Raw genomic sequence first — 52,523 nt, forward strand, 5'->3', positions numbered from 1 at the left:
AGGACGCACCTAAAGAGAGAAACTCCCCCCGAGATCCACGAAAACGGCCTCGTAAAATCGCCGAGGTTCAACGAAACGGGCTTGCTCTGAAGGTGGTCCCGTCCCAGGCAGAAAAACCTTCTTGAAGAGGACCGCAAGCAACGCAGCTGGCGCCCAAAGGTGGGTCCTGGGGTGGTCCTTGGAGTGTGAAAAAGGGGTAAGGTCTTGGATTGACACATGGTTGTGAGGCACGCATCCCCCGCCTGCTTTTCCGGCGGGGCTTTTGCTTCTTGAACCCGCCACCTTCGGTGTCCTGCCGCACAGCCTGGAGGCGAGGCGGCGGAGTCCTCCAATGGCAAGCCCTCCAACTCGTGCAGCGCGTGCGTTGGGCCAGCATCTTGCCCCGTTGAGGGTGGCCTGGGCCGCGGCGGTGAAGGATTTCACGATGGAGTCTGGGCCGCCCCGGACCGGACCCTGGACCGCACTCGGCTGGGGCAAGAAAAGGAATCCGGTCTCGCATGGCCGCATGGATGAGGCCGCCTGGGCGTAGGGCGCGGAAGAAGGCCTGATCGGGATCATCGGATCCGGGGAATTTTGGACTCCCGCGTGGCTGGTCCCGCGGCCCAGCCCTTCGTTGACGCGAAGGCCGCGTCGCACCTATAATGAAAGCGGCCACCGTTTCGCGGAGAGGTGCTGGAGTGGCCGAACAGGACTGCCTGCTAAGCAGTTGTCCGGGCTCAAACCTGGACCGGGGGTTCGAATCCCCCCCTCTCCGCCAACGGGCTGCTTCGAAGGAATCCCACAAAGGACGTACTTGGGGGGATGAGAAGGGTAGGGACACCCGTGGTTTTCAAGGCGAGGCGTGAACGGCTTCACGCCGAGCCGTAGAAAACGAGGGAGGGACCTTACCCCGGGAACCCTTAGGCGGCCTTGAAACGCAGGGGCCTCTGGCCCCGAGGCTTCTAGGCCGCGTGGGTTCGAATCCCCCCCTCTCCGCCAAGAGACACCCAAGGGGGGCTCTGCCCCCCTTAGGCGCTCGCATCGCTCGCTGAACCCCCCTCGGGTGGTTGGCGCTGCAGCCGAAGTGAATTCGGCTTCGCGCCGTTTCGAGAAGAAGATTCCGCAAAGGACGTCGTTGGCCAGGAGGAAGAGCGAGGGGCCCCACCCCGGGAACCCTCAGGCGGCCTTGAAACGCAGGGGGTTCTTGGCATTCGGCCTTTAGACGGGCCAGGAGAGTGGCGTGCCTCTCGTGAGGCCATCCACTTGGGGCGGAACAGGTCTGCCTCACCCCGCTCCAGCAGGATCTCCTTCGGAACTCGCCTTGTCCCCCTTCGGAAGAGGAGGGGGCGTCCGTTTTGCTTGGGTGGACAAGAGGACGTCCATCCAGCGAACCGTCTTGGACACGGAGTAGGTTGCCCCCCCCTTGAAGCCCTTCGGTGCCCTGGGACCACCGGGTGCTCCTGCCGCGTCCATGCCGCCGCCGGGCATACCTCCCCCCATGCCGCCGCCGGGCATACCTCCCCCCATGCCGCCGCCGGGCATACCTCCCCCCATGCCGCCGCCGGGCATGCCTCCCCCCATGCCGCCGCCGGGCATGCCTCCCCCCGCACTTCCTTGGGCGGGGGTCATGGTCACCACCTCTTCGCGGTCCTGTCGGAGCTCGGGGACCTCAAGGCCGATACTCACTCTTCTGACTTCCCTCTGTTCTCGGTCCGGCCATTCCAAGCACAGTCCAGCCAAGGGAAGGCGGAATTCAAAGCAGAAGTTCGGAGGATCGTACCGGGACGCGGCGCAGAGGTCTTCAGAACCGCATTCCAGTTGCAACGCGGTCCGGCCCTCCTGCGTAACGAGAAGGATTCCCGGGTCCATGACCCTCTTACATATCTCCTGCGGATCGTTCCGACTAACCGTTGCCTGGGTCTCGAAACCTACCGAAGCATGGGGGTCCCCGAGACCTGGCGGCAAAGAGGGAAGCGGGCCCGCACCAAGGCCAGGGCCTGGAGGACGCTTATTGGAAAGCTCGCCTTTGTTGATTGACGCATCCTGGAAGGGATTGTGGTTCAACTCGATTTCGGCCAACAACTCTCTCGAGCCGGAGTACCGGACCTTGAGGTGAGGATCTCGCTGTCCCTTCGAATCGATCCACAGGCTCATCCCCTTGCGTGAGATCAAGTAGGCCGTTTCAACGCTGGAGATGCGAAGGAGAATGTAAAGAGAGGACTGGTCATGGGCGAAACGGATGGTGGCCCAATCACCCGGGAGGTGGTGGTCTTCCACCGTAGTCCAATCCGCCGAGTATCCATCCACGGTGAGGGGGGATGTGACTCGATACCCGACAAGGTCGCTTGCCCGCATGCCGACGGGAGCCAGTGACACCAGGACGAGCGAAAAAAAACTTCTTGGATCGGCAAGACGGTAGATGTTCGGCTTCTTTCTTCCCATTCTCGTCATTCCTCCGGAAGGGCCTTTCCTGACTGGGTGCGGCGCTTCTGGCCCGGGTCGCCGCAGGTTGATGGAGATGGCAGGATTGGGCCAGGCCGCAAGCGCGTGCGCCCTGGTCAGAATGGCGCTCCCATGTGGCAGACCACCGCACAAGTTGCTTGAGAAGACGAGGGCCGATTTCCTGCAGCAACGCATGCCCAGCCTGGAATTGGCATCCATGAGCTGTGGATGTCCCTCATTTCATCTCTCACCGCTTGCATTCACTCCCCTTGCGGACGCTGGGGATCGAGCATTCTAGGTGCCAAGTCGGACGAGATTCGCATCATCCGATGCGAGTCTCCACGAAGGGTTGCAAATGCCGGGCCCTCGTACCGGTTGAGAGTCTGTCCAAGATGGCATTGAGGCATCCGCAGTGACCATCATTTCAGATCGTCGTGCGGGGGGCAGCACGTTTCCTTGTACTTTGACGCCCCCAGGCGCACTCGATGGCCCCGGGAGTTCCTCTCGGAGGCAGTACCTCCCCGCTCACACCTCGGTGCGAAGGCCAGCCTTGAGTGCTCGGTGATTCTCCTCGCAAGGACTGTCTTGTGCCCTGAAGAGGCTGTCAGTCGTGCAAAGCCATCGGAGAAGGAGAGTGGATCCCCCTGAGAAGCGATTGTGTTTCAGCCGCCCGGCCCTTTAATGACCCAAAGGGCGAGCTGGTCGCGGTTCGCCCTGCGCCTGCGACCTACGGATGGCCGCCCTTATGGGTCCGGCCCCAGATCTCGTCCATCTTCCTTGCGACGGAGCCCGTGACATCGAGGTCCTTCTTGGACCAGACAACGCCGTCTTGCTTCCGGAGGGCAAGGTCCCACCCGTTTTCGGAGGCGAGTTCCTCCACGGCACGGCGCAGGACGTCCTCCACCTCCTCAGCGGCCGCCTCGCGGCGGGCTCCCACCTGGGATTCAGCCTCCTGCCTCAGGGCGATCCACTGCCTCTTCATGGCTTCGAGGTCCCCGGGCCGAATGCGCCCGGCTTCTTCCGCCGCCTGGATCTCCCGGGCCATCCCGGACAACTGGTCCTGGACCTTCTCCGACAGCTTCTGAACCTCGGCGAAGGCGGCCTTCGCCGCGGCGGATTCGGAGGCGATGCGCTCCATGTCGAGGACCACCATGCGGGTCGGGCCCGCCTGGCAGGCGAAGAGAGGAACGAGAAGGATCAGGACAAAGGGAAGGAGCCGGACAGGAAGCGTTCTCATGGTGCTCTCCTTTCTGAGTGCGCCGGCGAGTGGGACGCGGCGGGGACGAAACGGGACCGAAGGAAGGCGGGCGCCGTTGGAGGCCGTGAGGGTCCCCCGACGGAGTCAGCCGGCCGCATGGAGGGCCACGGCCGGCTCCAGCCGCGCGGCCTTCAGGGCGGGATAGAGGCCGAAGGCGACTCCCATGGCCACCGACAGCCCGAAGGCGTAGGCGGTGGCGCTCCAGGGCCACAGGAGGGGCCATCGCATGAGGTACACGGTGAGCCAGGTTCCGCCCAGGCCCACAAGGACCCCCGAGAGGCCCCCCATGGCGGCCAGGCTGCCCGCCTCCAGAAGGAACTGCCCCAGGATGTCTCTCCTCCGGCCTCCCAGTGCCCTCCGAAGGCCGATCTCGCGGGTCCTCTCCCGGATGGAAATCAGCATGACGGCGAGAATGCCCACGCCTCCCGTAAAGAGGGAAACGCCGGCCACGCTCCCCACGAGGACCGTGAAGGCCTGGCTGGTGTCCTGCTCGGACCGCATGAGCTGGGCCTGGTCCTGGATCGTGAAGTCGTTCTCCTTGCCCGGCTTGAGGCGGTGGGTCTTCCGGAGCACGGGGACGATCCGGTCCGGGAGGGAGGCCATGGCCTCGGCGCTTTCGGCCTGGATGAGGATGCTCTGGAGGTACGTGACGTGGAAGACGCGAACCATGGCGGTGGAGAGCGGCACGTACACCACGTCGTCCTGGTCGTCCCCGTTGAGGTCCTGGCCCCGCGGGGAGGTGACGCCCACGACCTTGAAGAGGATCTTGTTGATCTCCAGGGACTTGCCCACCGGATCGGCGCCCTCGAAGACGTTGGTGACGACGGTGGGGCCGACCACCGCCACCCGGGCCAGGGACCGCTGTTCCAGGTCGGTGAAGAGGCGACCCCTCGCGGCGGAGACGCCCCGGATCCGGAAGAGGGCCGGCTCGGCCCCCGCCACGTCGGTGCGGGTGCGGATCCCCTTGTACCGGACCACGGCGCTCCTCTGGTACGCCCCCGCGATGCATTCGATACCCGTGAGCCGGCGCGAGAGGGCCTGGACGTCTCTTGGCGTGAGGGTCGTGAACGTGGAGACCTGGCGGGTCCGGCCTCCCACGTTCTGGAAGCGGCCGGCCTGGACCACGAGGAGGTTCGTCCCCATGTTGCGGACTTTCCCGACGACCTCCTCCTCCGCCGCCTTTCCAGCCCCCACCATGATGACGACGGCGGCCACGCCGATGGCGATGCCCGCGCTCGAGAGCACCGTCCGGAGCTTGTGTCCCATCAAGACGTCCCAGGAGATCACGAGCGTGCGGGCCAGATTCATCCAGGGAGCCCTCCGGAGACATTTGGGATTGGGGATGGGGGATTTGGGATGGAGGCAACCCGTCCCGCTTCCCGCCTCGAATCCGAAATCCCAAATCGAAAATCCGAAATCATCTCAGCGCCTCCACGGGGTCGAGCCTCGCGGCCCGTCGAGCCGGCTGGACGCCGAAGACGAGCCCCACGAGGGAGGAGAAGAGAGCCGCGTAGGCGAAGGTCTTCCAGCTCACGGCCATGGGCATCATGGGGAAGAGCTTGGGGATGGCCAGCACGGGAACCAGCCCGAGGAGCACCCCCAGGGCCATTCCGAACAGGCTCACGATCACGGATTCCACCAGGAACTCGGAAAAGACGTCCCGCCTCGACGCGCCCAGGGCCCGCTTGAGGCCGATCTCCGGCACGCGCTCGCTGACGGACAGGAGGAGGATGTTCATGAGGACCACCCCTCCGACGAGGAGGGCCACGAGGGTCAAGGCTCCGCCCACGAGCTGGGTGGTCCGGGCCATGCTGCGGACGCGCTGGGCGATGAAGTCCGGGGTGCGGACCCGGAAATCGTCCTCCTCCTCCTCCCGCACGTGATGGCGCTGTCGAAGGAGCGCCGTCACGCCCTGCACGACGGACGGGACCTCGTACCCCTCGCGGACCTTGAGCCGGATGAACCGGATGGTGTCCACGCGGAATACCCGCCGCATCCCCGTCGAAAGGGGGACCCAGATCCGGTCGTCCATGTCGAAACCCATGGAGTTCGTCCCCCGCGACTGGAGAACGCCCTTCACCGTGAACTGGACCCGGTTCACCAGGATCCGCTGGCCCACCGGGTCCTCGTCCCCGAAAAGGTTCCGGGCCACGGTGGTCCCCAGCACGCAGCGTCTCGCCAGGGTCCTTTCGTCGTCCTCGTCAAGGGGCTCTCCGGCGGAGACGTACCAATCGAAGGTCTGACAGTAGGCCGGGTCGGCGGCGGTGACGTCGGTCTGCGCCTCCGCCTCTCCGGCCTTGATGGGGACATCCCGCTGGAAGAGCCCCGCGCAGATCACGGCCTCCTCGGAGAACCGGTCACGGACCGCGGCGGCGTCCTCGAGGCGGAGGGTGGAGGAGGAGGCGGACCTCCCCGGAGGGCCCATCATCCTCCCGCCGCCGGCGAAGACCATGATGGAGCGCGGACCAAAGGTGGACATGATCTCCGAGATCCTCCGCTCGACCCCGGCGCTCAGGCCCACGACGGCCGTGAGGAGCATGATGCCGACGGCGGTGCCCAGGAGCATGAGGAAGGCCTTGCCCTTCTGCGCCCAGAGGGCGCCCGCGGCGTGGCGGGCCAGCCGGAAAAGGCGGAAGGAGGAGCGGGCCGGGCGGACGCGGGCCGGTGTCAGCGAAAGGCCCCGGGCGGTCTCGGTGTGATTCATGGGGCGGTCTCCTCAGGCCGGCCTGACGTCGCTGGCCACGCGTCCGTCCTTGAGGGTGATCACCCGCGAAGCGTGGGCGGCCACTTCGGGCTCGTGCGTCACCATCACGATGGTCCGCCCCTCCTTGTGGATCCGGTCGAAGATGGCGAGGATCTCCTGGGTCGCCACCGAGTCCAGGTTCCCCGTGGGTTCGTCCGCCAGGATGAGGGCGGGCTCATTGATGAGGGCCCGGGCGATGGCCACGCGCTGCTGCTGGCCGCCGGACAGGGCGTTGGGTTTGAACCCCACCCGGTCTTCCAGGCCCACGCGCTTGAGGAGTCCCAGGGCGCGTTCGCGGGCGTCCGGAGGGTAGGGCTCGGTGTACAGAAGGGGAAGGAGCACGTTCTGGAGGACGCTGACCCTCGGCAGGAGATGGAACAGCTGGAAAACGAAGCCGATCCGGCGGTTTCGGATGGCGGACAGGGCGTCGTCGTCGAGGGTGGTCAGGTCCTGCCCCGCGAAGCGGTAGGTGCCCGCCGAGGGGCGGTCCAGGAGGCCGAGGATGTTCATGAGCGTGCTCTTGCCGGTCCCCGAGGGTCCCATGAGGGCCACGAACTCCCCCTCCTCGATGGTCAGGTCGATGCCATGGAGCACGGGAGTCTCGAGGCCGCCCGTGAGGTAGGTCTTAGCGACTCCGCCCAGTTCGATCATGGCCACCGCCTCACAGGCCGCCGGTGTCGTTGGCTCGGGCGGCTCCCGGCACGAAGACCTTGTCCCCCTCGGAGAGCCCGGCCTTGATCTGGACGAACTCGCCCGACTCCCGACCGAGGGTCACGGGGCGGGCCGAGAGGCCCTTCCCTTCCGGGACCTGGACATAGGCCTTTCCGCCCTCGTGCTTGACCGCTCGAACGGGGACCACCAAGGCCCCTTTGGTGGTGTCCAGCGTGATCGAGACGGAGGCGGTCATCTGGGGCCTCAGGAGACCCTCGAAGGCGTCCTGAATACCGAGGATGACGGCGTAGTTGACGACGTTGTCCTGGATGACGGCCTGGGGGTAGATGGCTTCCACCACCGCCTGGAAGGTCTTGTCCGGAAACGCGTCCACGGTGAAGGTGGCGGCCTGTCCGACCTTGACCCGGCCGATGTCCACCTCGTCCACGTAGGCGTCCACCTCCAGACGGCTCAGGTCGATGACCGTGACGAAGGTCGGCGCGCTCAGGCTCGCGGCCACCGTCTCGCCCTCCTGGGTGGACACGGATCCGACGATGCCGTCGATGGGCGACGTGACGGTGGCGTAGGAGAGCTGGACCTCGGCATAGGCGAGTTGGGCCTTCGCGTTGTCCGCCTCGGCGCGGGCCTGCTCGTAGGCCCGCCGCGCCGCGTCCACGCTGTCCTGGGAGACGTAGCCCTTGGGGAGGAGTTCCTTCGTCCGGTCGTAATTGGACTTGGCGTAATCCGCCGTGGCCAGCGCCGAGGCCAGCGCGGCCTTCGCCTTGTCCACGTTGGCCTGAAGATCGCGCTGCTCCAGGATCGCGAGGGTCTGCCCCCGGGTGACGCGGTCTCCCACCTGCACGTAGAGGCGTTCGAGCCGCCCCGAAACGCGGGGTCCCACCTTGACCTGGGCCCCCACCCTGGGGGTGACGGTCCCCGTGGCGATGACCTGTGCGGGCAGGTCCATGATTTTGACGGGGACCAGGTTTCCGGCGGGGGGCTTTCCGCCTCCGGCTTTCTTGCAGGCGCCCTGAAGGACACCGGCGAGGACTAGGGCGAGGACGAGCGAGTTCCGAAGGGTCTTGGGGCTCATGGCGTGGGGTCCCCCTTGGCTGGGTCGGCCTGGTCGGATGAACGTGACAGCGAAAGCGCGGTGGAAGGCACGGTGATTCCCTCCAGTAGATCGATCCCCGTGGCGCGGCTCCATTGCAGATCGGAGAGGAGCGCCTGGAGGCGCGCCCTCACCAGGCGCAGCTTGGCGCTCTGCAGGGAGGTCGTGGCGTCCACCAGGTCGAGCATGGACCCGAGTCCTTCCCGGTACCGTCCCTCGGCCACCCGCGCGCTCTCCTCCGCGCTCAAGAGGTAGGCCTCGGCGGCCGCCACCGCCTGAAGGGATTCATCGAGGCCTATGCGCGCCGTGTACGCGGCCTTTTCCGCGGCGAGGAGGGCGCTCCGGGTTTCCTCCCGGGCGCCTTCGTACCCGGCCCGTGCTCCCGCCACGCTCCAGGACTTGGAGAAGCCCGTGAAGAGAGGAATCCGGATCGAGAGGCCCACGCTCCAGGTGTCCCGGTCGGGCCAGCGGCCCGCGTCCAGGCGGCCCACCGACCCGTCGGCCGTGACCGTGGGCCGGGTGGAGAACTTCGCGGCCTTCCAGGTGAGCCAGGAGGCCTCCTCCTCCGCCCTGGCGGCCTTTACCTCGGGGATGGCCGAGAGGGCCCGCTCCCGCCCCTCGATCCAGTCCGGAAGGGAGGGCAAGGTCCCTTCCCGGGGGACGCCCGCGATCTCGACGGGCGCATCCGCCGGAAATCCCATCAGGATGGCCAGGGCGGACCGTCCTCGGGATACGTCGCCGGCGGCCTGGACCACGCCCAGTCGGGCGTCCGCTTCGGCGGTGGCGGCCCGGAGCACGTCGGCCCGCGGCGCGAGGCCCACGGATTCTCTGGCCCGGGCCATTTCCAGGTGGACCGTGCTCTGGGACAGGATCTCCCGGGCCACTTCGAGGTCCCACAGGTAGCCCTGGAGAGTGTAGTAGGCCGTGGCCACCTCCATCGCCAGGTCCTGGACGGTGGCCTTGAACCTCCAGTCGGCGGCCTGGTACGCGGCGGCGGCTCCCTGGACCTCCGTCTTTCGCTGGCCGCCGTCCAGGAGCGTGACCTGGGTGGAAAGCGCGCCGCTGGAACTGGTGGCGGCGGACGAACGGCCCGAGGCGCCGGCCTCGGCTTCGGCGTAGGATCGGGACAACCCGCCGGAGGCCGTGAGGGTGGGCCAGTAGGAGGCCCGGCTCTGTCCGATGCGGGCCATGGAGGCTCGCCCGGCGTGAAGCATGGCCCCGACGTCCGGGTTGTGGCCGACCGCGATCTGGATGCACTCGCGCAGAGTGAGCGGAGGGCCGGAGGGACCCGCCGAGGGCTCCTCTCCTTCCGCTCCGATGCGAAGCGCCGTGGTCAGGAGAAGGCAGGTCAAGAGAAGGTGGCGGTGCCTCACGGTCGTTTCTCCTTCGGGGGATGGGGGAACATGCCCACCGAGTCGGGCATGTGGTCGCGCAGGGCCGCGAAGAACCGCTTGCGCTGCTCCGGATTGAGAAGCTTCTTCTGCTCGAGGAGGTGTTCCGTGACGGTCTGGAACAGGCGATCCGTCAGGTCTTGCAGTCGGGCCCGATGGAGGGAGAGGGCCTCCGGCGTGCAGTCGTCGGAGGCCAGCAGGACGAGCATCTTCTCGCGCTCCGCCCGCAACTCCGCCCTCAGGGCGTCCATTCGGGAGCGGAAGCCCTCGAAGTTTTCGTCCCATCGGGCCTGGACGGCCGGGGAGAGGCCCAGGTCGGGCGGGGACATGTGGCGATGATGCCGCGCACCCCTCTGCATCAAAGCGACGAGCAGCCCCGCGTTGAGGGCGAGAGAGGCCAGAAGCCCGAGCGTGAGCCACCGGTGTCTCATGGTCCGCTCCTTCCGTCGGAAACGGTCTCCACCCCTGGACGCAGGCCCGAATAGGCCCTCTCCAGGGACCCGAAAGGCTCGTCGGCGAGGGCTTGCCCGTAGGCGGTCATCATGGCCCCCGAGGGCGCGGAGGAGGATTCGGCGGCGGCCCACGCCCTCCCGAGGACATATCCCAGGCCGAGGGCCGCCAGAGCCAGGGCCGCCGCGGCGACCCACCGCAGGCTTTCCCGGTAGGTCCGGCGCGGAGGGAGGCGCCGGAGGACGGCGGGAGCCAGGTCCGGGATCTCTCCGGGCGGATCGCCACGGCCGAGAAGATCCATCAGGGCCGCCTGCCGCCGGAACTCGCGGGCACAGTCGGGACAGGAAGTCAGGTGCTCCGCCAGGGCCGGCCCTGGATCGCGGGTTTCACGGAGGTCCATCCGGTCGATCGCTTTCAAGGCTTTAGCACACCGCACGGGGCCTCCTCCAACAGGCATAACGGTCGAGGGCCACAAATCCTTCGGTCGGGAAGCGCGTCAGTCCAGGATGTCCGCCAGGCTCTCTCGGAGTGAACGCCGGGCCCGGGAGAGGAGAGATTCGGCGGCCTTGACTCCGACATCGAGAAGGCGGGCCGTCTCCGCAACGGGGAGCCCCTCCAGGTGGAAGAGGACGACGGCCATCCTCTGGGCGGGCGGGAGGCCGGCCAAGGCCTTCTGCAGGGCCACCTGGCGCTCGGCGGCCAGCAAGCCCGCCTCCGAATCCGAGGTCCCCTGGATGGCCCCGGGATCGACGATGGGGACCAGGGCGGGTCGGCGACGCCGGTCCAGGCAGAGGTTCACGGTGATGGTCCGCAAGTACGCGGGCAAGGGCTTCTCGGGACGGTAGCGCGCCGCCGCTTGCCATAGCCGCAGAAAGACGTCCTGGGCCACGTCTTCGGCTTCGCTCCCGTCGCCGAGGTACCTCCGCGCGATGGAGTAGACGCCCGACTGATGCCGCCGGACAAGGATCCCGAGGGCGTCGCGGTCCCCCACGGCCGCGCGGGCCATGAGTTCCTCGTCGGTGAACGTGTCGTGAAGGTCCAGGGCTCCTCCTGCCGGATTCATGCTCCCGCCCGGGGCGCCCGCCCAGGATACGACGCCACCGTCCCGGCCGCGCAAGGGGGCGTCGGGCGAGGGAGGGCCGGCCGAAGAGACGAAACCCGGCGAGCCCTCTTGGAGACCGCCGGGGAGGCCGAGGGGTTTAGACCGCTCCTCCGGTCCCGGTGGAGCGGGCCGAGGTGCGCGTGGGCCGCCGCGGATCGTCGCGGTACGGAGGGGCGCGGCTAGGGCGACTGGAGGCGGGCCAGGCGCTCCCGGGCGATGGCGGCCTCATCCGAATCCGGGGCGGACTGGATGAGAAGTCGGAGAGCGGTCATCCCCTGGGCCGTCTCCTCGAGCGCGAGGTGGGAGAATCCGAGCTTGAGCCGGGCCGCGAGGGCCTTCGGGCTCTTCGGGTAGCGGTCGAGCACCGTTCGGAAGGCCTCCTTGGCTTCGACGAAGGATTTCTTGCTGTAGAGGCACTCCCCGATCCAGTACTGCGCGTTACCCGCGCGGCCCTCCTCCGGGAAGGCCTGGAGGAAACGGCGGAACTCGTCCAGCGCGAGGTCGTATTTCCCCTGGAGGTAGTCCGCGTAGGCCTGGGCGTACAGGTCGGGGGAGACCGGCTCCGCCGGAGAGGGCGCGGGTGGGGAGGCGGCCCCCGACGGGGCCTCGCCTTGGGGATTGTCCAAGATCGTCGGCGGGGCCGAGGCCGGCGGAGCGGCCGCGAGTTCCTGGCGGCTCTGAAGGGCGGATACCTGCTCCTGGATCTGCTCCAGGCGCCGCTTCATCTCCTCCAGATCGGAGCGGATGTCGGCCGTTTGGGACGCGCGCCCCAGGGCCTCCACACGGGTGGCAAGGTCCTGGAGGGCTTTCTGAAGGAGCGGCAGTTGGGACTCCACCTGCTGGAGGCGGGCGCCCAGGGCGGCCACCTGCTGGTCCAGCCTTTGAATGTCCTCGCGGGTCCCGCCGGAGGCGGAAACCGCCGCGAAGACCGCCGCGGCGGCCAGGGTTTGCCGGAGGATGCCCATGGACGCCTACTTCACGTCGATGAGTAGGAACTCATCCCGGCGGTTCTGCTGCCAGCAGGCCTCGTCGTGGCTCTGGCAGGCGGGACGGGACTTGCCGTAGGAAACGGTCTGGATCCGGTCCGCCGGGACGCCGAGGCCCACGAGGTACTCCTTGGCGGAATTCGCTCTCCGCTCGCCCAGGGCGAGGTTGTACGCCTCCGTGTTCCGCTCGTCGCAGTGCCCCTCGACCGATACGCGGAACTGTGGATGGGCCAGGAGCCAGGCGGCGTTCTCCTTCAGAATGGGTCTCGCGTCGGCGCGGATCTCCCACTTGTCGGTGTCGAAGTGGATGCGGCCCAGAACACCCTGGCGGTTGAAGGCCTCGGCGCTGCTCTCCACGTCGAGGGAGGGTGTGGCGGGCGCCTCCGGTGTCCAGGTGCTGGGAGGGGGGGCCGGCGGGACGGTCGTTCCCGGGCCGGGGCCCGCGGAGGCGGCCTCCTTCGTGGCGCAGCCCGTCAGAAAAGCGACCAGCAGCAGAAGCAGCGCCAGGAGTGCGGTCCGTCGGAAGGCCTTTTGCGCGCTCATATCAACCTCCATTCAGTTGAAGGCATTCTACCGGCCTCCAGGGGTCCCGGGCAAGGGGGAGGCGTCGGTGTCACCGGGCCCGGCAAGGTGCCGCACGAAAACGACCTTGTCGTCCCCGGGCGCGTAGAACTCCCTCAGCCGGGCCTCCTCCCGGTAGCCCATCCGGAGGTAGAAGTCCCGGGCGGGTGCGTACCGGGGAAGGGACGAGGTCTCGATCACGCACAACCGGGCGCCCCTCGCGGCCATGTCCGCCTCGGCGTGGGAGAGGAGGAGGCGGCCGACGCCCCGCCGCTGATGGGCGGGGGAGGCGGCGATCCAGTACAGGTCGAAGGTCCCCAGTGTGCAGGGGGTGGGGCCCCAGCAGGCGTACCCCGCCACCTCGTCGCCGGCGGCGGCGACGGCGAATCGGTAATCGGGATGGTCGGGCCGTTCCAGAGCGGCGTCCACGAGCTCCAAGGCCACGGCCACCTCGTCCTCCCGAAACACCCCCGCGGAGCGGAGCAGGGTGGCGATCGGGGAACGGTCCCCGGGCTGGAGGGCCCTCAGCTTCAGGTCCACGGCTCGTTCACCTCGGCGGCTCCGAGCACCCGATGAGTCAGTTCGGAGTAGTCCCACCCGTGCGCCTTGGCCTGCTTGGCCAGCCCGGCGGAAGGGGAGAAGTCGGGGTTCGGGTTCACCTCGAGGATCTGGAGGTTTCCCTCCCGGTCTTCCCGGAAATCCACCCGAGCGTAGCTCCGGCACCCAAGGGCCAAGTAGGCCTCGCGGGCGAGCGCCCGGACGCGCTGGATCAGCTCCGGCTCCACCGGGGCCGGGCAGACCGTCGGCGTGGCGCGATAGGCCTCGCTCCCCTCCGCCCACTTGGCGTCGAAGGTCAGGACCTTCGGGTGGGAGGCGGGCATCTCCTCGTAATTCACGAGCGATGGGGGGAGGGCCACGATGCCGTCGGGCGTCTCCACCACGGAGCAGTTCAGTTCCCGCCCCGGCAGGAAGGGCTCCGCCAGGACGCCCGCCGGGAAACGCTCCAGGAGGACGCGCACCCTCTTCTGGAGGTCCTCCGGGTTCTGCACGAGGTTCTCGGCCTGGATGCCGTGGCTCGCGTCCTCGGCGGCGGGTTTGAGGAAGGCGGGGAAGCCGAAAGGGGGAGTCTCCGCGGCTTCGCTGGAGCGTTCGTACACGCGGAAGGGCGCGGTGGGAAGACCGGCCGCCTGGAGAAAGCGCTTGGCGATGGCCTTGTACAGGCCGAGGTGAAGGGAGAGGGGCGGGCACCCCGTGGAGCGGAGCCTCAAGGTCCTCAGGTGGATGGCGAGGGCCACCTCGCTGGGGGGGTCGTCGGCGAACCCTTCGAAGAGGTTGAAGACGGTGGAGCCCTTGGGGAGGGATTCCAAAGCGCGGGCCGCCCCGGAGAGGGGCGGTACGAGGGGAATCCTCTCCGCGGGCCGGCCCCCCTCCTCCAGGGCTCGGCAGACACCCTCGACGGTTTCGAGGACGGCCCGTTCGGCGATCCCTCCGTCCAGATCGCTGTCGAAATCGTTGTACAGCACGAAGACGGGCTTCCTCCGGAGGGTGAAGATCCGGAGTTGCTCCCCCTCCCACTCGGCGGCCGAGGGTTTCGGGGCCGTTTGGGGCCCCGGGGGCGAGAGGGACCGATCCTGGGGAGACTGGGTCATGACGGCGCTCCCACGTGAAGGAGGGGTCAGGCCAGGCCGCAGCGCTGGAGCGCCGCGCTCAGAATGGCCTCCATCAGTTGCGGGTAAGGCATGCCCATCCCCCGCGCGAGGATGGGGAGGTCCCCGTAGGTCGGGGAAAGCCCGGGGAGGGGGTTGATCTCCAAGAAAACGGGGCGCCCGTCCCGCATCCGGAAATCCACGCGGGCCGCGTCCCGGCACTCCAGGGCCTGGAAGGCGAGAACCGCATCGCCGTACAGTCGGTCAAGGGCCGGCCCATCCAGGGGAGGCGGAACGTCGTACGCCACCCGGTTCCTCCAGTCCCGCTTCACCTCGACGGAATACACGAAGTCCGGATGAGGGCCCGCCTTGGGCCGGATGCGCATGGCCCCGATGGCGCGGGGCGGATCGTTGCCCACGACCCCCACGGTGTATTCGTCCCCCGAGACGAACTCCTCGAGTAGGACGGGCTGCCCGTAGGCGCGGAGGGTGGCCTCCACGTGGCGGCGGGCCTCCTGAGGGCTCCGAACCACCGAGGCGTCGCGGATTCCCTTGGAGGATCCCTCGTAGGCCGGCTTGGCGATGCAAGGGAAGCGGAGCCCGTCCACCCGGTCCAGGTCCGCCGCCCGGCGCACCACGAGGTCCGCCGGGACGGCCACCCCCGAGAAGGCCACCAGCCGTTTGGTGAGGGCCTTGTCGAGGCTGAGGGCCAGCGTGAGGGGGTCGGACAGGGCATAGGGGATGCCCAGCATCTCGAGAACGGAGGGGACCTGGGCTTCGCGGCTGCGAAGGGTCCCTTGACCTTCGGCGATGTTGAAGACGAAATCCAGGCGCTCGGTGAGGGCCTTTTCGAGGAAGGACCGGCCCCCCCCGAGGGGCACGACCTCGTGGCCGAGGGATTCGATGGCCGCGCCGATGGCGCCCACGGTTTCGGGCGGGTCGAACTCCTCGTAGAGGTCGTCGGGCTGCCCTTCCGCCGGTTCGCAGGCCGGCGGCTTCAGATCAAACGTCAGCCCGATTCGCATGGACGGCCGTCCGGTCCCGCTTCACCAGGCGCGGCTTGCGGGGCTTGTCGGTTTCCTCGAAGGGGAGGGCGGGCGCCCGGCGCGGCCTGCGGGGGGGCGGAGGCGCTGGGTTTCGGTAATGGAAGATCCGCCCCTCGTAATTGCGCAGGACCAGGGTGTCCTCCGTGGAATAGAGGTGGTAGGTGGGGCCGAGGGGAATCTTCCCGCCGCCCTCCGTATCCACCACGAAGGTGGGCACCGCGAAGCCCGAGGTGTGGCCCCGCATCTTTTCCAGGATCTCGACGCCCGTCCAGACGGAGGTGCGCAGGTGCTCGGCCCCCCGCACCGGGTCGCACTGGAACAGATAGTAGGGCCGCACACCGATGCGCAGAAGCCCATGGCACAGCCGGAGCATCGTGTCGGCGCTGTCGTTGACGCCTCGGAGCAGGACGCTCTGGTTGTTCATGGGGACACCCGCTCGCTGAATGCGCCGGCAGGCTTCGGCGGACTCGGGCGTGATCTCGTTGGGATGGTTGAAGTGGGTGTGGACCCAGAGAGGGAGGTGGCGGGAGAGGAGGTCCGTCAGCTCCTCCGTGATCCGCTGGGGCAGAACCACGGGATACCGCGTCCCGATCCGGATGATCTCCACGTGCGGGATCTTGCGGAGCTCGGAGAGGCAGTAATCGAGCACCGAAAGGGGAAGGGAGAGCGGGTCCCCGCCGGAAAAGATCACGTCCCGGATCTGGGGCGTTTCCCGGATGTACCCGATCATGCGGTCGAGCTGGCTGCGGTTCTTGGGCTTCTCGCCGTCGTCCCATTCGCGCCTGCGCGTGCAGTGGCGGCAGTACATGGGGCACATGTTGGTGGCGATGAAGAGGGCGCGGTCCGGATACTTGTGGACGAGACCGTCCACGGTCATGTGGTTGTCCTCGGCCAGGGGATCCACGAGTCCCGGGTGCTGGGGCAGAAACTCGGAGGGCGAGGGCACGGCCTGCCGCCGGATGGGATCGTCCGGATCCTGCGGGTCGATGAGGCTGAGGTAGTAGGGAGGAATCCCAAGGTGCAGGCGAGGCCCCAGGAGCTTGAGCTGCTTGTACTCGGCGGCGGTCAGGGGCAGGAGCCGGGATAGGACGTCCAGGTCGCGGACGCGGTTCCTGTACTGCCACCGCCAATCGTTCCATTCGGCGTCGGTCGCCTCGGGAAAGAACTGGGCCCGGCCGCCCGCTCCTCGCGCGGGCGCCTCATTCGCGAGCATGGTCTCCTCCCCGCGGGAATGCGTTCCCGCGAAAGAGCGCCGCGCAGAGCCCAGGAATCCGGCCAAGCAAAGAAAAAGCCTCGCCTGGAATAGGCGAGGACGGCACCGCCGGCGAGGGGCCGAAAGCCCCTCGGTGCCTGTGCGCACGCAGGCTCCTGACTTGTCCCTCTTCCATTCTCAGACGGAAGACTTTCGTCTCCCGACCTCCTCCTCTGGACCAGCCGCCGTTCACGACACCGCGCCGCGCACGTTACGACTTACGGGAAATATAGACCCTTACGGTTCGATGTCAAGAGGTTGCGGTGAGAAGGAGAACCCCCGCGATGGAGGCCGCCGTTCCGAGAACGGCGCGGAGCGAAATCCGCTCGTGGAACACGACGCGGACGATGGGGAGGATGAGAATGGGAACCAGGGCCATCAGGGCCGAGGCCACCCCGACCTTCGCGTGGGCCACGGCCACGAGGGAGAGCCACACGCCGAGGAAGGGTCCGGTGACGGCCCCCGCCGCCGTGAGCGCCATGGCCCGGCCGTCCCGGAAGATGTCGGACACGGAGCCGCGGGACTTGAGGAGAGGAGTGACCGTCCAGAGGCCGGCCGCGGCCACCACCATGCGGATCAGGGTCCCCGAGAGGGCGGGCATGCCGGAGCGCAAGCCCTCCTTCGCGAGGACCACGCCGAGGGCCTGGCACAGCGCGCCGCCGAGGGCGAAGGCCACGCCCACTCCGAGCCGTGACCCGTCCGGCCCGTCCTCCGGGCGTTTCCCCTCGAGGATGACCCACGCGATTCCCGCCACCGTGAGGAGGATGCCCGCGGCCTCCCGGAGCAAGAGCCGCTCTCCGAGGAGTAGGAGGGCGAGGAGGGAAGAGAAGATGGGCCAGGCGGCCATCACGAGCATGGCCCGCCGGGGGCCCAGGTCGAGCAGCGCCCGGAAGAGGAAGCTGTCCCCGAGGCTCAGGCCGACGAGACCGGAAAGGCCCAGCCAGACCCAGGCCGCCACCGGCGCGTCGAACGGAAGGAGGGCTCCGGTCTGGAGGACGTGCGTCGCGCCCAGGAGGACGACCGCCATGAGGAGGCGCGTGCGGTTCACGGCCATGGCGCCGGCCCGCTGGCCGGCCAGGGTGAAGAAGACCGCCGTGAAGGCCCACAGGAGGGCCGTGGCCAGGGCCGCGGCCTCGCCGATTCCTGGAACGTGGAGAATGAGAGAGCCTCCTTCCGGGCTGAACCGCGCACGATCCAAGGCCAGCATACGCTTCACGGCTCCGCCCGTGAAGCCGGGTCTTCCATGATCCGCCTGGGTTGCCGCGTCGCCTTCGCGGTAGGATGGTGCGGGAGGATGAAGCCATGCCGCTCCGTCGCGCGCTTACGGTGGCCGGTTCCGACTGCTCCGGTGGGGCCGGGATTCAGGCGGACCTGAAGACGTTTCACACCTTCGGGGTGTACGGGATGAGCGCCGTGACCGCCGTGGTGGCCGAGAATACGTTGGGGGTCCAGGGATGGCGGGCCCTCGACCCGGACTTCGTGGTCCAGCAGATCGCCTCGTGTCTGGACGACGTCGGCGTCGACGCGGTCAAGACGGGAATGCTGGTGGATGCCCCGACGATTCGCGCCGTGGCCGCCCTTCTCAGAGACCGCCGCATTGGGAACCTCGTGGTGGACCCCGTGATGAGGGCCAAGAGCGGCGATCCGCTCATCGACCCCGAGGCGGTGAGCACTCTCGTGGAGGAGATCTTCCCCCTGGCCCGCGTCGTCACGCCCAACGTTCCGGAGGCGGAGGTCCTCGCCGGATTTCCCCTCCGGGGGCTCGACGACTTCCGAAGGGCGGCGGAGGTGATCCGGGCGGCCGGACCCGAGGTCGTCGTCCTCAAGGGGGGCCACAGCCCCGTGAACCCCGGCGGGATTGCGCGCGATTTCGTGTGGGACGGCCGGGTGTGGGAGACCCTCGAGGGCGGCCGGAGCGGGGACCGAAACACCCACGGCACCGGATGCACCTTCTCCGCGGCCGCCGCCGCCGGACTGGCCCTGGGGCTCGACGTCCTTCCCGCCCTTCGCCGGGCCAAGGCCTTCATCACCGAGGCGATACGCACGGCGCCCGGGTTGGGCGGGGGCCACGGACCCGTGAACCACTGGGCCTCCTTCTCGGAGTGACCCGGGGGCCCGCGCCGGGAAACATCCTTACGAGAGCTCCCGCGGCGAAGACGACGCGCACCGCGGCCCTTCGCGGCGGGGCGGGATTGGGTCCGCCCCAGGGGCGGAGAAGGAGGTCTTCCCATGGCACGCAGAGGCTGGGTCTTGCTGGTCGCGGCCCTTCTCGGCACGGCCGCGTCCGCCCAGAACACGGGGCGCCGGATCACGTACGCGGTGGATCCCGCCACGACCGCGCCGGCGGCCACGGTCATCCACAACGGGGAAGGGATCACCGTGGTCATCTTTCGGGCGGCGGAGCTGGACGAGGGCGGCACCTTCGTCTTCCGCGCCGACATGACGGCCCGCGGGAGGAACGTGTCCTTCCCCTTCGACGCCGAAATGGACGATCGCTCCAGGGGCAACGCCCTGGTGGAGAGTTTCGACCCCGAGGTGGTGACCTTCGTGGACGGGGCCACCCCCGCCTCGACCCTGGTGACCGTCACCCTCCCGCCCGGCTCCTACGGGCCCAAAAAGAAGTTCGTCACGAAGGTCAAGGCGGAGCCCCTGCGCGGAAGCCGGGTGGGTGAGGGAACGGGGATCAAGGTCGTGATCCGGGAAGGGACCGCCTCGTCGGCCGACGCCGAGGGGGCGCTCCTGGAGGAGATCCTGGAGGCTCTCTCTCCCGAGCCCTGACCGGAGGGCGAAAGGCCCGACCCGTCAGCGGGGAGGAACGGGGGCCAGGGCCTCCTCGAAGAACGCCAGCATGCGCTCGAAAAGATCGCGGCGGTGCGTCCTCTCCCGGATTCCGTGGTTCTGACCCGGGTAGTACGCCGTCTCGAAGGGCCGTCCTTCCTTCAGGAGGGCCTCGGCCATCCGGACACTGTTCTGGAAATGGACGTTGTCGTCGGAAAGGCCGTGCATCATGAGAAGGCGGCCCGAGAGGGCGGCCGCGGCGTAGACGGGTGAGCTCTCCCGGTATCCCTCGGGGTTCTCCGCCGGAAGCCCCAAATAGCGTTCCGTATAGCACGAGTCGTAGGCCGCCCAGTCGGAGACCGGGGCCACGGCGACTCCCGCGCGGAAGGTGCCGGAGGGTGCGTGGGTCAGGGCGTAGAGGGTCATGAAGCCGCCGTAGCTCCACCCCCAGATCCCGATGCGCTCCGGGTCGACGAAGGGCAAGGACCGCAAGTAGGCGACGCCCGCGAGCTGGTCCTCGAGTTCAATCCGCCCCAGGCTCCCCGCGACGGCGGCTTCGAAGGCCGCGCCCCGCCGCCAGGAACCCCGGTTGTCCAGGGAGAAGACCACGAAACCGCGCTGGGCGAAAAGATGGCCGATGGCTTCCCAGCGCGCGACCCATCGATCTTGAACCATCTGGGCGTGCGGTCCCCCGTACACGTCCACGATGGCGGGATACCGTTTCGCGGGGTCGAAGTCCCGGGGCCGGGACAGCCGGCCGTGGAGCGTGGTCCCGTCGAGGGCCTTGAGGAGGATCGGTTCGGGCGTGACGAACCCGAATTCCGCCAGCGCGGGCTCTGCGTTTTCGTACAGCACCGTCGCGCTCCCTCCGCGCGTCGGCACCAAGTCGGCCCTCGGGGGGACCCCCCGGCGGGAGTGGAGGTCGAGGAACCAGGCGCCGTCGGGGGAAACCTCGGCCTCGTGCCAACCCTTACCGTCCGTGAGGAGGAGGGGAGGGGAGCCGGAGAGGTCCGTCCGGTAGACCTGGCGGCCCGTGGGATCTTCCCGGTTTCCGGAGAAGTACAGGTGCCCCCGCGCCTCGTCCACGGCCAGGAGGTCGTCCACCACCCAATTTCCCCGTGTGATTTGCACGAGGTCCCCTCCGTCCAGCCGCCCGAGGTACAGATGGGCGAAGCCGTCGCGCTCGCTCATCCAGAGGAAGCGCTTTCCGTCGGAGAGAAAGCGCGGGGGGCCGATGAAGTTGATCCACGAGGCGGAGGTCTCCTCCAGCACGGTGCGGGGAGAAGCGCCCGACAGGTCCGAAAGGAGGAGGCGGAGACGCTTCTGCCTCCGGTCCAGAAGGACGAAGGTCAGGGCGGAGCCGTCCGGGCTCCACGCCGCGCGGGGAAGGTACCCGTCGCCCGAATCGGCGCCGGCCACCTCCGTGGAGACGCCCGAGGCAACCTCCGCCACCCGCAGGCGGACCCGGGGGTTGGCATCGCCGGGGCGGGGATAGAACTGGGGCTCCACCTGGGGATGGATGGACCGGGCGTCCACCATGGGGAACGTGGGGACCTCCGCCTCGTCGAAGACCCAGTAAGCAATCCGGCGTCCGTCGGGAGACCAGAGGATGCCGCTCTCGAAGTCCAGTTCCTCCCCGTACAGCCAGTCCCCCCGTCCCACGAGGACCTTCTCGGAGGGAGACGGGGCCAGGTTTCGCGGAGGGCCTCCGGCGAGGTCCACCACCCAGAGGCCGCGGCGGTTGGCATAGGCCACGAGGGAGCCGTCGGGGGACCACTCCGGATTCTCCGCCTCCTCGGCTTCGGGCAGGAGCCGGCGCAGGGTCCCCGTGGCCAGGTTCAGGACCCACCACCCCTTCGCCTCCACCAATGCGTGAGCGCCCGAAGGAGAAAGGTCAAATGACATGAGTTTCTTGTCGGAGCCCGTGGCGGCCAGGAAGGCCTCTTGCGACAAGACCTTTCTGCGCGAGAGGGTGGTCGGATCGAGGCCCACGAGGTCCCCTTCCGCTCCCGATGGATCGGGCTCGAGAAAGTAGAGCCGGTCCCCCTTTGGGCTCCATGCGGCCTCTCTCGGGACCTGGGCGGCGAAACGGTCGGGCGTCACCGCCTCCTCCACGGAAAGGTCCCTGAAGTCGGCGAGGGGACCCCGGGCCCACAGAACCAGCGTGAGGACGGCCAGCGCGGCTCTTCTCGACGTGCTCGTCACGCATCACCTCCCAAGGGGAGCATTGTAGCCCGGCTCGTCCCCGCCTGGCGTGGTATCCTCGGAGCGTCGCGAAGGGAGGCCAGCATGGGCAAAGCCATCCTGGTGGGGGCCAGTTCCGGAATCGGCAGGGAGCTGGCGAAGGTCATGGCGAAGGACGGTTGGGTTCTCGGGCTCGCCTCGCGGAACACCCATGCCCTGGAGGCGCTCCGCGCCGAATTGGGGGGGGAGCATCGGGTCCAGGCTCTGGACGTGACGCGTCCCGAGGAGGCGGCCGAGAAGCTCGATGCGCTGGCTCGCGACCTGGGCGACGTGGACTGCGTGATCCTGTCTTCCGGGATCGGAATCGAGAACCGGAAGCTCCTGTGGGAACCCGAGGCCAAAACGATCGCCGCGAACGTCCTGGGCTTCGCCTCGTGCGCCGCCTGGGCCGGCCGCTACTTTCTCCAGCGCAAGCGCGGCCACATCGTGGGCATTTCCTCCGTGGCGGGCTTGAGGGGGAGCCCCTTCAACCCGGCCTACAACGCGTCCAAGGCATTCGTTTCCAATTACCTGGAAGGGCTCCGCTTGAATCTGGGCCGCTTCGAGGTTGCGGTGACGGACGTGCGGCCGGGGTACGTGGCCACGCCCATGACCGAGGGCCAGAAAGGGATGTTCTGGGTCGCCGACGCGCGGACCGCCGCCCGGCAGATCTACGACGCCATCCGAAAGCGCCGCTCGGTGGCCTACATCACCCGGAGATGGCGCTGGGTGGCGATGCTCTCGCGCAATGCGCCCGCCTTCCTCTATAAGAAGTTCTCCAACTAGATCCGCGGGCCGGGTCCGGGCTCCACCGGGTGCTATACTTCCCCCTTTCCACGCGGGGTGTGCGCGGTGGAAACCGGGGAGGAGCGCATGGCATCCGACTTCGAGCGGTTCGTCGAAAAGAGCCTCGTCGTCCATGATCTGATGGAGATCCAGCAACTTCTGGAATGGGACCAGCAGGTGATGATGCCGCGCAAGGGCGCCGAACAGCGCGGCGCCCACCAGGCGGCGCTGGCGGCGGTGGTCCACGAGCGCCTCTCGGATCCGGCGTTCGGCGAACTCCTCGACCGGCTGGAAGGGCAGTCCCTCGGAGAGGACCCGGCGGCGGACCTGAGGGAGGCGCGGCGCGCCTGGGAGCGGGCCGTGAAGGTCCCCTCGCGCCTCGTCTCCGAGCGGGCCAGGGCCGTGGCGCTCTCGCAGGAGGCCTGGGTCGAGGCCAAGAAGCACGACGATTTTCCAGCCTTCCTCCCCCACCTGGAACGCGTTCTCAGGCTGACCCGGGAGACGGCCTCCCTTCTCAATCCCGACCACCCCTACGACGCCCTGCTCGAGGAGTACGAACCCGGGATGACCGAGGCCGAACTGGCCGCCGTCTTCGCCGATCTCAAGGGCCGCCTCCTGCCCCTGCTCGACCGCATCCTCGGCGCCCCTTCGCCGCCCGACGCCTCGATCCTGGCGCGGCGGTATCCGGTGGCGGCCCAGGAGGCCTTCTGCCGCGACCTCGCGGCGGACCTCGGATACGATTACGAGGCGGGCCGGCTGGACCGGTCGGCCCATCCCTTCACCAACGGGACCTTCCGGGACGTCCGGATCACCACGCGGTACAGCGAGACGTTTCTGAACACGGCCGTCTTCGGGACCATCCACGAGACGGGCCACGCTCTGTACGAGCAGGGCCTCGACCCCGACCGCTTCCGAATGCCCGCCGGCCAGGCCTGCTCCCTGGGCATCCACGAGTCCCAATCCCGTTTCTGGGAGAACGTGGTGGGAAGGTCGCTCCCCTTCTGGTCCCATTACTTTCCCAAGCTGCGAACGGTCTTCCCCGCCGCCCTGGAGGGAGTGGAGGAAAGGGATTTCTACCGGGCCGTGAACGCCGTGAAACCCTCCCTCATCCGCGTGGAAGCCGACGAGGTCACCTACAACCTCCACATCATTCTCAGGTTCGAGCTGGAGAGCGCGCTCCTGAAAGGTTCCCTGGAACCCAAGGACCTTCCCGAGGCCTGGCGCGAGGGGATGCGCGGGCTCCTGGGGATCGAGCCGGCCACGGACCGCGAGGGCGTCTTGCAGGACATCCACTGGTCGGCCGGCCTCGTGGGGTACTTCCCGACCTACGCCCTCGGCAACCTCTACGGGGGGCAGTTCCTCCAGGCGCTTCGGGCGGACCTTCCCGACCTGGATGCCCGGATCGCCGCCGGAGAATTCGCCTCCCTCCGGGAGTGGCTGAGGGTCAAGATCCACCGGCAGGGCCGGCGCCACCTGGCGCCCGAACTCTGCCTCCAGGTGACGGGGAAGCCTCTCTCGGCGGCCCCATTGATGGCCTATCTGGAGGCCAAGTTCGCGGACGTGTACGGACTTTGACGGAGAGAGCACCATGCGATTTCGAGATGCGGGCGTGGACGGCGCGGACTGCCGGATCGAGCGGGACTCCCTGGGGGAAGCGCGGGTTCCCCGGTCGGCCTACTACGGGAGCCAGACTCAGAGGGCCATCGAGAACTTCCAGCTCACCGGCGTGAGCCTGGAGTCCTTTCCCACCTTCATCCGAGCCCTGGCCATGGTGAAGAAGGCGGCGGCCCTGGCCAACCGCCAGCTGGGCCACCTCCCGGCGCCGACTGCCGACGCCATCGCCGCGGCCTGCGACGACATCGCCGCGGACCGCCTCCACGAGCATTTCGTGGTGGACATGCTCCAGGGGGGGGCGGGCACCTCCACCAACATGAACGCCAACGAGGTCATCGCCAACCGGGCCCTGGAGATCCTTGGAAGGCCCCGGGGCGACTATGCTCACTGCCACCCCAACGACCATGTGAACATGTCCCAGTCGACCAACGACGTCATCCCCACCGCCATCAAGGTGGCCGCCCTCTACGGAGTGAGGGACCTGCGAGAGGCCCTGGGCAGGCTCTGCGAGGCCTTCGCGGCCAAGGGGAGGGAGTTCTCCGACGTCCTGAAGATCGGGCGCACGGAAATGCAGGACGCCGTGCCCATGACCCTGGGACAGGAGTTCGAGGCGTACGCGGTGATGATCCGCGAAAGCCGCGATGCCCTGCAGCGGGCCGAATTCCTCCTCCAGGAGATCTCCATGGGCGCCACGGCCGTCGGCACGGGGCTCAACACGGACCCGCGGTACGCCGGCCTCGTCTGCAAGCACCTCTCGAGCCTGACGGGTTTCCCCCTCGTGACGGCCGTCAACCTCGTGGAGGCGACGCAGGACAGCGGAGATTTCGCCGAAGTGTCGGGCATCCTCAAGCGGATCGCCATCCAGCTTTCCAAGATCGCCCACGACCTGAGGCTCCTCTCCTCGGGTCCCCGCGCGGGGTTCGCGGAAATCGCGCTTCCGGCCCTTCAGCCGGGCTCCTCCATCATGCCCGGCAAGGTGAACCCGGTGATCCCCGAGGCCATCAGCCAGGTGGCCTACCAGGTGATCGGCAACGACGTGGCCGTCTCCATGGCCGCCGAGGCGAGCCAGCTCGAGCTCAACCCCTTCGAACCCCTCATCGCGTACAACCTATTCATGTCCATCGGAATGCTCAAGGCGGCTGCCGAGACCTTCCGCACGCGGTGCATCGAGGGCATCACGGCGAACCGCGACCGCTGTCAGGTGCTCGTCGAACGGAGCGTGACGCTGGTGACCGCCCTCGTTCCCTACATCGGGTACGAGGCCGCCGGAGACGTGGCCAAGGAAGCCCTGGCCACCGGAAAACACGTGCGCCAGATCGTGCTCGATCGGGGGCTGCTATCGGAGGAGAGGCTGGGGGAGATTCTCGATCCCGCCAAGATGACCCACCCCCGGGCCATCCTTCCCTGACGGCTCAGTCGCACTTTCTCTGTTTGCCCTCGGGCCAGAGGACGAATCCCCCGTTCACCCAGACGATGTCGTTCTCGAGGCAGAGGGTGGCCGAGGGCGCCGCGTTGACGGAGGAGGCGAAGGTCTCCCCGTCGTCCTGCCCCCCCTTGCCCATGGACCGCAGAGCGAAATCCGAGCCCGTGTCGGTGGTGGAGTACTGGTACTTGATGTCCCACGGGTCGGGATTGGGCACTTCCTTGATGTAGTAAGGGGCGAGTTCGCCCACGGGGATGACGACGTCCGTGTCCTGCCAGGAGGTGTTGGCCAGAGGGTAGATGTTCGTGTCCGTGCTGTAGGAGTTGCAGGCCGTGGCGAGGCCCCGGATTTCCGACATGGCGCGCTTCTGCTTGGCCCGGTGGATGGCCGAGAAGAGGCTGGGGATCATGATGGCCGCAAGGATGGCGATGATCGCCACGACGATGAGGACTTCAATGAGCGTGAACCCCTTCTCTCCCCTCATGGAAGCCTCCCAAGCTCACGGGAAAGAATAGCAAGAGTTGTTCCACATGCAAACTCCTTGTCAATCAACGAATAAGGCAGGTGACTGCCAATAGGTGTTACCCCGAGGGGTCACGGATTGCCACCGGTCGGGACCAGGGTGAGGAGGGCTACCTCGCCCCGCCGGAAGAGGCGCATGGGCGGTCCCCACGTTCCCGTTCCCCGGCTGACCAGAAGGGTCATGCCCCCCACCCTGTACGTGCCTTCGAGGCGCGGGTAGGCCAGTCGGACGAGCAGGCCGAAGGGCCAAATCTGACCGCCGTGGGTGTGGCCGGAGAGCATGAGGCCGGCTCCTCGGGTGGCGGCCTCCTCGGCCCGGAGGGGGCTGTGGCTGAGAAGTATCAAGGCGCCGGCCCCGCCGGGGCCCAGGGCCTCCGCCACAGGGTCCCCCGCCAAACCGAACTGGCCGCGGGCGGTGAGGTCGTCCACGCCGGCGATCCGGAGTCCCGGGGCCGCCTCCGCCGCCTCTTGCCGAAGGACCACCCATCCCGCCGAGGCCAGGAAGCCTGCGGAGCGGTCGGCGCCGGCATAGAACTCATGGTTGCCCAGGACCGCCCATTTTCCCAAGGGGGGGCGCCACTCGGACATCAGAGGCAGCAAGGGCTCCACATCGGGGAGATGACCGTCCACGAGGTCGCCGGTGACCACGATGAGGTGGGGATCCAGCCCCTGAACCTGGTCCACCAGGCGCCTCAGCCAACGGCGGCCCAGCAAGGTGCCCAGGTGCAGGTCGGATACCTGGACTATCCGGGTGCCCCGGAGGCCCTCTGGAAGCCCGGGAAGGACAACCGTCCGTCGGACAACCTCGGGTGCCCTCAACCCCTGCACGAGGGCCACGGCGGACAAGGCGCCCGCGGCGGCCAGGGCTCCGAGCCGAAGGTGAGTCGTCCAGGGGCGGAGCCAGACGCCGAACCCCGAGAGGAGATCGGTGGCGAGCAGGCAGACCATGGAGAGAAACAGGGCCCCCATCCACACGGCGCCGGCGAACTCCATCGCGTAGGCGGAGCGTCCGGGGAGGAGTCGGGCGAGGACGCGGCCCGCGGGATAGAGGGCCCACAGAACCGCCAAAAGGAGGATGGCCCACCGCCTCGCCGGTCCCGCGGCCAGGGGGGGCAGGCGCCACACTCGGTGGAGCAGGTAAAGGTGCATGGCCGTCCAGGTCCCCAGGACGACGGAAAGAAAGAGGGCGAAGCGCAGGACTCCGTTCATGGAAAGGGAGCCTAGCACGATTCCGTGACTCCGCCCAGGCGGCGAGGGCACGTACACCGGGCGAGGAGCCGGCGGAATCGGAGTGAACGCTGGATGCACTGGACGGTGGTACACTCGGCGAGAAAGGACGGCGCCATGGCTCCTTCCCTCCCATCCGCCCCGGGTTCCCCCATGGGCGTGGAGCGCCTGACGGCCTCGGCCGGGTCCGGCAAGACCCACCGGCTGGCTCTCCGGTTCCTCGGCCTGCTCCTTGCGCCGAACGTCCCCGACACAGACCTTTCCCGCATCCTGGCCGTCACCTTCACCAACAAGGCCGCCGGGGAGATGCGGGAGCGCGTGTTGTCCTGGCTGGAAGCCCTCGCCCTCCAGCGCGCGCCTCAGGACGTGGAAATCGTCCAGAACTTGTCCTCTTGGTTGGGACAGTCCCCCGAGGCGCTCCGCGCGGCCGCGCGGGAGGTCCTGGACCGGATCTACCGGAGGTGGCCCGAGCTCTCCCTCAAGACCATCGACTCGTATCTGATGACGCTGGCCCGGGCCTCCGCCTTCGAACTCGGTCTCGCTCCCGGCGCGCGCGTTCTCCTCGACCCCCGTCCCCTCCTGCGCAGGGCCGTGGGCCGCTTGCTGGAGGAAGCGGAGGATGATCCCCCGTCGGCCGAGGTCCTGCGGACCGTCCTGGAGGACCTTCTCCTGGGCGACGAATCCCTGGGTTGGGACCTGGCGGAGGTCCTCGTGGAGATCGATGCGCGACTGCGGACGCTCTGGGTCTCCAAACTGAAGAAACTCCAGGTGGACCCTGCCGGCTTCCGGGCCTACCATCACGAGCTGGAAGGGTCCCTGGCCGCGGGAAGGGACCTCCTCGACGCCGTGGGGAAGGCGGGGCTCGAGTTTCGTGGAGGTACCTTCCAGCGGGACCTTTGCCGGTTTCTGGACACGCGTCAGCCCGAGGTCCTGAAATCGGCGGCCTTCTTCAAGCCCTCCCTGAAGGAGGCCGTCCTCAAGTCCCGGGCAGGCGCCGTGACTCCGACCCTCGAGGGCCTCTTCAACGCATTTCGGGAGGCCTTGGCTCGTGCCGCGGAGGCCTGGGCCCTTGGCAGGACCGCGCCGCAAGTCCAGCTCCACGCCCGGTTGATCCCCGCCCTGGAGCGAGAGGCCGCGAGGGAGGGCGCTCTGTTGCTCGACGAGGTTCCCTCGCGGATCGCCGCGCGATTGTCCGAGGGCGGGGTGCCCTCGATCTACCTGGCCCTGGGAGACCACCTCCGGCATTTCCTTCTGGACGAGTTCCAGGACACGGGCGCCGCCCAGTGGGCCGCGCTTCTCCCCCTGGTGGAGGAGGGGCTGGCCTCCGGCGGCTCCCTCTTCTACGTGGGGGACCAGAAGCAGTCGCTGTACCGTTTTCGCGGCGGGGACCCGGACCTCTTCGATCGGGCCTTGGAGGACCTCTCCGCCTTCGAGACCCGCCGGGAGGTCTTGAGACGTAACTTTCGAAGCCGCGCCGTGCTGGTGGACTTCTTCAACCGGACTTTCTCGCGGGAAGCCCTGGAGCGCTGGTTCTTCTCCCTGGGGGATTCGCCGGAAGAGGAGGAGGACCTTCGGCGGGAGGATTTCGAGCGGCGGATCTGGCCCTTCTTTAAAGAGGCCCGGCAGGAGCCGTCCCCGAAAAGGGAAGGGGGCCGCGTGGGCGTGATCCCCATTGCCCTTGACCCGGGCCTGTCCCGGGAGGAGGCCGTGGCCGCCGCCGCTGAAGAGGCCGCCGGACGGATCCTTCCGGACCTTCTCGGCCGGGGATACTCGCCCTCCGACGTGGCGTTCTTGCTCCGGACCAACCGGGAAGCCGTCGCCGTGGGAGAGGCCCTCCAGCGGCGGGGGTACCGGGTGGCCTCCGAGTCCACCGCCCGGATGACGTCCCACCCGCTCGTCCGGGAGGTCCTCGACCTCCTCCGCTTCGTCACCTCCCCGGCCGACGATCTCGCCTTCGCCTCCTTCGCCGGCGGCCGGATCATGGAATCCGTCTCGGGGGTTTCCAGGGACGACTTTCTGGCCCTCCTTCATACGAGGCCTCCCGGCTCCCGGGGGAACTTGTACGCGTGGTACCGGGAAGCCTTCCCGGAGCCGTGGCTACGGCTCGTGAATCCGGCCTTCCAGTCGGCGGGCTACCTTCCGCCCTACGACCTCGTCCGGGATTTCTTCGAGCGGGCGGGGGTTCTGGAGGCCTTTCCGGAGGACCGGGCCTTTCTCCTGCACCTCCTGGAACGGCTCGCCGAGAGGGAGGGGGAGGGCGAGGCGACGGCGGCGGATTTTCTCGCGTACCTACAGGAGAGCGAGGAGGACCCGGCCCTCCAGGTGCCCCTCCCCGAATCGGGAGACGCGGTGCGGGTCCTCACGGTCCACAAGTCCAAGGGGCTGGGCTTTCCTGTCGTGGTCCTCCTCCTCCCCAACCTCTCCCCGCCCGCCATCCGGGAGGCCGTCTTGGAGGAGGGGCCGACCCTGCGCCTCCTGCGGCTCTCGGCCTGGGGTTGCCGATTCTCTCCGGTCCTGCGGAGGGCCAGGGACCAGGAGAAGGTCCTGGCCTTGAGGGATGAACTGAACGCCTACTACGTGGCGGTGACCCGGGCGAAGGACGAACTGTACGTGATCCTGGAGTCGAATCGGAGTCGGCAGAAACCCGTTCCCCTGCCGGCCGAGGTGGGCGGGGAGGGATACGCCGCCGGCGAGGCCGTCCCCTTCGAGGGGGATCGCCCGGGGGGCGCCCTTCCGTGTCCGGGCCCCTCCCGCCGCGTCCCGTGGAGGCCCCGGATGGGGCCCGCCGGGGACCCCGCGTACCGGCCCCCCACGACGGAGTCGGTGGCGGCGGCCAGGAGGGGAAAGATCCTCCACGCGGGGCTGGAGGCCGGTCTTCGAGGGAGACCTGGCGACGAAGCCGCCTTCGAGGGCCTGGGCGCCTCGGCCGAGGAGGCCCGGGAAATGGCCGGACTGCTCCGGCGTTTGGCGGGCCACCCGCACATCGGACCGCTGATCGCGCCCGAAGACGCGGAGGTCCTCGACGAAGTGGAGTTTCTCGACCCGGAGGGACGGTTTCTCCGGGTGGACCGCCTGATCCGGGACCGGGACGGCTTCACGGTGGTCGACTGGAAGTCGGGGGAGGAGGAAAGACCCGGCCAGCATGAACAGGTGGCCCGCTACTGCCGGCTCCTGGCCCGCCTGCACCCCGGGGAGCGGGTCCGGGGGGTTCTCGTCTATCTGGCGGGCGGACGCGCGGAGGACGTGGCATGGTGACCCTCGTGGATGTTCCCGTCGGCGAGGACCTCCTGGAGAGGGCCCTGGCCGAGTGCGAGGGTGTCCCGCCCGATGGGCTGGCCGTGGTCTTTCCGGGAAGCCGCGCCGTCCATCATTTCGCGACGCGATACGCCCGATCCGCGGGCGGGCCGTGCCGTCCCCCGAGACTCTGCACGCTGGAATCCCTGGCCGCCCGGTTGGCGGGAACCTCCGGTGAGGCCCTCGAGGAGTTCCAGGCCGTCGCACTCCTCTCGGAGGCCGTGGCTTCGGCCGGAGGTCCGGTTCTGAGAAGGCTGGCGGGCGACTTGGTGGCCTTCTACGGTTGGGGGGTCTCGTTCCTGAAGGCGTTGGCGACGCTGGGGGAGGAGATGGTCGCCGATGCGGACCTCCTTCGGCTTCGCGGGCTCGATTCCTTCGACGTTCTTGCGCCGCCGGTGCGCGAATTCTACGAGCGGTACCCGGAGATCCGCGAGGCCTTCGAATCGCGCGTTTCGGCGGCGAATTCGTTCACGCGGGGACAGGTTTACGCCCGTTCTCTGTCTCGGCTTGCCTCCGGGGCGGCCCAGGTTCCCGACCGCATCCTCCTGGTGGGGTTCTTCTCCTTTTCGCGCGGGCAGGCGCGCCTGGTGGAGGCGGCCGGGCGGGTCGCCGAGGTGACGGTCCTCCGGCACCAGGACGGGCGGGACTGGAAGGCCTTCGAAGCCATGGAGAGGCTCCTGCCCGTCGGGAGACCCGTCCGCCACGCGCCGTGCTCCCCCCCGCCGTTGGAGGTGTGCTCCGCTCCCAGCGTCCACGCCGAGGTTCTCTACGCGGGCGCCTACCTCGAAAGGGAAGGGGTGGAACCGGAGTCCACGGTGGTGGTGCTTCCGGACACCGGAAGCCTCCAGCCGCTCCTCTGGGACGGCATGGCCTACTTTCCCGGGCAATTCAACGTCACGCTGGGCTACCCCCTGGCCCGAACCCCCCTCTTCGCGCTCTTTCAGCGCGTTCTGGATCTGGCCGAAGGGGTCGGGGAGGACCGCGTGGCCTCCCGAGCGTACCTGAACCTCCTCCTGCACCCGTACGTGAAGAATCTCTCCATCGAGGGCCATGGCCCCGGGGCCATGCGTCCCCTGGCTCACGCCATCGAGGAGAGCGTTCTCAGAAAGGGGAACCCCCGCCTCTTTCTCGCCGCCCTCGAGGATTCCCCGGAGCTGCCGCGCCGGGCCCGGGCGATGCAGCCGGAGGGGCCCGATGAAGAGGCCCTGGCCTTGGCCCTTCGGCGCTTCCACGATCTGTTCATCCGAAGGGTGCGGAGGGCGTCCACTCTGCGGGCGCTCTCCCAGGCCCTTCGGGCCGTTCTCGAGGAGGTGGCCCACCGGTCTCCGGCCCCCTTCCATCCCTTCTATCGGGATTGCTTCGCGCGGGCCTTGACCCTGCTCGACGGATTGGCCGATTGGCCCGGGTCCGGTCGGGAGGGTCCGAGCCCAGGGGACCTTCACGACTTCCTGAGGGCGCGGCTGAGGGAGGCGCGGGTGCCCTTCACGGGCCTTCCCGTCCGCGGGCTCCAGGTGATGGGCCTCCTCGAGAGCCAGGCCCTCCGATTCGACACGGTGTTGGTCCTGGACGCTTCGGAGGACGTGCTCCCCACATCCTCCGCCCCCGACCCCGTCCTGCCGCCCTCGTTCCGGAAAGCGCTGGGCCTCCCGGGAGCCATCGAACGAGAGGAGGTCTACCGGTACCACCTGTTCCGGCTCCTCGAGGCGTCCAAGCGATGCTCCATCCTGTATGTCGACCGCCCCGACGCGGGGCGCTCCCATTTTGTCGATCAACTCCTGTACGAGGCCCGCCGGGATGGAGGAACCCCGACCGTCCGATCCGTCTGCCTCCCCGCCTCGAGCGCGGCGGGCTCGGTGCGGCGCGCCGCGGCGAAGTCCTCCCAGATGCTGGAACGGCTGTCCACGATGGCCTACTCGCCGACGTCCCTGGACGCCTATCTCCGTTGTCCCATGGGCTTCTACTACGGCCACGCGGCGGGGCTTCGCGAGAGGGAGGTCCTCGAGGAGGGCGATTCGAAGGGGACGGGGAAAAGGCTCCACGACACCCTGGCGGAGCTGTACGAGCCCTACGTGGGGCAGGTCATGACGCACGAAGTCTACGACCAGATGCTCGTCCGGCTTCCGGGCGTGGTGGCGGCCCACTTCGGAGGTTCGGGCGAGGCCGCCCTGGTGGGACGGTTGGCCGAAAGGCGGATCGGCGACCGACTTCGCAGGGAGCGCACGGAGGAGGCGGGGAAAACCGTTCTTCAAGGAGTGAACGTGCGCCTCGAGGCGTCCTTCGACGCGCCCGGGGCCACGGTACGCCTACGCGGAGAGCTGGACCGCCTCGACGGGCGGGCGGGAGGTCTGCGGATCGTGGACTACAAGAGCGGAAAGTCCCTCCGGGACCGGTACATTCCCCGTCCGGACCGGGTGAGGGTCGATTCCCCCCGGGGGGACCTGGCCCGCTCCGTCAAGTCCATCCAGTTGCCGGCGTATGTGGAATTGCTCCACCGGGCGCGCGGAGCGCCCTACGGGAGCCTTTCCGCCGTGCTCCTCTCCCTGCGCGATCCGAGGGAGCCTCCCGGACCGCTCTTCGTCGAACCGTCCCGGGCCGAGGCGCAGATGGAGGGCGTGTACCTGCCGGTGATCCGAAGGATCCTGGGGGAAATCCTGGACCCCTCGGTTCCCTTCGAGCCGGACCCTTCGGAGCCTCGGGCTTGCGCCGCGTGTCCCTTCGGCACCCTGTGCGGGCGTTGAGGGGGACGGCCGATTTGAGCGCGGGGCGGCCCGGGGTGTCCCGGCCTCCACCTCCACGGGGTGCTATACTCACGGCCAGCGGGGGCGCGGGGCCCGCCGCCGTTCTCCAGGAGGATCTCATGCACGTGGCCGTGTTGGGCGCCGGGCGAGTGGGGAAGGCCATCGCCCTGGATCTGGCCAAGGGGGGTGAGTTCTCGGTGACCGCCGCGGACGTGTCCCAGACCTCCCTGGACGGGCTGGCTGGGGCCGAGGGGGTGACGCCCCTCCGCGCGGACCTCTCCAAGCCGGAGGAGGTGGCTCGCGCGGTGAAAGGCGCCGACTTGGTGGTGGGGGCCGTTCCCGGCCACATGGGCTTTGAGACCCTCAAAACGCTGATCGGGCTCGGGCGAAACGTGGTGGACATTTCTTTCTTCGAGGAGGACCCCTTCGCCCTGGACGCCCTGGCCAGGGAGAGGGGCGTCGTGGCCATTGTGGACTGCGGCATCGCCCCGGGCGCCAGCAACATCATCCTCGGCTACTCGCAGACCGCCATGGACCGCATCGAGCGCTTCGACTGCCTGGTGGGCGGCCTGCCGGCCATGCGGGTTTGGCCCTACGAATACAAGGCCGTCTTTTCGCCTTCGGACGTCATCGAAGAGTACGTGCGCCCGGCCCGGTTCGTCGAGCATGGGGAGGTGGTGGTTCGTCCGGCCCTGTCCGATCCCGAACTCCTGGATTTCCCGCAGGTCGGCACGCTGGAGGCCTTCAACACGGATGGCCTGAGGAGCCTCCTGACCACCTGCAAGGTTCCAAACATGAAGGAGCGGACCCTAAGGTACCCCGGCCACATCGAGAAGATGCGGGTCTTGAGGGAGACGGGTTTCTTCTCCAAGGACCCTGTGGAGGTCGGAGGGGTTTCGGTCCGGCCCCTCGACCTCACCTCCCGGCTCCTGTTCCCCATGTGGCAGCTGACCGAAGGGGAGGAGGACTTCACCGTCATGCGCGTCACCGTGGAGGGCGAGAAGGACGGCCGGAAGGTCCGGCGCGTCTACGACCTCCTGGACCGCTACGACGCGGCCACCCGGACCACGTCCATGGCCCGGACGACGGGGTACACCTGCACGGCGGGCGTCCGGTCGGTGGCGCGGGGCCTGTTCCGGCGCCCGGGGGTCTCTCCGCCCGAGTTCCTCGGCAGGGAGCCCGGTTGCCACCTGTTCGTCATGCAGGAACTGGCCCGTCGGGGCGTGGTGTTTCACGAGACGGTGAGCTGACCGGTTCCCTGGCCAGCTGACGCTCGATCAGATCCACCGCCGCCTGGGTGCCATCCCTCGCCTCCAATCCGATGCGGTCCCGGTAGAGGGGCAGGGCATTCAGAAAGGCCTCCACCGAGCCGGGGGTCAGGCGTCGGGGGTCCGCCCAGTCTCCGGCCCCGCCGAGCCGCAGGAAATGTGCGTTGATGGCCTGTTCGAAATTCCCCGGCTCCGGGAGGGCGAGCACCGGCTTTCCCAGAAACAGCGATTCCCCCACCACCTGGTTCCCGGCCGTGGTCACCAGCGCCTCACAGGACGCGAGGTCGGCCAGAAACCCGGACTCGCCAATGGGGTGAAAGGTCAGACGGCCTTCCGGGGGACGCTCTCCGGCCCCGTAAACGCGGGCCTCCAGGCCGAGTCTCCGGAGGGCGGCCAGGACGCCCTCCATCCCTCCCCGCCGAAGGTAGACGAGGAGGAACCCCTCCCTCCGGGGGAGGCTCCGCCTCAGTTCGGGCCGGAGGAGGGGGCCCACCTGGTGGACGTTTCGCAGGCCGGGCCGGAGCGGGGGGGCGCAAAAGGAGGAAACCACCGTGGCCGCCTGGCCCGTGTAATAGGCCCGGACCACGAGGGACATGCCCCAGGCGGCGGCCCGCAGCCTTGGGGGCAGGGACGAGAGGTCGTTGACGGTCAGGAAGTGCTGGTGGTCGAGGCTGACGAAGGGGATGCCCAGGCGGCGCGCCGCCCTCGGCAGAGCGGGCTCAAAGTCGGTGATGCAGAGGTCCGGTCGCTCCCGACGCAGGTGGGCGTCGAGGTATGCCAGGGTGCCGGGCATCTTGCGGAGGTAGGCCAGGGCGCCCGAGGCGGTGGCCAGCGGGGCCAGTACGCCCGAGGCGCCGTAGCGGAAGCGGAGCCCCCGAAGATGGCGGACGGCGACCTCCGAGCGGGCGAAGGCTTTCTGCAGGGGCTCGTAAGCCTGTCCGGGGGCGAAGAGGACCACACGGTGCCGCTCCCTCAGCCGCTCCACCACGGCCCGGACGCGGGTGCAGTGCCCGCGACCCTCTCCCGAAAGGCTGTACAAGATGGTGGCCACGTCTCTCCGGCCTCCTTTCACCCGAAAGGATGCGCAGGCTTCGTGGAGGCACCGTCTCGGAAGGGTTGCGGAATCGACCAGGGAGGCCCCCCCGCCCTTTACAGAAGAAGCGGGGGTGTGCTATGCTCTTTCCTTTGAGACAGATAGGAGAAACGGGAAGATGGAGAAGCAGACGAAGAAGGCCCTGATCGAGCAGTTCGGAAAGAACCCTGCCGACACGGGCTCCCCGGAGGTGCAGATCGCGCTCCTGTCGGACCGCATCAGCTCCCTCACCGAACACCTCAAGAAGCACCGCAAGGATTTCGCCACCCGCCGAGGCCTTCTCATGCTCGTCGGTCAGCGCCGCCGGCTCCTGAACTACCTCAAGGACAGGGACATCGAGCGGTATCGCGACCTCATCGGCCGCCTGGGCCTGCGCAAGTAGTTCCCCCGACACGAACGGACGCCTTCCTCCCCGCCGACGGGGGGGGTGTGTCCCGTGTCCATTAGGAGCAACCATGTACCGCGAAGAGACCGTCGAAGTCGAGGTGGGGGGAAGGCCCCTGAAACTGTCCACCGGCAAGGTGGCGAAACAGGCCCACGGCGCCATGTGGGTGCGCTATGGAGATTCGGTGGTCCTCGTGACCGCCGGCATGGACAAGAAGGAGCGTCCCGGCCTGGACTTCCTTCCCTTCACCGTGGACTACCGCGAATTCACCTACGCCGGAGGGCGGATCCCGGGCGGCTTCTTCAAGCGCGAGGGCAAGCCGACGGATCCGGAGGTGCTCGTCTGCCGGATGATCGACCGCCCCCTCCGACCGCTCTTTCCTGAGGGCTATCACCTGGAGACCCAGGTCATCGCCATGGTTCTCTCGGCGGACTTCGAGAACGCCCCCGACCTCATGGCGATCAACGGCGCCTCGTGCGCCCTCTACTGCTCGCCGATCCCCTTCACCCGTCCCGTGGGCGCCGTCCGCATCGGCCTGATCGACGGGCAACTCGTGGTGAACCCCTCCCTCAAGGTGATCCAGCAGAGCCGATTGAACCTCCTCGTGGCGGGGACCAAGGAGGCCATCTGCATGGTGGAGGCGGGCGCCCAGGAGCTCTCCGAAGAGCAGATGGTGGAGGCTCTGGACTTGGCGCACCGCGAGATCAAGAGAATCGTGGCGGCCCAGGAGGAACTCTACTCCCGGCTCCACATCCAGAAAATCCAAGTCGAGCCCCCCCACGTGGATCCGGACAAGCTGGCGGCCGTCGAGCAGCGGGTCGCCGGGCCCCTCCGGGAGGCCATGGCGGTCCGCGGGAAACTCAACATGTATGCGGCCCTGGAGCAGGTGGAGAAGGACTTCCTGGCCACCGTGCCGGAGGACGACGAGGAGGCTCGGGCCGAAGCGGCCCACCTCTTCCACGAAGTGCTCGTCCGCACGTTCCGGACAGTGCTCCTCAAGGAGGGGCGCCGGGTGGACGGGCGCCTCTTCGACGAGATCCGCCCCGTTTGGAGCGAGGTGGGCGTTCTGCCGAGGACGCACGGCTCGGCCCTCTTCGCCCGGGGCGAGACCATGGCCCTGGCCAACTGCACCCTGGGCACCGCCGCCGACGTGCAGAGGCTCAGCGGCCTCCTCGAGGGGCAGGAGAAGCACTTCATCCTCCACTACAACTTCCCGCCCTTCAGCGTGGGCGAGGTCAAGATGGTCCGGGGACCGGGGCGGCGGGAGATCGGCCACGGGGCCCTCGCGGAACGCGCCGTGCTCCCGGTCATCCCTCCGGAGACCGAGTTCCCCTACACGATCCGCGTCGTGTCCGACATCCTGGAATCCAACGGCTCCTCCTCCCAGGCCACCATCTGCGGGGCCACCCTGGCCCTGATGGACGCCGGCGTTCCCATCAAGGCGCCCGTGGCGGGCGTCGCCATGGGCCTGGTCATGGAGGGGGACCGGTACGCCATCCTCTCCGACATCGCGGGCCTGGAAGACCACTACGGGGACATGGACTTCAAAGTGGCCGGGACGGCCGCGGGAATCACCGCCCTCCAGATGGACATCAAGGTGGACGGCGTTTCTTTTGACATCATGAGACAGGCCCTCGAGCAGGCCCGGCGGGGGCGTCTCCATCTCCTGGAACTCATGGCCCAGACGCTTCCCGCGCCGCGACCGGAGATTTCCCCCCTGGCGCCGCGCATCTACACCGTCACGATTCCCAAGTCCAAGATCGGGGAACTCATCGGCCCCGGAGGAAAGAACGTCCGCGCCATCCAGGAGAACACGGGCGTGGACATCAACATCGAGGAAGACGGGACGGTCACCGTCGCCTCCAACAATCCCGAAATGGCCCAGAAGGCCCTCGAACTCATCCGCGCCCAGATGGAGGAGCCCGAAGTGGGCAAGATCTACAGAGGCACGGTGAGGAGGGTCGAGCCGTACGGGGCCTTTGTGGAGATCCTGCCCGGAACGGACGGCCTCCTGCACGTGTCCGAACTCGACTGGAAGCGCGTCGAGAAGGTGGAGGAGTACCTGCAGGTGGGCGACGAGATCGAGGTCAAGCTGCTCGATTTCGAGCGCGGCGGGAAGCTCCGGCTGAGCCGGAAGGCCCTCCTGCCCAAGCCGGACGGCTGGGTGGAGCGCCCCGAGGGAGAGCGCCGTCCGCCGCGCCCGCGCGAGGACGGCCGGCCCCCCAGGGGGGGGGACCGGGACCGCCGCGACCGGGACCGCCGTCCGCCGCGCCGCTGATCCGGACTCGTTGAAGACCGACACGGGCGAGGGGCGACCCTCGCCCGTTCCGTTGAGGGAGGGCCCTTCATGCATGCCACGACGGTTCGAGTGGTGAACGGAGCCGAAGGGGTCGCCCTCGGCTGGGTCTACGGCGAAGGGGTGCGGGTGGGACCCAGCGGCAGGTCCTGGGAGGCGGAGTTCGAGAGGGCCCTGAGCCGCTGGCGGGGCCGGGAGGAAGCCCCTGCGACGACTTGCTTGAAGGCGGCCGTCCGCCAGATGCTGCGCCACGGAAGCTACAAGCCCACGGGGCGGGGAAAACCGGCCAGCGAGTACCTCCTCCACGCCGCCCTTGAGGGCCGGTTTCCGCGCGTGTCCAATGTGGTGGACGCGGCCAACCTGGCCTCCCTGGAGAGCCTCCTTCCGATCTCCCTGCTGGACGTGGACCGGTGCGGATCGGAGGCCTTCGGGATCCGGAGGGGTCGCGCGGGGGAACGATACGTCTTCAACCCATCCGGGCAGGAACTGGACCTCCAGGATCTCCTTCTCGCGGCCACGCTCCCTGGAGACGTCCCCTGCGGGAGCCCCGTCAAGGACTCCCAGGCCACCAAGGTGGCCCCGGATACGACGAGGATCCTCGGCGTGGTGTATGCTCCATCGGCCATGGCGGACCAGGCGCGGGAGGTTGCGGACCGCCTCGCCCGGCTCCTCGAGGCCGAGGACGCCCGGACCCTGAGCGGAGTCTCTTTTCCGTAAAGGGTGCATCGTGGAACGAGTGTGAACGGAGTATTCTTTTCTTGACTGGGGTGGCCCCCTGGCATTAGGTTAGGGTGGGTGGCTGGGAGAGGATGAAGCAGACGATTCTCGTCATCGACGACAACCCGGATCTCTTGGACATTGTGGACGCCATCCTTTCGGATGCCGGATACGTCGTAGCCAAGGCCCTGAGCGGGGAGGACGGGCTCCACGTGGCGAGGGTCCTGAAGCCGAACTTGGTGCTTCTCGACCTCAACATGCCCAAGATGGACGGCTGGGAGGTCCTCAAGCTCCTCAAGGCGGATTCGGCGACCAAGGAAATTCCCGTGGCCATCTTTTCCGTCCGCACCGACCTCAAGGACAAGATCTTCGGCCTCCAGCGCGGGGCCGTGGACTACATCTCCAAGCCCTTCCAGTACGACCGCCTCACGGAGCGCATCGGCCGGATCCTGGCCAGCGCCTGAGGCGGACGGCGCTCCGGCTCGGGAGCCTGCACCGCTTCTCCGGACGAGCCTCCTGGAATTCGCGGAGGGAACAGCTTGCCGAGCCCCCCCAGGGGCGGACCGCGAGCGCTAGGCGCGAATACGGCCCCGGACGATGGCGGCGCAGACGAGGGCCCTCAAGCGCTCCATCTCCTCGCGGACCTTCTCTTCGATTCCGGGTCCGGCCGGATCCTCCCGGAGCGAACCGTACTCCTGACGCCGCTGAAAGAGGATGCGGCCTCCCACGTAGACTCGGGCCTCCAGGACACGCTCCCGGTCCAGGTCCTCGATCTGAAGGTGGTACTCCACGCCTTCGTGGGGGAAGGTCTCGTTGATCCCCGTGATCATGACCCCACCTGGAGCCGATTCGCGAGGTTGGCGGGAAGTCCGGCCCGCCGGATCCGGTGGGCGGCGCCCTCGAAATCGTACGGGATTCTGCGCACAACGAGGCGCCGGGACTCGGGGTAGAACTCGGCGAAGGCGGCCTTGGGATTCCGGTCCCTGGGCTGTCCCACGGATCCTGGATTGATCAAGTAGCGGGCCTTGGCGTCGAGGACCACTTCCACCGTGTCGCCCGCCAGCGGGACGTGATCCACCCCGCCGGGCGTCTCCTGGTACAGGGCGGGAAAGTGCGTGTGCCCGTAGAAGCACAGCCAGAAATCCCCGGCGCGGAAGGACTGGTACGCGTCGAAGTCGGAGAAGAGATAAGCATCCTCGTCCGGGAAGGAGCCGTGGGCGATCCAGACTCCGGGCAGAACCTCCAGGGGACCCCGGGGCAGTGCGGAGAGGAAGGAGCGGTTCCCGGCCGTCAGTTTTCCGTGAGTCCAGCGGGCCGCCTCCAGAGCCGAGGAATTGAAGTTCCCTCCGTTGTCCATGCCGCAACAGACCTTGTCGTGGTTGCCCCGGACGGCCAGGAGGTTCTTGATTCGCCTCAGCCGGGCCACCACGGCATTGGGGCTGGCACCGTACCCCACCAGGTCTCCCATGCAGAGCACACCCGCGTAACGCCGGCGTTCCACCGCGCGAAACACGGCCTGGAGGGCCTCCATGTTGGAATGGACGTCCGAAAGAATGAGGTACCGAGCTCGACCCAAGGTGCCCCCCGCCGCCTTCCCGTTGATTATAACAGCCTCAAGATGGATTCAACCACCTCGTCCACCGTAAGCCCCTCCGTCCACACCCGGTGGCGGGCGCGCGCATACCAACGTTTCCTACGTAGAAAGAGGCCGAAAAGATCGGGGTCCGAGGCCAGGGGCCTCCGTCGGTCGCCGCCGATCCGCCGCACCGCCTCCTGAAAGGTGAGGTCCAGGTGGACCGTGGGTCCAAGCCCGTTCAAGAAGGGCAGGGTGACCTCGTCGCAGGCCCCCCCGCCGAGGGCCATGACCCGCTCCCCCTCCTCGGGCGTGGACAGGACGACGCGCCGTTCCACCTCCCGGAAGTAGGCCTCGCCCTGCTCGGCGAAGATCCGCGCGATGGACCGCCCCTCCAGGTCTTCCACGAGGGCGTCCGTGTCCCGAAAGGGCCACTTGAGCCTCTGGGACAAGATCCTCCCCACGGTGCTCTTGCCCGAACCCATAAACCCCATGAGGGTAACCGTGCGCCCGCCCATGTCCCCACCCTAGCACACCTCCCGCCCCGCAACCCCCATCCCCTTGACAGCCTCCCGGCGAGACCCGTAAAATCAACTTCTTGGGCGATTAACTCAGCGGAAGAGTACTATCCTCACACGGTAGGAGTCGCTGGTTCGAATCCAGCATCGCCCACCACCTTGGAGCAGAGGGGCCTCGCGTCGTCGGGGCCCCTTCGCTTCTTGCCGCCCGGGTCATTTCGTCGCTTGGCCGAAGTCTTCCTCGATCGCCGTTGCCAGGCGCATCCGGGTCCTCTACAATCGAGGCGGAGCGGCGGCGTCTGCCGCCCCCGCGCGAAGGAGACCCCGGCCCCCGTTCGGGGGCGGTCCGGTTTGAAGCGAACCTGCCAATCTGGTCGGAGGCATCCATGGCGAACAACGTCATTCCCGTCCCCAAACCGCAGAACGAGCCCGTCCTGTCCTACGGTCCCGGCTCGCCCGAAAAGGCGGCCCTCAAGGCCGAGCTGAAGCGCCAGCTGTCGGAGGAGATCGAGATTCCCCTGCTCATCGGAGGGAAGGAGGTCCGAACGGGCAACACGGCCAAGGCCGTCTGCCCCCACGACCACCGCCACGTCCTGGCCACGTACCACCAGGCGGGCGCAAAGGAGGTCGAGCAGGCCATCGCCGCTTCCCAGCAGGCCTGGCGGGATTGGTCCGAAATGCCCTGGGAGCACCGGGCGGCGATCTTCCTCAAAGCCGCGGAGCTCCTGGCCGGCCCCATGAGGGCTTCGGCCAACGCGGCCACCATGCTCAACCAGTCGAAGACCGCCTTTCAGGCGGAGATCGACTCGGCTTGCGAACTCATCGACTTCTATCGGTTCAATCCCTACTACATGCGGTTCGTGTACGAGCAACAGCCCGACAGCGCCAAGGGGATCTGGGACTACGCCGAATACAGGGCCCTCGAAGGGTTCGTCTTCGCCGTCACCCCCTTCAACTTCACCTCCATCGCCGGAAACCTCCCGACCTCCCCCGCCATGATGGGGAACACGGTTCTCTGGAAGCCCGCGTCGTCCGCGGTCTTCTCGGCCTACCACATCTTGAAGGTCTTGCAAGCCGCGGGCCTGCCCGACGGCGTGATCAATTTCGTCCCCGGCCGCGGGGGCCAGGTGGGCGATCCGGTCCTGGCCAGCCCCCACTTCGCCGGTGTCCATTTCACCGGCTCCACCGCCGTTTTTCACGACATGTGGAGGACCATCGGAGCCAACATCGCGACCTACAAGGGGTATCCGCGCATCGTCGGCGAGACGGGCGGCAAGGACTTCGTATTCGCCCACGCCAGCGCCGATGCCGCGGCCCTCGCCACGGCTCTCGTGCGCGGGGCCTTCGAGTTCCAGGGCCAGAAGTGCTCCGCCGCTTCCCGGGCCTACATCCCCAAGAGCCTCTGGCCGAAGGTGAAGGACGACCTCCTCGGGCAGGTGGGGGAGATCAAGATGGGGCCTCCCACGGACTTCCGGAACTTCTTCACGGCCGTCATCGACCGGGGCGCTTTCCGAGACCACAAGGGCTACATCGATTTCGCGAAATCCTGTCCCGAGTGCTCGATCTTGGCCGGAGGGGGCTGCGACGACAGCACGGGGTACTTCATCCAGCCGACGGTGGTCCAGACCACGGACCCCAAGTGCAAGATGATGGAGGAGGAGATCTTCGGCCCCGTGCTCACGCTCTATGTCTACGACGACGCCAGGTTCGAGGAGACCCTGGACCTGTGCGACACCACCAGCCCCTACGCCCTCACCGGGGCCATCTTCTCGACCGACCGAAAGGCCACGGTGACCATGATGAACCGCCTGCGCCACGCCGCCGGGAACTTCTACATCAACGACAAGCCCACGGGCGCCGTCGTGAGTCAGCAGCCCTTCGGCGGGGGAAGGGCCTCCGGGACCAACGACAAGGCGGGATCCTACCTGAATCTCATCCGGTGGACGTCCATGCGGGCGGTGAAGGAGACCTTCGTCCCGCCCACCCACTTCGCCTACCCCTTCATGGCGGAGGAGTGAGCCTCAGGGCTCGGGGCTGGGCGGCACGCCCGAGCCGTTCAAGAGGTCCGGCCCCCGGCCGGACCTCTTTTCGTTCTCCGGAAGCGCCTTGGCGTGGGGTTTCATGGGGCGGGGGATGGGGTCCTCGGGTCCTCCGGGCGGAGCGCCGGCGGGCGGCTGGGCCCGGGGCCGGGACCCGAGGCCGCCACGGCGGCCACCAGGCGCCGCGCCAGCACGCGCCCGTTGGCGGCGTCGTGGTCGAGGATCGTGCCCCCCACGGTCAAATCCAGGGACGGAACGTGAAAGGCGAAGGTGTTCCAAAACCCCTGGTGGCCGTAGGCGATCCACCCGTCCAACTCGATGACCATCAACCCGAGGCGGTAGGGCAGAGTCCCCCGGCCGGTCATGTCCTCCAGGGTCTGAGGGCGATCCAGAACGCCTCCGGTCAGGAGCCGCCGCATGAAGGAGGTCAGTTCCTGCGCATCCGTGACGATACCTCCCCCTCCGAAGAGGTCGAAGGAGGCCCGGAAGGCCGTGACGTCCGTCGGGCCCAGGTATTGATGGGCCCGGGGGCCCGCCTCCGGGGGAGGGGGCTCCATGTATTCCCAGTAGGTGGACCTCAGGCCCAGCCGGTCGTAGCGGAGGAGGTCCCGCACGGCGGATCCAAGGCTCCGGCCCGTCCACCGTTCGATGAGGGAGCCCAGAAGGACGTACCCGCTGTCGCTGTACGCGTACTTCTCCCCAGGTTTCCCGACGGGGTCCTGCCACTCCACGAGCAGGCGGATCTGTTCCTCCGGAGTCCAGGCGTAGTGCGGGTCGGCGAGGATGCGCTGTTCAAAGCGGGGGTCCTTGGTGTGGTCCCCGAAACCGGCCGTGTGGCTCAGCACCTGGGCCAGGGTGATGGCGTCCACGTCGTACCCGTCGCTCTTCAAGAGGTCCCTTTGTGCCGCAGTCAGATTGGCCCCCAACCGATCGTCGAGGCTCAGGCGCCTCATCTCGCACAGGCGGAGGACCGAGGCCGCCACGTAGGTCTTGGTGTTGCTCGCGATCCGGAAGGTGTGCCGGGGTGTGAGGGCCTGCGACTCGCCCCGGGCTTCCTTTCCGGCGGCTCCCGACCAGTCCAGGTTCCGGGATGGGCACAGGACCGTGGCGGCGACCCCGGGAGCCTGGGGGTTCTCGGCGAGGAACGTCTCGAGGACCTCCTGGAGACGGTCCTTCGGATCGGCCGCCAGGGCCGCACGCGCCGCCGAAAGCAGCAGGAGGATGGCCGTTTGCCTGAGGAGTGGTTTCATGGGTCCCCTTCCCGGGGCGCGCGCCGCCGCCCGAGCCTCCGGCGATTGAACCACACAAAGACGGCCGCGGACCAGCACCGGCGCACCGCGTGTCGTGAACGGCTCCCGCTTCGCGAGGCGGGTCCCTTCATTCCTTCAAACCTTTTCGCCCTTTCCGGCGTCTTAACGGGTGAAGAGTGGACGCGGTCCCCCCCGGGAAATGCGTCGGGAGGCGAAGGTTGGAGCAGGCGCTGGCGAACCGGGACACCTTCGACGTCGCGGCGGCCAAGGGAGGGGACCAGGCGGCCTTCGAGCGCCTGTATCGGGCCCACGCGGGTCGCATCCTCGCCCTCTGCGCGCGCCTGACGGGAGACCGGTCCGCGGCGGAGGATCTCACCCAGGAGGCCTTCGTCAAGGCGTGGGAGGGGCTTCCCTCCTTCCGGGGCGAGTGCGCCTTTGCCTCCTGGCTCCACCGCGTGGCCGTGCGGGTCGTGTTGGACGAGGCGCGGGCCAAGGTCCGGCGGCCGAGGACGATGAGCCTGGTGACCGACCCCGGGCGGGGCCCCGGATCGGCTCCGCCTCGGGCAGCCTCCTCCGACGTGGACCTGGAGCGGGCGGTGGCGGCCCTCCCGGAAGGGGCCCGGAGGGTCTTCGTCCTCCACGATGTGCACGGCTTCAGCCACGAGGAGATCGCCGAATTGGCCGGCCTGGCACCGGGGACCTCCAAGGCCCAGCTCCACCGTGCCCGGAAGCTGCTGAGGGAGGCGCTGAGATGATGGACTGCCGGCGTGTGGAAGCTCTGCTGGACGACTACGTGGACGGGTGCCTTCCCGAGATCCAAGCCCGCGAGGTCGAGGCCCACCTCGGGACGTGCGTCCCTTGCGCCCGATCGGAGGACGAAATTCGATCCCTCCTCCGGCGTGCCGGATACCTGCCCATCGCCTTGGAGCCTTCCCGGGACCTGTGGCCCGGAATCGAGGCGGAAATCCGGAGCCCTCGGCGCGAGAGCCCGCGCCGGGCCGGATCGCTCTCTCTCGGATGGCTGGCCGGGGCGGCCGCGGCCCTCGTGGTCCTGACCAGCGCCGTCACACTCTGGGTGACGAGATACCCTCCTTACCCGCAAGGGGGGATGGGGAGGTCTCATCCCGAACTGGCTTTCCTGTCCGCCTCGGAGCCGGACTACCTCCGGGCTCGCGCGGCCCTTCTCGCCGCTCTGGACGATCGTCGGGCCTCCCTTTCGCCCGAGACCCTGCGCGTGATCGAGGAAAACCTCGCCGCCATGGACACCGCGCTGAACTCCATGAAGGCCGCCCTCGAGAAGGACCCCGGGAACCGCAGCCTGGCCGCGCTCATCGAGGCGACCTACCGCGAAGAGATCCGTCTGCTCCGGCGGGCCGCGAGTCTGCCCGCCCACGCCTGAAAAAGGAGACCGCCATGTGGAAGAAGGCCTGGAAGACGTTAGCCGCCGCCGCCGCCGCGATGCTGACCCTCTCTCTCGCGGCCCAACAGAAGATCGACGAAAAGCGACCCGCCGCGCCCGACGGGCTCGTGACCGTTTCCAACGTGAGCGGGTCGGTCACGGTCAAAGGGTGGAGCCAGCCCGAGGTGGCCGTCTCGGGCACCCTCGGCAAGGGTTCCGAGCGGCTGGAGTTCGAGGTTTCTGGGGACCGGACCACCATTCGGGTGATCCTGCCCGAGAACGCCCGCCGGGTGGAGGGATCGGACCTGGAGATCCGGGTCCCGGAGTCCAGCCGCCTGGAGGTGGAGACCGTAAGCGCCGGCATTTCCGTATCGGGCCTCTCGGGCGGCCTTTCGCTGCAGAGCGTCAGCGGCGCGGTCTCGGCGACCGGTCCGGCGCCCGAAGTGGACGCCCACTCGGTGAGCGGACCGGTCGTCGTGGAGACGGACTCGAGGAAGGTCCGCGCCAAGTCGGTGAGCGGGGAGGTCACGGTACGTTCGAATTCGGCCCAGGACGTTCAGATGGAAAACGTCTCGGGCGCCCTCACCTTCGAAGGCGTCCTCTTTCGGGAAGGGTCACTTGAGATCTCGACCGTGAGCGGGCGCGTCGAAGCCTCGCTCCCCAGGGACCTGGCGGCCCGATTCTCCCTGGAGACCTTCAGCGGCGACATCTCCAGCGCCTTCGGGACCGGGAGGGATCTCGAAGAGGACGGGCCCGTCGGGAAGCGCCTGCGTTTCACCACGGGATCGGGCGCCGCCCGCGTGGACATCCAGACCTTCAGCGGGGACATCGTCCTGACCGGCCGTTGACCGGGCACGGCGCTTCGACGGCTGATGCGGCGGGGCCACGGCCCCGCCGCCTTCCTTTCTCCCCTGTCGCCTCCGCGACTCCCGGCCCTCAATCGCCTCCGGCGAGCTTCAGCAGGGCCCGTCGCTGGGCCTGGTCGGCCAGTACGACGAGCACGTCCCCCGGCGCAAGCCTCCTCTCCCGAGGCGGATTGAAGAGGAATTCCCCGCCCCGGCTCCGGAGGGCCACCACCAGGGCCCCGGTCCGGGTGGACAGGTCGGCTTCAGAAAGGGTCTGGTCGACGAGGGAGGACCGTTCCTGGACCTCCGCCTCTTCCACCCTCAGGGACCCGTCGCCCCACCGCAGCATCTGATCCAGGAAGGTGACGACGTTGGGCCGAAGCATCTCCGAGGCCATCCTCAGGCCGCCGATGGTGTGGGGAAAGACCACCGCGTCGGCCCCGGCCTTGAGAAGCTTGTCCCTCGTGCTCTCCTCGTCCGCCCGGGCGATGATCCTCAGGCCGGGGTTCATGGAGCGCGCGGAGAGGACCACGAAGAGGTTGTCCTTGTCCTCCGACAGGGCCGCGAGGAGCCCCCTGGCGCGCTGAATGCCCGCGCGCTCCAGGACCGAGTCATGGGTGGCGTCGCCCTCCACGGTCAGGAGGCCCGGGTTGCCCTGGAACTCCTCCTCCAGCAGGTGCATGTCGCGGTCCACGACCACGGCCTTCTGGCCCGTCCGCAGGAGCTCGGCGAGGATGACCGAACCCACGCGCCCGGCGCCGCAGATGATGTGGTGGTCCGAAAGCCGGGAGATGGCCTTGTCCATCTTTCCCCTCCTCAGGAGCGTGCGGAGTTCCCCCTCCACGAAAAAGGCGGTCACGGAGGAAACGGCGTAGAGCATGGTCCCCATCCCGCCAAGGATGAGGGCCGTGGTGAACCACCGGCCCAGCGGGTCGAGGGGGCGCGTCTCCCCGTAGCCCACCGTAGCCACGGTGATGATCGTCATGTAGGAGGCGTCCGGGAAGTCCCACCCCTGGAGGATCATGTAGCCCGCCACGCCCGCGGCGTATACCACGGCGAGAAGGCTCAGGGGCAGGGCGAGGCGGCGGAGGATCAACCGGAAGTCCATGGGGGCATTCTATCAGCCGGAGGCCCGGCCTCCTAGGGTGAGAGAGGGGTCGGCCGGATTTCCTCTTCAGTGATAAAATCTTGCGATATTCACCCGGATGGCGCAGGACGGCGGCGGTCCTGCCTTGGGAGACGGGCATGTGGCTCGCACTCGCTCAGAACGCGGCGCTCCTCCTGGCGCTCATCCTCCTCTACGACCTCTTGACTCTGCGGCCCAGACGACAGAAACCCACGTGGGATCAGGTTTTTACGGGCATGGCGGTGGGGCTGGTCACGGTGGCCGTCATGGCGGCGAGCATCGAGCTCACGCCGGGTTTGGTCTTCGACACCCGCTCCATCCTGCTGGCGGTCTCGGGGCTCTTCTTCGGGGCCACCCCCACGATCATCGCCGGCCTCCTGGCCGCGGCCTACCGGCTTGACCTGGGCGGGGGCGGAACGGCCATGGGGCTGGCCGTCATCGTCAGTTCCTGCGCCATCGGCATCGCGTGGCGCCACCTCCGCAAGCGGGACCTCTCGTCGATCTCCTTGTGGGAGCTGTACCTTCTCGGCGTCGCGGTCCACGGCGTGATGCTCCTGTGCACGGTGTTCCTTCCCAGGGAGGAGTTGCGACGGACCCTCCCCGCCATCGGCCTTCCGGTGCTCCTGATTTACCCGGCCGCCACGGCCGCTCTGGGGGCCCTGCTCAGCCAGCGCCTGGAGCGAAAGCGCACGCTTGCGGCGCTCGCCGAGAGCGAAGCCCGCTTCCGGGAGATCGTGGAGCATAGCACCAACCTCTTCTACCGCCACACCCCGGATCAGGTCCTCACCTACGTGAGCCCGCAATCCCGCCACTTCCTGGGCTGCGAGCCGGAGGAGGCCAGGGTCCGCTGGACCGAGTTCGTCACGGACCACCCCCTGAACCGCGCCGGATACGAGGCCACCCTCCGGGCCATCGAAACGGGCCGGGCCCAGCCCCCCTACCCGTTGGAGCTTCGAACGAAGGACGGACGCCTCATCTGGGTGGAGGTCCACGAGGCGCCGGTGGTGGAGGAAGGCAGGACCGTGGCCGTCGTCGGGGCCCTGACGGACATCACGGGTCGAAAGCGGGCCGAGGAGGCCCTGCGCGCGAGCGAGGAGAACTACCGGGAGATCTTCAACTCCACCAACGAAGCCATCTTCATCGACGAGGCCGAAACGGGCCGCATGGTGGATGTGAACGAGCCCATGCTCCGCATGTACGGGTACGACTCCAAGGATGAGGTCCTGGCGGGCACCATCGGAGACCTCAGCGCGAACGTGGCGCCGTACACCGAGGCCGCCGCTCAGGAGCACATCCGAAAGACCCTTACGGAGGGCCCTCAGACCTTCGAATGGCTGGCCAAGAAGAAGAACGGGGAAACTTTCTGGGTGGAAGTCTCCCTTCGCAGCTCACAGATCGGAGGCCGGGGCCGGATCCTGGCCGTGGTGCGGGACATCAGCGAGCGGAAGGGCGCCGAGGAGGCCCTGAAGCGTTGGGAGAACCTCCTGGACCGGATCTTCGACACCCTTCCCGTGGGGCTCTGGATCGCGGACGCCGAGGGGCGCCTCGTGAGGAGCAATCCGGCGGGACGCCGCATATGGGGGGGCGAGCCGCTGGTGGGCCGGGAGGACTACGGAATCTTCAAGGCGCGAAGGCTGCCTTCGGGCGAGGAGGTCAAGCCCGAGGAGTGGGCCCTGGCGCGTACCGTTCGGGAGGGCGTGACGGTCCTGGGGGAGATGCTCGAGATCGACGCCTTCGACGGAAAGAAGCGGACCATCCTGAACTCCACCGCTCCGGTGTTCGACGAGGCGGGTCGCGTGGAGGCGGCGGTCATCGTCAACCTGGACATCAGCGACCTGAGAAAGGCGGAGGCAGAAAAGGAGGCCCTCCAGGCCCAGCTCCTCCAGTCCCAAAAGATCGAGGCCATCGGCCGGCTGGCGGGAGGCGTGGCCCACGATTTCAACAACATGCTCAACATCATCACCATCTACGCCGAGCTGGCCTTACGGAAGCTGGGCCCCGACGAGCCCCTCCGGCGGGACATCGAGGAGATCCAAAAGGCGGCGCGCCGCTCCGCCGCCCTCACCCGTCAGCTCCTGGGATTTGCCCGCAAGCAGCAAGCCATGCCCCGGGTCCTGGACCTCAACGAGTCCCTTCGCGAGATGGTCACCATGCTCTCCCGCCTCATGGGGGAGGACGTGGAGTTCACCTTCCTGCCCGGGCAGGACCTCTGGCCGGTCCGCATCGATCCCGTGCAGGTGGACCAGATCCTCGCGAACCTGGCCGCCAACGCGCGGGACGCCATCGATGGAGTGGGCAGGGTCTCCCTGGAGACGCACAACGTTTGTCTGGACGAGGCCTTCCGGGCCCAATACCCGTTCGCCGAGCCCGGGGAGTATGTCCTGCTCACCTTCAGCGACTCGGGTCGGGGGATGGACGAGGAGACCGCGGGACGCATCTTCGAGCCCTTCTTCTCCACCAAGGAGCACCTGGGGACCGGGCTTGGCCTCGCCACGGTCTACGGAATCGTCAAGCAGAACGGTGGGCACATCTTGGTGGACAGCGCCCCGGGACGGGGCGCCACGTTTCGGATCTACCTCCCCCGCTGGAAGGGAGCGGTGGACCGCGCCATCGAGCCCGAGGAGCAGATGGGGCCCGTCGGCGTGGAGACCGTCCTCGTCGTCGAGGACGAGACGGCCATTCTGGAGCTGACCCGGAGAATCCTCTCCGCCCATGGGTACACGGTTCTGGCCGCCCGGTCCCCCGGGGAGGCGCTGGCCGTGGCGGAGAACTACGCCGGAACGATTCACCTCCTCCTCACCGACGTGATCATGCCCGGCTTGAACGGGAGGGAACTGGCCGGGCGCCTCGGGGCCACCCGCCCGGGCCTGCGAGTCGTGTACATGTCCGGTTATACCGCGGACGCCGTGGCCCGGGAGGGGGTCATCGAGGACGGGGTCCGCTTCATCGAGAAGCCGTTCTCCATCGAGAGGCTCCTGTCCGAAGTCCGGCGCGCCTTGGACGCTTGACCCCTGGCGTCGTGAGGTCCGCGACGGAAATGGCGATTCGGGCGGCGCGGCGCAGCGGCCGTCCCGAAGCGGTCCGCGGCCCCCAGGGCGGAGGTGCCGCCGCGCCTTGCCTACCGCCGCTCCCGCTGGTATCCTCGGCCCTTCGAGCAGGAGGCCCCATGGCCGGTCCCGTCATTCGTCTCGCCCACAGCCCCGATTCCGACGACGCCTTCATGTTCTACGCCCTCGCCAAGGGGCTCCTGGATACGGAGGGCCTGGTTTTCATCCACGAATTGCAGGACATCCAGAGCCTGAACGAGAGGGCCCTGCGGGCCGAGCTCGAAGTGACGGCCGTTTCCTTTCACGCCTACGCATTCCTTTCGGACCGATACCTGCTCCTGCCCCACGGGGCGTCCTTCGGGGACGGGTACGGCCCCATGGTGGTCTCCAAAGAACCCCGGGACGTCCGCTCTCTGCGCGGCCTCAAGGTGGCGGTGCCAGGGCGGATGACTTCGGCTTTCCTCGCCCTGAGGCTGGTGGAGCCGGACGTGGAGCCCGTCTTCATGGGCTTCGACGCCATCCTCCCGGCCGTCCGGTCCGGGGAGGTCCCGGCGGGCCTGATCATCCATGAAGGTCAATTGACCTATTTCCGCGAGGGAGTTCACCTGGTGGTCGATCTGGGCGTCTGGTGGAAGGGGCGGACGGGTCTTCCGCTGCCCCTGGGCGGAAACGTCATCCGGAAAGACTTGGGCCCCGAGCGGGTGGCCCAGGTGAGCCGCCTCTTGAAGGCGAGCATCGCCTACTCGCTCAGCCACCGGGAGGAGGCCCTGGACTACGCCATGACCTTCGGCCGCGGGCTCTCCCGAAAAGACGCGGACACCTTCGTGGGCATGTACGTCAACGAGTGGACCCTGGACTACGGAGAGGCCGGCCGGCGCGCCGTGCGGCTCTTCCTGGACGAGGCCTTCGAGAAAGGGCTCCTGCCCCACCGGCCGGTGGTGGAATTCGCGCCGTAGGCGGTGGGGAAGAAGCCCCGGAGTCGGGCTTCGGCCCGGGCGATCTTCCTACTTGCGGTATGTGTCATGTGACATTCTTTCCTGTCGTCGTGGCTACGACCCCGCCATGCTTGACGCCGCGCGTGCTCAGAAGGGCGTCGGCGAGGCGCCGGATGACGGCGCTGGGGCCGCGGAGGATGACGACCTCCAGGCAGTTGTGGGCGTCCAGATGGACGTGGGTGGCGCTGACCACTTCTCCGTGGTGGTGGTGCTGGAGGTCCGTGAGCGCGTCGGCCAGGTGGTGCTCGTGGTGCTCGTACACCAGGCTCACGGTGGCGGCCACCTCCGCGCCGGGGTCCGCCCATTCTTCCCGAACCAGGTCCCGGCGGACGAGGTCGCGAAGCGCCTCCGAGCGGGTCGCGTAGCCCCTTTCCCGGGCCAGGCCGTCGAAGCGCCGGATGAGTTCCTCCTCCATGGACACGCCGAATCGGACCACCCTGGCCATGGGGCACCTCCGCCGGCATTCTATCTCCACAAGGCTGATTCTCGATGGAAACGGCACGGCCTTCGGGGAAGGGCCGCACTTCCCGAGGGGGGCCCCGCTTTCTCCTCAACGGGGAGGGCCGTTCCCTTTCCGCCCCACGGGCGACGCCTGGAGTCAGTCCATCGCCCTCGGCGCCCGCCCGCCTTCGGCTCGAGGGCTCCCGGGCCCTGGTCCGGTGAAGCTCCGCGTTGGCTGGACCTCGGGTTCGTCCTCGCCTGAGACCGCCGTCCCGTTTCCACCGCGGGAGGGGCGCCGCCCGCCACCG

The 52,523-nt window shown here is 68.2% G+C and carries 45 protein-coding genes and 2 tRNA genes; 20 read left to right on the forward strand and 27 right to left on the reverse strand.

The annotated features are described in order from the left end of the window. Positions 1 to 663 precede the first annotated feature (663 nt). Positions 664 to 757 (forward strand) — tRNA-Ser (locus tag AB1824_03830). A gap of 506 nt (positions 758 to 1,263) precedes the next feature. Here AB1824_03830 and AB1824_03835 read toward each other — a convergent pair. The 17 genes from AB1824_03835 to AB1824_03915 all read right to left on the reverse strand — a co-directional run bounded on the left by AB1824_03835 (position 1,264) and on the right by AB1824_03915 (position 17,825). Then, the gene (locus AB1824_03835; protein ID MEW5764085.1) at positions 1,264 to 2,421 is read right to left on the reverse strand and encodes a hypothetical protein; all 1,158 of its coding nucleotides are present in this window, start codon (positions 2,419 to 2,421) and stop codon (positions 1,264 to 1,266) included. Between the two features lie 727 nt (positions 2,422 to 3,148). Continuing rightward, positions 3,149 to 3,658 carry an OmpH family outer membrane protein gene (locus AB1824_03840; protein ID MEW5764086.1) on the reverse strand — a complete coding sequence of 170 codons (510 nt, stop codon included), beginning with the start codon at positions 3,656 to 3,658 and terminating at the stop codon, positions 3,149 to 3,151. A 105-nt stretch (positions 3,659 to 3,763) separates the two neighbouring features. Then, positions 3,764 to 4,987, reverse strand: a complete 1,224-nt coding sequence (locus tag AB1824_03845; GenBank protein ID MEW5764087.1) for an ABC transporter permease — start codon at positions 4,985 to 4,987, stop codon at positions 3,764 to 3,766. A 109-nt stretch (positions 4,988 to 5,096) separates the two neighbouring features. Continuing rightward, the gene (locus tag AB1824_03850; protein MEW5764088.1) at positions 5,097 to 6,383 is read right to left on the reverse strand and encodes an ABC transporter permease; all 1,287 of its coding nucleotides are present in this window, start codon (positions 6,381 to 6,383) and stop codon (positions 5,097 to 5,099) included. A gap of 12 nt (positions 6,384 to 6,395) precedes the next feature. Further along, on the reverse strand, positions 6,396 to 7,073 hold the full coding sequence (locus AB1824_03855) for an ABC transporter ATP-binding protein (GenBank protein ID MEW5764089.1): 678 nt from the start codon (positions 7,071 to 7,073) through the stop codon (positions 6,396 to 6,398). A gap of 10 nt (positions 7,074 to 7,083) precedes the next feature. Continuing rightward, the gene (locus tag AB1824_03860) at positions 7,084 to 8,166 is read right to left on the reverse strand and encodes an efflux RND transporter periplasmic adaptor subunit (protein ID MEW5764090.1); all 1,083 of its coding nucleotides are present in this window, start codon (positions 8,164 to 8,166) and stop codon (positions 7,084 to 7,086) included. Beyond that, a complete protein-coding gene (locus tag AB1824_03865) occupies positions 8,163 to 9,557 on the reverse strand; it encodes a TolC family protein (GenBank protein MEW5764091.1) in 1,395 nt (464 codons plus the stop codon). The genes AB1824_03860 and AB1824_03865 overlap by 4 nt, the downstream gene beginning before the upstream one ends. Then, positions 9,554 to 10,006 carry a periplasmic heavy metal sensor gene (locus AB1824_03870; protein ID MEW5764092.1) on the reverse strand — a complete coding sequence of 151 codons (453 nt, stop codon included), beginning with the start codon at positions 10,004 to 10,006 and terminating at the stop codon, positions 9,554 to 9,556. The genes AB1824_03865 and AB1824_03870 overlap by 4 nt, the downstream gene beginning before the upstream one ends. Then, positions 10,003 to 10,461 carry a hypothetical protein gene (locus AB1824_03875; GenBank protein ID MEW5764093.1) on the reverse strand — a complete coding sequence of 153 codons (459 nt, stop codon included), beginning with the start codon at positions 10,459 to 10,461 and terminating at the stop codon, positions 10,003 to 10,005. Before AB1824_03875 ends, AB1824_03870 begins: the two co-directional genes overlap by 4 nt. Before the next feature lie 60 nt (positions 10,462 to 10,521). Beyond that, positions 10,522 to 11,088: a sigma-70 family RNA polymerase sigma factor gene (locus tag AB1824_03880; protein MEW5764094.1), complete on the reverse strand. Its 567-nt coding sequence runs from the start codon at positions 11,086 to 11,088 to the stop codon at positions 10,522 to 10,524. Positions 11,089 to 11,306: 218 nt separating this feature from the next. Next, positions 11,307 to 12,092, reverse strand: coding sequence for a tol-pal system protein YbgF (gene ybgF, locus AB1824_03885; GenBank protein MEW5764095.1), 786 nt, complete (start codon positions 12,090 to 12,092; stop codon positions 11,307 to 11,309). A 6-nt stretch (positions 12,093 to 12,098) separates the two neighbouring features. After that, complete coding sequence (pal, locus tag AB1824_03890; protein ID MEW5764096.1) at positions 12,099 to 12,656, reverse strand: peptidoglycan-associated lipoprotein Pal; 558 nt, start codon at positions 12,654 to 12,656, stop codon at positions 12,099 to 12,101. Positions 12,657 to 12,683: 27 nt separating this feature from the next. Continuing rightward, positions 12,684 to 13,214, reverse strand: a complete 531-nt coding sequence (locus AB1824_03895; GenBank protein MEW5764097.1) for a GNAT family N-acetyltransferase — start codon at positions 13,212 to 13,214, stop codon at positions 12,684 to 12,686. Further along, the gene (locus AB1824_03900) at positions 13,205 to 14,323 is read right to left on the reverse strand and encodes a hypothetical protein (GenBank protein ID MEW5764098.1); all 1,119 of its coding nucleotides are present in this window, start codon (positions 14,321 to 14,323) and stop codon (positions 13,205 to 13,207) included. Before AB1824_03900 ends, AB1824_03895 begins: the two co-directional genes overlap by 10 nt. Positions 14,324 to 14,349: 26 nt before the next feature. Further along, positions 14,350 to 15,345 carry a D-alanine--D-alanine ligase gene (locus tag AB1824_03905; protein ID MEW5764099.1) on the reverse strand — a complete coding sequence of 332 codons (996 nt, stop codon included), beginning with the start codon at positions 15,343 to 15,345 and terminating at the stop codon, positions 14,350 to 14,352. Continuing rightward, the gene (locus AB1824_03910) at positions 15,323 to 16,579 is read right to left on the reverse strand and encodes a KamA family radical SAM protein (protein MEW5764100.1); all 1,257 of its coding nucleotides are present in this window, start codon (positions 16,577 to 16,579) and stop codon (positions 15,323 to 15,325) included. Before AB1824_03910 ends, AB1824_03905 begins: the two co-directional genes overlap by 23 nt. A 289-nt stretch (positions 16,580 to 16,868) precedes the next feature. Next, the gene (locus tag AB1824_03915) at positions 16,869 to 17,825 is read right to left on the reverse strand and encodes a DMT family transporter (protein ID MEW5764101.1); all 957 of its coding nucleotides are present in this window, start codon (positions 17,823 to 17,825) and stop codon (positions 16,869 to 16,871) included. Positions 17,826 to 17,920: 95 nt separating this feature from the next. Between AB1824_03915 and thiD the strand changes: the two genes are divergently transcribed. Continuing rightward, positions 17,921 to 18,724: a bifunctional hydroxymethylpyrimidine kinase/phosphomethylpyrimidine kinase gene (gene thiD, locus AB1824_03920; protein ID MEW5764102.1), complete on the forward strand. Its 804-nt coding sequence runs from the start codon at positions 17,921 to 17,923 to the stop codon at positions 18,722 to 18,724. Positions 18,725 to 18,847: 123 nt separating this feature from the next. Continuing rightward, positions 18,848 to 19,396 carry a hypothetical protein gene (locus AB1824_03925; protein MEW5764103.1) on the forward strand — a complete coding sequence of 183 codons (549 nt, stop codon included), beginning with the start codon at positions 18,848 to 18,850 and terminating at the stop codon, positions 19,394 to 19,396. A gap of 24 nt (positions 19,397 to 19,420) precedes the next feature. Here the strand turns inward: AB1824_03925 and AB1824_03930 are convergent, their stop codons facing one another. Beyond that, entirely contained in the window at positions 19,421 to 21,601 is a 2,181-nt protein-coding gene (locus AB1824_03930) for a DPP IV N-terminal domain-containing protein (GenBank protein MEW5764104.1), read from the reverse strand. Between the two features lie 84 nt (positions 21,602 to 21,685). Between AB1824_03930 and AB1824_03935 the strand changes: the two genes are divergently transcribed. The 3 genes from AB1824_03935 to AB1824_03945 all read left to right on the forward strand — a co-directional run bounded on the left by AB1824_03935 (position 21,686) and on the right by AB1824_03945 (position 25,427). Beyond that, on the forward strand, positions 21,686 to 22,405 hold the full coding sequence (locus AB1824_03935; protein ID MEW5764105.1) for an SDR family NAD(P)-dependent oxidoreductase: 720 nt from the start codon (positions 21,686 to 21,688) through the stop codon (positions 22,403 to 22,405). A gap of 87 nt (positions 22,406 to 22,492) precedes the next feature. After that, the gene (locus tag AB1824_03940; protein MEW5764106.1) at positions 22,493 to 23,980 is read left to right on the forward strand and encodes a carboxypeptidase M32; all 1,488 of its coding nucleotides are present in this window, start codon (positions 22,493 to 22,495) and stop codon (positions 23,978 to 23,980) included. A gap of 13 nt (positions 23,981 to 23,993) precedes the next feature. Continuing rightward, on the forward strand, positions 23,994 to 25,427 hold the full coding sequence (locus AB1824_03945; protein ID MEW5764107.1) for an aspartate ammonia-lyase: 1,434 nt from the start codon (positions 23,994 to 23,996) through the stop codon (positions 25,425 to 25,427). Positions 25,428 to 25,431: 4 nt separating this feature from the next. Here AB1824_03945 and AB1824_03950 read toward each other — a convergent pair whose 3' ends face one another. Next, complete coding sequence (locus AB1824_03950) at positions 25,432 to 25,926, reverse strand: type II secretion system protein GspG (protein ID MEW5764108.1); 495 nt, start codon at positions 25,924 to 25,926, stop codon at positions 25,432 to 25,434. A gap of 110 nt (positions 25,927 to 26,036) precedes the next feature. After that, positions 26,037 to 27,173 carry a metallophosphoesterase gene (locus AB1824_03955; protein ID MEW5764109.1) on the reverse strand — a complete coding sequence of 379 codons (1,137 nt, stop codon included), beginning with the start codon at positions 27,171 to 27,173 and terminating at the stop codon, positions 26,037 to 26,039. Between the two features lie 135 nt (positions 27,174 to 27,308). Between AB1824_03955 and AB1824_03960 the strand changes: the two genes are divergently transcribed. From AB1824_03960 to AB1824_03970, 3 genes are all read left to right on the forward strand, one after another. Beyond that, entirely contained in the window at positions 27,309 to 30,446 is a 3,138-nt protein-coding gene (locus tag AB1824_03960; GenBank protein ID MEW5764110.1) for a UvrD-helicase domain-containing protein, read from the forward strand. Continuing rightward, entirely contained in the window at positions 30,440 to 33,223 is a 2,784-nt protein-coding gene (locus AB1824_03965; protein ID MEW5764111.1) for a PD-(D/E)XK nuclease family protein, read from the forward strand. The genes AB1824_03960 and AB1824_03965 overlap by 7 nt, the downstream gene beginning before the upstream one ends. A gap of 119 nt (positions 33,224 to 33,342) precedes the next feature. Then, positions 33,343 to 34,473, forward strand: coding sequence for a saccharopine dehydrogenase C-terminal domain-containing protein (locus tag AB1824_03970; protein ID MEW5764112.1), 1,131 nt, complete (start codon positions 33,343 to 33,345; stop codon positions 34,471 to 34,473). Here AB1824_03970 and AB1824_03975 read toward each other — a convergent pair. After that, positions 34,421 to 35,542 carry a glycosyltransferase family protein gene (locus AB1824_03975; protein MEW5764113.1) on the reverse strand — a complete coding sequence of 374 codons (1,122 nt, stop codon included), beginning with the start codon at positions 35,540 to 35,542 and terminating at the stop codon, positions 34,421 to 34,423. The two genes, AB1824_03970 and AB1824_03975, sit on opposite strands and share 53 nt — an antisense overlap. A gap of 160 nt (positions 35,543 to 35,702) precedes the next feature. Between AB1824_03975 and rpsO the strand changes: the two genes are divergently transcribed. From rpsO to AB1824_03995, 4 genes are all read left to right on the forward strand, one after another. Continuing rightward, positions 35,703 to 35,966 carry a 30S ribosomal protein S15 gene (gene rpsO / locus AB1824_03980; GenBank protein MEW5764114.1) on the forward strand — a complete coding sequence of 88 codons (264 nt, stop codon included), beginning with the start codon at positions 35,703 to 35,705 and terminating at the stop codon, positions 35,964 to 35,966. A gap of 73 nt (positions 35,967 to 36,039) precedes the next feature. Continuing rightward, entirely contained in the window at positions 36,040 to 38,247 is a 2,208-nt protein-coding gene (pnp, locus tag AB1824_03985; protein ID MEW5764115.1) for a polyribonucleotide nucleotidyltransferase, read from the forward strand. Positions 38,248 to 38,316: 69 nt separating this feature from the next. Beyond that, a complete protein-coding gene (locus AB1824_03990; protein ID MEW5764116.1) occupies positions 38,317 to 38,982 on the forward strand; it encodes a phenylalanine--tRNA ligase beta subunit-related protein in 666 nt (221 codons plus the stop codon). A gap of 92 nt (positions 38,983 to 39,074) precedes the next feature. After that, positions 39,075 to 39,446 carry a response regulator gene (locus tag AB1824_03995; GenBank protein ID MEW5764117.1) on the forward strand — a complete coding sequence of 124 codons (372 nt, stop codon included), beginning with the start codon at positions 39,075 to 39,077 and terminating at the stop codon, positions 39,444 to 39,446. A gap of 108 nt (positions 39,447 to 39,554) precedes the next feature. Here AB1824_03995 and AB1824_04000 read toward each other — a convergent pair whose 3' ends face one another. Genes AB1824_04000 through AB1824_04010 form a run of 3 tightly spaced genes read right to left on the reverse strand, consistent with a single transcriptional unit; the run spans position 39,555 to position 41,073 of the window. Then, a complete protein-coding gene (locus AB1824_04000; protein MEW5764118.1) occupies positions 39,555 to 39,812 on the reverse strand; it encodes a hypothetical protein in 258 nt (85 codons plus the stop codon). Continuing rightward, a complete protein-coding gene (locus AB1824_04005; GenBank protein ID MEW5764119.1) occupies positions 39,809 to 40,558 on the reverse strand; it encodes a metallophosphoesterase family protein in 750 nt (249 codons plus the stop codon). Before AB1824_04005 ends, AB1824_04000 begins: the two co-directional genes overlap by 4 nt. 26 nt (positions 40,559 to 40,584) lie before the next feature. Continuing rightward, entirely contained in the window at positions 40,585 to 41,073 is a 489-nt protein-coding gene (locus tag AB1824_04010; GenBank protein MEW5764120.1) for a shikimate kinase, read from the reverse strand. Positions 41,074 to 41,155: 82 nt separating this feature from the next. Between AB1824_04010 and AB1824_04015 the strand changes: the two genes are divergently transcribed. Both AB1824_04015 and pruA read left to right on the forward strand, forming a co-directional pair. Further along, positions 41,156 to 41,230, forward strand: a tRNA-Val gene (locus tag AB1824_04015). Between the two features lie 229 nt (positions 41,231 to 41,459). Then, the gene (gene pruA, locus AB1824_04020; GenBank protein ID MEW5764121.1) at positions 41,460 to 43,091 is read left to right on the forward strand and encodes an L-glutamate gamma-semialdehyde dehydrogenase; all 1,632 of its coding nucleotides are present in this window, start codon (positions 41,460 to 41,462) and stop codon (positions 43,089 to 43,091) included. 101 nt (positions 43,092 to 43,192) lie between these two features. On the opposite strand, the gene AB1824_04025 is transcribed toward pruA, so the two are convergent. Then, complete coding sequence (locus tag AB1824_04025; GenBank protein ID MEW5764122.1) at positions 43,193 to 44,362, reverse strand: serine hydrolase domain-containing protein; 1,170 nt, start codon at positions 44,360 to 44,362, stop codon at positions 43,193 to 43,195. A gap of 218 nt (positions 44,363 to 44,580) precedes the next feature. Here AB1824_04025 and AB1824_04030 point away from each other — a divergent pair, with 218 nt between their 5' ends. The 3 genes from AB1824_04030 to AB1824_04040 are packed head-to-tail and all read left to right on the forward strand — an operon-like array spanning position 44,581 to position 46,609. Further along, a complete protein-coding gene (locus AB1824_04030; protein ID MEW5764123.1) occupies positions 44,581 to 45,117 on the forward strand; it encodes an RNA polymerase sigma factor in 537 nt (178 codons plus the stop codon). Further along, complete coding sequence (locus tag AB1824_04035; protein MEW5764124.1) at positions 45,114 to 45,761, forward strand: zf-HC2 domain-containing protein; 648 nt, start codon at positions 45,114 to 45,116, stop codon at positions 45,759 to 45,761. The genes AB1824_04030 and AB1824_04035 overlap by 4 nt, the downstream gene beginning before the upstream one ends. 14 nt (positions 45,762 to 45,775) lie before the next feature. After that, positions 45,776 to 46,609 (forward strand): DUF4097 family beta strand repeat-containing protein, encoded by an 834-nt coding sequence (locus AB1824_04040; protein ID MEW5764125.1) that lies wholly within the window; start codon positions 45,776 to 45,778, stop codon positions 46,607 to 46,609. 88 nt (positions 46,610 to 46,697) lie between these two features. Here the strand turns inward: AB1824_04040 and AB1824_04045 are convergent, their stop codons facing one another. Next, the gene (locus tag AB1824_04045; protein MEW5764126.1) at positions 46,698 to 47,714 is read right to left on the reverse strand and encodes a potassium channel protein; all 1,017 of its coding nucleotides are present in this window, start codon (positions 47,712 to 47,714) and stop codon (positions 46,698 to 46,700) included. Positions 47,715 to 47,851: 137 nt separating this feature from the next. Here AB1824_04045 and AB1824_04050 point away from each other — a divergent pair, with 137 nt between their 5' ends. Further along, positions 47,852 to 50,740 carry a PAS domain S-box protein gene (locus AB1824_04050; protein MEW5764127.1) on the forward strand — a complete coding sequence of 963 codons (2,889 nt, stop codon included), beginning with the start codon at positions 47,852 to 47,854 and terminating at the stop codon, positions 50,738 to 50,740. Positions 50,741 to 50,898: 158 nt separating this feature from the next. Continuing rightward, positions 50,899 to 51,735, forward strand: coding sequence for an MqnA/MqnD/SBP family protein (locus AB1824_04055; GenBank protein ID MEW5764128.1), 837 nt, complete (start codon positions 50,899 to 50,901; stop codon positions 51,733 to 51,735). Positions 51,736 to 51,799: 64 nt separating this feature from the next. Here the strand turns inward: AB1824_04055 and nikR are convergent, their stop codons facing one another. After that, positions 51,800 to 52,219 carry a nickel-responsive transcriptional regulator NikR gene (gene nikR / locus AB1824_04060; GenBank protein ID MEW5764129.1) on the reverse strand — a complete coding sequence of 140 codons (420 nt, stop codon included), beginning with the start codon at positions 52,217 to 52,219 and terminating at the stop codon, positions 51,800 to 51,802. Between the last annotated feature and the right edge of the window lie 304 nt (positions 52,220 to 52,523).

The organism is Acidobacteriota bacterium, from assembly GCA_040752915.1.
Taxonomy (GTDB): Bacteria; Acidobacteriota; UBA4820; order UBA4820; family DSQY01; genus JBFLVU01.

What these genes read in the sequence shown, in the direction of transcription:
- AB1824_04000 (MEW5764118.1), bottom strand. Translation starts at nt 39,812, where the DNA reads ATGATCACGGGGATCAACGAGACCTTCCCCCACGAAGGCGTGGAGTAC.
- AB1824_03860 (MEW5764090.1), bottom strand. Translation starts at nt 8,166, where the DNA reads ATGAGCCCCAAGACCCTTCGGAACTCGCTCGTCCTCGCCCTAGTCCTC.
- AB1824_03840 (MEW5764086.1), bottom strand. Translation starts at nt 3,658, where the DNA reads ATGAGAACGCTTCCTGTCCGGCTCCTTCCCTTTGTCCTGATCCTTCTC.
- rpsO (MEW5764114.1), top strand. Translation starts at nt 35,703, where the DNA reads ATGGAGAAGCAGACGAAGAAGGCCCTGATCGAGCAGTTCGGAAAGAAC.
- AB1824_03850 (MEW5764088.1), bottom strand. Translation starts at nt 6,383, where the DNA reads ATGAATCACACCGAGACCGCCCGGGGCCTTTCGCTGACACCGGCCCGC.
- AB1824_04025 (MEW5764122.1), bottom strand. Translation starts at nt 44,362, where the DNA reads ATGAAACCACTCCTCAGGCAAACGGCCATCCTCCTGCTGCTTTCGGCG.
- AB1824_03910 (MEW5764100.1), bottom strand. Translation starts at nt 16,579, where the DNA reads ATGCTCGCGAATGAGGCGCCCGCGCGAGGAGCGGGCGGCCGGGCCCAG.
- AB1824_04050 (MEW5764127.1), top strand. Translation starts at nt 47,852, where the DNA reads ATGTGGCTCGCACTCGCTCAGAACGCGGCGCTCCTCCTGGCGCTCATC.
- ybgF (MEW5764095.1), bottom strand. Translation starts at nt 12,092, where the DNA reads ATGGGCATCCTCCGGCAAACCCTGGCCGCCGCGGCGGTCTTCGCGGCG.
- AB1824_03915 (MEW5764101.1), bottom strand. Translation starts at nt 17,825, where the DNA reads ATGCTGGCCTTGGATCGTGCGCGGTTCAGCCCGGAAGGAGGCTCTCTC.
- AB1824_03835 (MEW5764085.1), bottom strand. Translation starts at nt 2,421, where the DNA reads ATGGGAAGAAAGAAGCCGAACATCTACCGTCTTGCCGATCCAAGAAGT.
- AB1824_03995 (MEW5764117.1), top strand. Translation starts at nt 39,075, where the DNA reads ATGAAGCAGACGATTCTCGTCATCGACGACAACCCGGATCTCTTGGAC.
- pnp (MEW5764115.1), top strand. Translation starts at nt 36,040, where the DNA reads ATGTACCGCGAAGAGACCGTCGAAGTCGAGGTGGGGGGAAGGCCCCTG.
- nikR (MEW5764129.1), bottom strand. Translation starts at nt 52,219, where the DNA reads ATGGCCAGGGTGGTCCGATTCGGCGTGTCCATGGAGGAGGAACTCATC.
- AB1824_04010 (MEW5764120.1), bottom strand. Translation starts at nt 41,073, where the DNA reads ATGGGCGGGCGCACGGTTACCCTCATGGGGTTTATGGGTTCGGGCAAG.
- AB1824_03845 (MEW5764087.1), bottom strand. Translation starts at nt 4,987, where the DNA reads ATGAATCTGGCCCGCACGCTCGTGATCTCCTGGGACGTCTTGATGGGA.
- AB1824_04055 (MEW5764128.1), top strand. Translation starts at nt 50,899, where the DNA reads ATGGCCGGTCCCGTCATTCGTCTCGCCCACAGCCCCGATTCCGACGAC.
- pruA (MEW5764121.1), top strand. Translation starts at nt 41,460, where the DNA reads ATGGCGAACAACGTCATTCCCGTCCCCAAACCGCAGAACGAGCCCGTC.
- AB1824_04045 (MEW5764126.1), bottom strand. Translation starts at nt 47,714, where the DNA reads ATGGACTTCCGGTTGATCCTCCGCCGCCTCGCCCTGCCCCTGAGCCTT.
- AB1824_03855 (MEW5764089.1), bottom strand. Translation starts at nt 7,073, where the DNA reads ATGATCGAACTGGGCGGAGTCGCTAAGACCTACCTCACGGGCGGCCTC.
- AB1824_04035 (MEW5764124.1), top strand. Translation starts at nt 45,114, where the DNA reads ATGATGGACTGCCGGCGTGTGGAAGCTCTGCTGGACGACTACGTGGAC.
- AB1824_03940 (MEW5764106.1), top strand. Translation starts at nt 22,493, where the DNA reads ATGGCATCCGACTTCGAGCGGTTCGTCGAAAAGAGCCTCGTCGTCCAT.
- AB1824_03905 (MEW5764099.1), bottom strand. Translation starts at nt 15,345, where the DNA reads ATGCGAATCGGGCTGACGTTTGATCTGAAGCCGCCGGCCTGCGAACCG.
- AB1824_03990 (MEW5764116.1), top strand. Translation starts at nt 38,317, where the DNA reads ATGCATGCCACGACGGTTCGAGTGGTGAACGGAGCCGAAGGGGTCGCC.
- AB1824_03925 (MEW5764103.1), top strand. Translation starts at nt 18,848, where the DNA reads ATGGCACGCAGAGGCTGGGTCTTGCTGGTCGCGGCCCTTCTCGGCACG.
- AB1824_03955 (MEW5764109.1), bottom strand. Translation starts at nt 27,173, where the DNA reads ATGAACGGAGTCCTGCGCTTCGCCCTCTTTCTTTCCGTCGTCCTGGGG.
- AB1824_03950 (MEW5764108.1), bottom strand. Translation starts at nt 25,926, where the DNA reads ATGAGGGGAGAGAAGGGGTTCACGCTCATTGAAGTCCTCATCGTCGTG.
- thiD (MEW5764102.1), top strand. Translation starts at nt 17,921, where the DNA reads ATGCCGCTCCGTCGCGCGCTTACGGTGGCCGGTTCCGACTGCTCCGGT.
- AB1824_03870 (MEW5764092.1), bottom strand. Translation starts at nt 10,006, where the DNA reads ATGAGACACCGGTGGCTCACGCTCGGGCTTCTGGCCTCTCTCGCCCTC.
- AB1824_03970 (MEW5764112.1), top strand. Translation starts at nt 33,343, where the DNA reads ATGCACGTGGCCGTGTTGGGCGCCGGGCGAGTGGGGAAGGCCATCGCC.
- AB1824_03880 (MEW5764094.1), bottom strand. Translation starts at nt 11,088, where the DNA reads ATGAATCCGGCAGGAGGAGCCCTGGACCTTCACGACACGTTCACCGAC.
- AB1824_03935 (MEW5764105.1), top strand. Translation starts at nt 21,686, where the DNA reads ATGGGCAAAGCCATCCTGGTGGGGGCCAGTTCCGGAATCGGCAGGGAG.
- AB1824_03900 (MEW5764098.1), bottom strand. Translation starts at nt 14,323, where the DNA reads ATGACCCAGTCTCCCCAGGATCGGTCCCTCTCGCCCCCGGGGCCCCAA.
- AB1824_03960 (MEW5764110.1), top strand. Translation starts at nt 27,309, where the DNA reads ATGGCTCCTTCCCTCCCATCCGCCCCGGGTTCCCCCATGGGCGTGGAG.
- pal (MEW5764096.1), bottom strand. Translation starts at nt 12,656, where the DNA reads ATGAGCGCGCAAAAGGCCTTCCGACGGACCGCACTCCTGGCGCTGCTT.
- AB1824_03965 (MEW5764111.1), top strand. Translation starts at nt 30,440, where the DNA reads ATGGTGACCCTCGTGGATGTTCCCGTCGGCGAGGACCTCCTGGAGAGG.
- AB1824_04040 (MEW5764125.1), top strand. Translation starts at nt 45,776, where the DNA reads ATGTGGAAGAAGGCCTGGAAGACGTTAGCCGCCGCCGCCGCCGCGATG.
- AB1824_03945 (MEW5764107.1), top strand. Translation starts at nt 23,994, where the DNA reads ATGCGATTTCGAGATGCGGGCGTGGACGGCGCGGACTGCCGGATCGAG.